This window comes from Nocardia sp. NPDC058705 (assembly GCF_042749305.1).
GTDB lineage: Bacteria > Actinomycetota > Actinomycetes > Mycobacteriales > Mycobacteriaceae > Nocardia.
Genome location: NZ_JBHYRN010000009.1, coordinates 55,874 through 111,651 on the forward strand (window position 1 = coordinate 55,874; position 55,778 = coordinate 111,651).

A 55,778-nucleotide genomic window follows, 5' to 3' on the forward strand; every position below is an offset into this window, starting at 1 on the left:
TTGCCTGCGGAAGCTGCTGATCCGCATTCCTTTCCGGCGCAATGATTCCCATCGCATGAGCGGTGTAGTGCCGCCACATCTGACCGAGCAACGCGAATCCCGATCTACCATCAGCGATTCCGTGATGCACGGCCAACACGATCTGCTGACGCGACCCCGCCCGCAGCAGATACCCGCGAAACAACCCTTCGCCCCAGTCCTGCGGCTCATTGACCAACGCGAGATACGCGGCTTCCCCACCTTCGACGATGTCGAGCCGAGGCCGGAATTCGTCATCACAGACGAAGTACCCCACCCCGCCCTCGGTCACCACTCGACTGCGCAGCAGTGGATGCGCGGCCGCGAGCTCACCGAGCACCCGCCGCAGCACCACCGAGTCGACGGTGCCGTGCACGGTGGTGCCGAGAAACAGCGGGATCCCGGCCGTCGGCACACTGCCGACGCTCGTACCGGTGCCGAAGAAGCTGGATTCGAACGGGGAGATACGTCGCCGAGAAGTCATACTCGAAAACATACATCCGTTTCAAACACTTGTCACTGACGTTTGTTTGAAACCGATGTCACAAACACCCGTACACCCCACTTGCTATCGTGCCGAGGTGGGAACCCGCGAAGACCTCCTCGACGCCGCCAAACAGTGCCTGGCCACCCGCGGCTACGCCCGCACCACCGTCCGCGACATAGTCGCCGCCTCCGGCACCAACCTCGCCGCCATCAACTACCACTTCGGCACCCGCGACAAGCTCCTGCAACAGGCAATGCTCGAATCCAGCGCGGAAGCGGTAACTCAAATCCTCGAAGCCCTCCCCGCTCCCGACCCCTCAGACCCCACCGCCCGCCTGGAAGCCTTCTGGCAAAGCCTGATCACCTCGTTCACCGAAAACCCACCCCTCTGGCACGCCAACGCCGAATCCCTCAACCAGGCCCTACACTCCCCCGAACTCCGCACCGAACTCGCCGCCGCCCAATCCCGAGCCCGCCACGCCCTCACCGAAGCCTTCGGCAACGGCAACCCCACCGTCGGAGCCCTCCTCCAAACAATGATCAGCGGCCTACTCCTCCAATGGCTCATAGACCCCGAATCCGCCCCCACCCCAACCGAACTCACCGCAGGCGCGCGTGCTCTCCTCCCCCGCTGAGCAGCGCCCGCCATCAGCCGAGATGGCGACGAACCTCAGCAGCGAAGCCCGGCAGACCGGAGCGGTCGAGCACATCGAGCAGGCCCTGAAGGTGTTTCGGTGGACGTTTGTGCTCAGCAACCTGTCTGTCGAGCAACCGGATAACAACGCCAGGCGCCAAATCCAGAACATCCAGCAGGAACGCATCCGGATGTAGCAACTCCGGGAAACCCTCGCCGATCGGTCTGACTTCGAAATCCTTGAGATTGAACGTCAACAGCACGTCCGCATTTCCTTGCAGGGCGGCCGCGAGGACATGCCGGTCCTTGGGATGGTTCTCCATGCGGTCGACCAGCGGCTGATACCCATCAACCATCGAGTCGGGAAAGAAACCCGTCAGTGTGCTGATCAGCCGATCAACCTTCGTCGCGGTCGGCGCGTCGCCCTTCTGCCTGTCGCAGAGATTCCGGCGGAGTTCGGCGAGGATGTCCGCCGACCACAATGGCTGAATCAGATCCGCTTCCGCGAGCCGGAGCATCGTGTCGCGCAGGTGAGCCGGATACAGGACGCAGGTATCGAGGAAGACCCGTTGCATCAGTCGTGTCGCTTCAGCGGCTCCGCGGGGGTGTCGTCGTAGAGATCTAGATCTTCCGAGATTCGCGTCAGTTCGGACAGGCCCGCCGCACGCTCGGCTCGCCGGAGCTCGCGAAAGGCAAGTACATCCGCGAGACGAACGCGGCGATGCCGACCTGGTCGAGTGAACGGAATGCTGCCCGCATCCAGCAACTTGACGAAGGTAGGCCTGCTCATGCCCAGCAATTCCGCGGCTTCCTGAGTTGTCAGCGTGGTGTGCAGCGGCGCGACTGTTACCGCCTTCCCCTCGGACAGAGCGATCGCGACCAGGCGAAGCCCCTCGAAAACCTCAGCGGGCAGCGCCACCACTTCCCCCGCCGCGGAACGCAGGATCGTCGCTTCATCGACACCGACTGTCGCGTCCAAGAACCTCCGGACCTCGACAAGCTGATCCAGATGCTCCGGCAAGAGTGTGCGTTCGTTCAACGTCGCGGTCATCGCGCCTCCTAGGGACCGCCACCATTATGGCACTTTTTCGAATAATTCGAAACGAGTCGTACGTGACCCGTTGGCGATCTCAGAAAACAGGTTGCGGCACCAGCATCACAATCCATCCATCAGGATCAGGAAAAGCCACGCCCCCGGTAGCAGCCCAGTAAGGGTTCTCCGCCTCCACCGGCTCAGCCCCGAACACTCCGAGCCGCCGCACCACATCCGCCATCGCCGCCTCCCCCGCGAAGTAGAGCACCAGCAGATTCTCCGCACTCGGCGCCGCCCCCGGACTGCCGTCGACATGGCTGGTGAATTCCAGGTGATAGTCGGCGCCGGGCAGGCCCACCATCACCCCGTCGTACCCGGCATGGTTCTCGAATCGGGCCAGCTCGCGCAGCCCGAGCCCGTCGACGTAGAACCGCACGACCTCGTCGAGTTGATCGGTGGGTCGCGCGATCCGCACCTGCGCGACAGGTAGAGAATCCGGCCAGGTCATGAAATCAGGCTATTCGCGTTCGCGCGTTAGGGCACGGCCCCTACCGAACGACGAAGGGGCGCACCGGAAATCGGTGCGCCCCTGAGGTTCGTTCGGTTACTCGGCTGTAGCGGAAGCTTCCAGCGCGGCCAACGCCCGGCGTCGAACCCGCCGAGCCGCGGCGACCATGTTCCGCAGCGAAGGCTCCAACTGCCAGTAGTGGCGGGTCTTGAGGCCACCGTCGGGGTTGGCCCACAACCGTTGCGGCGTAACAGCATTCGCCGCTTGGGTGAGCAGTTCGTCGAACTCGTCGATGTCGGGGATGCGGGCCGAGCGGCTTTCGTAGACGCCGGGGCCGACGCCGTGGGTGAGGCCGTGGCCGGAGGAGAGGTCCTCGGTGAGGGCTTCGATGACCCATTCGATCGAGCGGGTGGCCACGATCGCGGTGACGTCGGCGTCGAGTTGATCGATCGCGTCGACCACCTCGGTGCGGCCGGAATAGCCGATGTGCGTGTGGATCTGGGTGTCGGGGCGCACGCCGGAGGTGGCGAGTTTGAAGGCGCCGACGGCCCAGCGCAGGTACTCCTCGCGGCCGTGGGGGCGGGCGGGGAGCAGTTCGCGGATGGCGGGTTCGTCGACCTGGATGATCGCGATGCCTGCCTTTTCGAGGTCCACCACTTCGTCCCGAATGGCAAGTGCCACTTGGTCGGCCGTTTCGTAAAGCGGCTGGTCCTGGCGGACGAACGAGCGCGCCAGCATGGTGACCGGTCCGGTGACCATGCCCTTCACCGGCTTGTCGGTGAGCGACTGCGCGTAGGCGGTCCACTCCACCGACATCGGCGCGGGCCGGGCGACGTCGCCGTAGACGATCGGCGGTCGCACACAACGGGATCCGTACACCTGCACCCAGCCGAAGCGGGTCGTGGCGAAGCCGTCGAGCTGTTCGGCGAAGAACTGGATCATGTCGTTGCGCTCGTGCTCACCGTGCACGAACACGTCGAGGCCGATGTCTTCCTGCAGCCGGATCGTGGCTTCGATCTCGGCTTCGACCAGCTTGCGGTAGTCGTCGTCGGACAGGCGGCCCGAACCGACCTCGTACCTGGCCTGGCGCAGCTTGGCGCTCTGCGGGAACGACCCGAGCGTGGTGGCGGGCACCAGCGGCAGGTTCAACCGTTCCTGCTGCGCGGCGGCGCGCACGTCGTAGGGCGCGCGTTCGCGCATCTCGGGCGTCACCGCGTACACCCGCTGGCGCACCGCGTGCTTCTGCTTGAAGTGCACCTCGGTCGGGCGCTTGCGCCAGTTCTCCGACGGCCCCTCGGTGAGCGCCTTGGCGAGCGAAACAACCTCGCCCACCTTCTGTTTCGCGAAGGCGAGCCGGTCGGCGACATTGCCTTCGATGTCGTACTCGGAGAGCACGTCGTAGGGCACGTGCAGCAGCGTGGTGCCGGTCGACACCACCAGGTCCGGGCACACCTCGGCGATCGAGTTCAGGTAGTTCAGCGTGACGAAACGGTCTGCGCGCCACACGTTCTGACCGCTGATGACACCGGCGTAGATCCGCTTGCGCTTGATCCCCGGGATCGCCGCCAGCTCCTCCGGCTGCATCCGGTACGAGGCCAGGTCGAGGCCGATCGCCTCGACATTGCTCGCGGCCAGAATCCGCAGGGCCTCACCGAAGTCGCCGTACTGCCCGGTGACCAGGATGCGCGGGCGCAGCGGCGCCTTCGACAGCTGGGTGTAGGCCTTCTCGAACGCGGCCAGCTCGGCGGGCGTGCGCTCGCCGGTGAAGCAGGGTTCGTCGAGCTGCACACAGGTCGACCCGCGCTTGGCGAGGATCGAGAACAGTTCCTCGTAGAACGGCAGCAGCTGGTCGAGCAGGCTCAACGTGTCGAACTCGGCCTCGCCCGGCACGTGCCCGGCCTTCGACAGCAGCAGCAGCGACACCGGCCCGAGCACCACCGGGCGCAGTTCGATCCCGCGCTGCGCGGCCCGATCCCACTCGTCGAGCAGGGCTTCGGGGTGCAGCGAGAACGTGGTGTCGGCGTCGAGTTCTGGCTGGCGGTAGTGGTAGTTGGTGCCGAAGAAACGCACCAGCTCGAGCGGCGGGGTGTCCGGGTTGCCGCGCGCCATCAAGAAGTAGAAATCCAGGGGGTCGAGCCCGTCCTGGAACTGCTTGAATCGCGACGGCACCGCACCGAACAGCAGCGCGTTGTCGAGGATGTGATCGTAGAAGGAGAAGGTGTTGCCCGGCACCTGCGAGAGTCCGGTGGCGGCCAGCTCGTTGAACTGACGCTCCTGGATATCGCGACCTACCTGCAGCAGTTCCTCGCGTTCCATCGATCCGCGCCAGTACGACTCGAGCGCACGCTTGAGCTCTCGGTGCGGACCGATCCTCGGGTATCCGAGAACGCTCGACCCGAATCCATCGGTGACGTTGACCATGACCGCCGATACTCCCTTTCGATCCCACGCTGCGCTCGACATAACACCGGGTGCGCAGTGCGCGTCCGGCTACAGCAGCTTAGGCCGCAACCCCGGCCCTTCGCCGTTCCCCCTGCAAACACCCAGTAAAAGGCCGAAGGCCACCGGCATCGCGTCGCAGCTGATGTCGGTGGCCTCCGGTGAGCAAACCCTTATTTGCCGTACTGGTAGAAACCGGCTCCGGTCTTCTTGCCGAGCAGCCCGGCTTCGACCATGCGCATCAGCAGCGGCGGAGCGGAGTACAGCGGCTCCTTGAACTCGGAGTACATCGAGTCCGCGATCGACTTCACCGTGTCGAGGCCGACGAGGTCGGTCAGCGCCAGCGGGCCCATCGGGTGCGCACAGCCGAGCACCATCGCCTTGTCGACATCGTCCTTGGTGGCGAAGCCCGACTCGACCATGCGAATGGCCGAGAGCAGGTACGGCACCAGCAGCGCGTTGACGACGAAACCGGAACGGTCCGCCGAGCGCACGATCTGCTTGCCCAGGATCTCGGCGGCGAACTGCTCGGCCCGCTTGGCGACCGGCTCGCTCGTCTTCAAGGTGGTGACCAGCTCGACCAGCGGCAGCACCGGCACCGGGTTGAAGAAGTGCAGACCGACCACGCGCTCGGGGTTGGCGGTGGCGACGGCGATCTTCATGATCGGGATCGAGGAGGTGTTGGAGGCGAGCACGGCGTTGGGGTCGGTGACGACCTTGTCCAGCTCGGCGAAGATGGCCGTCTTGACCTCTTCGTTCTCGACAACGGCCTCGACCACCAGCTGACGGTCGGCGAAGTCGCTGAGATCGGAGGTGAAGCGCAGCCGCCATGCGGCCTGCTCCCGCTCGCGCTCGGTGATCTTGCCACTGCTCACGCCACGATCCAGCGAACGCAGGATGCGTGCGCGACCCGCAGCGGCGAGTTCACGGGTGGTCTCGTAGACGAGGACGTCGACGTGCGCGCGTGCGCACACTTCCGCGATACCCGCGCCCATTTGTCCGGCGCCGATGATGCCAACGCGCTGAATCTTCTCGCTGCTCACGTTCCGCTCCTGTACTTTTGGCGGCTGGCGCCGGGTTTGCGACCCACAATATAGGGATGCCCTCCCCTGTCGGGGCTGATCGACAGGGGAGGGCGTACACCCCTACTACTGCAGAGGAATTGTGTTGCTAGTCAAAGCAACACGGGCGGATCAGTGGAACTGACCCTCTTCGGTGGAGCCCTTCAGGGCGGCGGTCGACGTGTTGGGGTCGACGGTGGTGGCGATGGTGTCGAAGTAGCCGGCACCGACCTCACGCTGGTGCTTGATGGCGGTGAAGCCACGCTCGGCAGCAGCCTTGAACTCGCGCTCCTGCAGGTCGACGAACGCGGTCATGCCCTCGCGAGCGTAGCCGTGCGCCAGGTCGAACATGCCGTAGTTGAGCGAGTGGAAGCCCGCCAGGGTGATGAACTGGAACTTGAAGCCCATCGCGCCGAGCTCACGCTGGAACTTCGCGATGGTCGCGTCGTCCAGGTGCTGCTTCCAGTTGAAGGAAGGCGAGCAGTTGTAGGCCAGCAGCTGGTCCGGGAACTCGCTGCGAACCGACTCGGCGAACTTGCGGGCGACCTCGAGATCCGGGATACCGGTCTCCATCCAGATGAGGTCGGCGAAGGGGGCGTAGGCCTTGGCACGCGCGATGCAGGGCTCGATGCCGTTCTTCACACCGAAGAAGCCCTCGGCGGTGCGGGTGCCGTCCAGGAACTCACGGTCGCGCTCGTCCACATCGGAGGTGATGAGGGTGGCGGCCTCGGCGTCGGTGCGGGCGATGATCACCGAAGGCACGTCGGCGACGTCGGCGGCCAGACGCGCGGAGGTCAGGGTGCGGATGTGCTGCTGGGTGGGGATCAGCACCTTGCCACCGAGGTGGCCGCACTTCTTCTCCGAAGCCAGCTGGTCTTCCCAGTGCACGCCGGCGGCGCCGGCCACGATCATGGCCTTCTGCAGCTCGTAGGCGTTCAGGGCGCCACCGAAGCCGGCCTCGGCGTCGGCCACGATCGGGGCGAGCCAGTTCTTGACGGACTCGTCGCCTTCGACCTTGGAGATCTCGTCGGCGCGCGACAGGGCGTTGTTGATACGACGCACGACGGCGGGAACCGAGTTCGCCGGGTACAGCGACTGGTCCGGGTAGGTGTGGCCGGACAGGTTGGCGTCACCGGCGACCTGCCAACCGGACAGGTAGATGGCCTTCAGGCCGGCGCGAACCTGCTGCACGGCCTGGTTGCCGGTGAGGGCGCCCAGCGAGTTGATGTAGTCCTCGTTGTTCACGAGGTCCCACAGGATCTCCGAACCGCGACGGGCGAGGGTGTGCTCCTCGACGACGTTGCCCTGCAGCTTGGAAACCTGCTCGGCGGAGTAGGTGCGGGTCAGGCCCTTCCAACGCGGGTTGGTGTCCCAATCCTGCTGGATTTCCGCTGCGGTCTTCGGGGTGCCGGGGAGAGACATCTCTTGACTCCACTTCCTCGTGTGGTCGGTGCGCCACGCAGTCGGCGTGCGAATCAACCGGCGGCTGAACGCTTTCGGTTGCACATCTCGTACTGCTGGCGCAATTTGCAGGCTTGCTAGGACTTACTAGGGCCCAAGGGGTGTACTTCCAAACAATGGCACACCCAGAAATGGCCGTCTACCTGTTGGTTGTGTGAATCTCAGCTAGTTTTGCCGACGCGTTTGCTAACTTTGCGAAATTAGCGGGCTGATTGCAAGCGTTCGGTCTACCGAGGGGTAGTGCTGACCAGGAGTTTTAGCATAACGCTCGTACTGTTAGCGATCATCGGCCGGGCCGGCTCCGACACTCCCGAGCCTTCCAGTGTGTGAGTCGTTTCACACACCACGCCGGACACGAATGATGTGCGTGTCGTCACTCGATTCGGTCACGGGCCACGTCGCCCCCCAGAAGTGGGTGCACCGCAGGGCGTGCGAGACACTCGTCCACCGAGACGACAGGATGCCGCGCGCCACCGTCGCGTCCTGGACGGTCGTCCGCGAAGACGAAAGAGTGGGTCCATGAGGATTTCGAGGATCGCAGCGGCAGCGCTGACCATGACGGCGGCAGCCATGAGCCTGGTGCCCGCGGCGAGCGCGCAACCGGCCGAAGCGGCGGGCACCGCCATCGGCGTCGAGTCACTGTCCACCACCGCGACCCCGCCCGGTTCGGCCCGCGCCGAGCGCCTGCTCTACCGATCGACCACCGCGAACGACCAGCCGACCACCACCAGCGCCGCCGTCTACTTCCCCGCCGGCGAGGCGCCAGAAGGCGGCTGGCCGGTGATCGCGTGGGCGCACGGCACCGTCGGCCTCGGTGACGACTGCGCCTACAGCGTGGCCGGACCCGCCGCCGTCGACCGCGACTGGGCCTACCTCGGCGCCTGGCTGAACCAGGGCTACGCGATCGTCGCCGCCGACTACGCGGGCCTCGGCGGACCCGGCGAACACCCGTACCTCAACGGCATCGCCGAAGCGCACAACGTGGTCGACGCCGTGAAAGCCGCGACCGCGCGGTACTCGTCGCTGTCGAACAAGTGGGCCGTGGTCGGCCAGTCCCAGGGTGCGGGCGCCGCGGTGTTCACCGCCCGCTACGCCACCGAATTCGGCGGCCCCGCCCTGGATTACCGCGGCGGAGTCGGCACCGGCGTCCCCGCCTACATCGAAGACGTCATCAGCTTGCTCGGCCCCGGCATGCCCCCCGTTCACGTGAGCTCCCACCTCACCGCCTACGTCCTCTACATCCTCAGCGGCCTGCGCACCACCTACCCAGACCTGAACATCGACGCCATGCTCACCGACACCGGCCGCACCTGGCTGGCCCGCGCCCAAACCGCCTGCATCGGCCCCCTCGGCGACGAACTGGCCGCCGCGAAACCCCCGATCGGCAGTCTGTTCGCCCGCCCCCTGTCCTCGATCCCCAACGCGCACGCCCTCCTCACGACCTACATGGGCCTGCCCGAATCCGGCTACGACCGCCCCCTCTTCCTGGCCCAGGGTCTGAAGGACACCGACGTGGTAACCCCCGAAACCCTGCGCTACGCCGCCGTCCTCGAGGCCAACCGCGAGCCCGTCACCTTCCGCACCTACCCCACCGACCACGACGGCACCGTCAACGCATCCTTGGTCGACTCGACCCCCTTCGTCCGGGGACTGTTCGCCGAATAGGAGCCGCGGCCCGTTCCCGGCGTAATCACGCACAACGCAACCGTTCAGTCAGAAAATTGATTCTCGAGCGCCGTTCTGCGTGATTACGCCGGACTGACCGCGGTTCACCGACCGCGGCAAACAGACTGGGCAACAGCGGCATTCGAGTACGTACAGTCGCTGACGTGAGAATTATTCGATCCGCCGCCGTGGCCGCCTTCGCCCTCCTACTCGCCCCCGCCTTCGCGCACGCCGACCCGCCGCCGATCTTCACCCAGGAAGAGCAGTGCGAAACCACGCGCGCCCTGGTCGACAACGTCCGCGCGAGCAAGCCCGACGCCACCCCGGAGGAAATCGCCGACGCCTTCGTCAACTACATGGACTCCATGGGTGCCTACAACCGCGTCCCCCAGGCCAAGGAATCCGACCGCCAGGTAACCCTCACCAACATCGAACGCTGCGGCCTGGCTTAGACATCTACGACCTACACGGGGCTGCTGGATAACCGACAGCGAGTGACCGATGTCGGTAGACGGGCGCCCCCTTGCACCCGCGATCCCAACTCGAGTGCCATTACACCCTTGGCGCACCGAATGCTGGGTCGACTACACCGACACCAGCCGGACGCGGTCGCCGCAGAGTTTCGTCATGTCGTCTATGTCGGAGGTCAGCATGACCACCGGGCGATGCTGCTCCAACGCAGCGCCCGCGACCACGGCATCGATGCCGTACTTGTGGCCGTGCAGGCCGACGTCGATCAGGTTCTTGGACGCTTTGCGCGCATCCTGCTCACCGACCGGAAGCGCGCGCAGCCCGGACAGCACCCAGTTCAAGCGGGAATTGTTCGTTCGGGCATGGACGGCCTCGATGATGGTGAGCACACTGATGACCACCTCCATGCCCCGCGTTCGGGCTTCAGCGACCAGCGCGACGACCCGCTCCTCGTCCGCGAGTAACCCGGCGAGCCCTTCGCTGTCGAGGACGAGGGTCCCCGCATGACTCAGCCCGCGGCGGGCCATGTGCCCTCCTCGGCGAACACGTCGTCGAAAACCTGCCGGGCATCCAGCCGGGCCTGCTCGGAGATCGGACCGTTGCGGCTCTCATAGTCGGTCAGGTATTCGTCGAGGATCAGGCCACGCAACTCCCTTTCCACCGCCGAGGCGATGAACCCGGAGAACTCCCGATTGCCCACCCGCGCCCGAATGGCCTCCGTGGTCCCGGCAGGCAACGACAGGCTCACCCGCGTAGCCGGGCCTTCCCCGATTCGGTGTGTCGGTTCAGTCATGAACACAAGTTTGTCAAACAAGTAGGAAAACCGCCAGGCACCACACTACTCACACTGACGTTCGCTGGTAATGGGCGGAATTCTGTGGGCTCAGTCCAGCGCCCGCATCCCCGCCGGATGAACTTTGCGCCAGTGTTCGGCAATGTCGATGCGGCGGGTTATCCACACCTTGTCGTGGGATTGGACGTGGTCGAGGAATCGTTCGAGGGCGGCCACGCGGGCCGGGCGGCCCGCGATGCGGCAGTGCAGGCCTACCGACAGCATTTTCGGGGCGCCTTCGGAGCCTTCTCGGTAAAGGACGTCGAAAGCGTCGCGCAGGTGGGCGTAGAACTCGTCGCCGTTGGCGAAACCCGCCGGGGAGGCGAAGCGCATGTCGTTGGTGTCGAGGGTGTACGGGACGACGAGGTGGTTGTGGCCTTGCACCTCGGTCCAGTAGGGGAGGTCGTCGGCGTAGGAGTCGGAGTCGTAGACGAAACCACCGTGTTCTACGACCAATTCGCGAGTTCGCGGAGAATCGCGGCCGGTGTACCAGCCGAGCGGCGCGGCACCGGTCAGATCCGTGAGGATGCGCACTGCCTCGGCCATGTCGGTGCGTTCGACGTCCTCATCGACCAGCTGGTAAGACTTCCACCGCAGACCATGGCTGGCGATCTCGTACCCGAGCTCCGAAAAAGCCGCTACCGCTTCAGGATTGCGCTGCATGGCCCGAGCCACCGCGAAAACGGTGAGCGGCAGACCACGTCGTTCGAACGCGCGCAGTACCCGCCACAGCCCGGCACGGGAACCGTATTCGTAGAGCGATTCCATGCTCATGTGCCGGTTCGGGAAGGGGTCGGCGGGAGTCATCTCGGACAGGAACGTTTCCGAATGCGCCGACCCGTCGAGGACGTTGTTCTCCCCGCCCTCTTCGTAATTCAGCACGAACTGCACGGCGATCCGTGCACCGTCGGGCCATTGCGGATCGGGTGGGGTCGGGCCGTAGCCGATGAAATCGCGTGCCCCGGTCATGCGCTCAACTCGCCGTAGAGGCGCAGCCGGGCGAGCCCACCGTCGGGATAGATGTCGAGGCGTACTTCCTCCACCGAGGCCGCCGCGGGGGTCAGTGCGAAGCGGTGGCGGGTGTCGGGGAGCAGGTCGGTACGCGGCATCAACTCGACTTCTGTTCCGTCACTGGTGAATCCGGTCAGCGAGGCCGAACCGGGGCTGTTGCCGAGGAAGCAGGAGGTGTCGATCTCGGCGAGGCGGATCGCACCGGGGCCTGCCAATTTGATTCGGACCCAGTCGTTTCCGTCGTCGCGGCGGCGCGCGGTCTCCCAGCCGTCGCCCATTTCCCTGGCCAGGCCGGGGTAGAGCAGCTGGTTCGGCGAGCTGTAGAAGCGGTTGGAGCAGTCGAGCACGATGGCGCCGTTTTCCAGTGCGGCCAGGTCGAGCGGGCCGAGGCCGAGCAGCGCGGGGTCGGGGCGGCCTTCACCGTGCACGCGCAGGCGGGCGACACCGCCGTCGGGGTGCATGGTGAGTTTCACATGGGTCCAGCGGTTTTCGTCGTCGACCTCGAAAGGATTGCGGCAGTCACCGCCCACCTTCACCCGGTCGAGCAGGGTCACCCAGTCCGTGCGGGCGGCGATCTCCTCGGCGGGCGGATAGCCCTCGATCGCGAGCGCCGACAGCGACACCTCGGGCGGGTAGTTGCCCTTGAACCAGGCGGTGTCCACCACGACGCCACGGATCACGCCGGGTACACCGAGCCGGACGATCGCCGAATCGTCACCGGGCTTGCCGCGATGCCTGCGGGTCTCCCAGCCGTCGTAGACCTGACCCTTATGACCGAAGGTCGACGGCTGGTACTGCGACGGACCCGGGTTGACCAGGTTCTCCTTCTCCGCGAAGAACTCGTCGTCGGCCCAGATCACCGACCCGCCGAGCGATCGGACCGCCAGATCGGGGAGCGACGTGAAGTCGTCGCCGCCGAGATACCTGCTCACCATGTCTCCTCTGCCTCGGGTGCCGCGAAACCATCCGCCACGCACGCCGTTGTGTACTGCCTTCGTGTAGTGCCGGTTCGGCTCAGTGATGCGCTGTCACGCTTCAACATCGTCGCCACCACGCCACCTCGCCCGCGCGACCTCGCTCGCACGCCCAGCGGTGCGCTCCACTGCGCAATGCGGGTCTGATGAACATCCCGTTCTCCCGCACCGCCGACGGGTTCGAGTCCCTGGTGCCTCGCATCACGAGTCCTGCGGTGGAGGTTGTCGGGCCACCAGCGCCGTCAGGGTGCGCACCGTGAGTTCCGGTGCACGCGTGGCGAGTTCGTCCGCGTCGACCGCACCGCAGCGCAGTCCGCGCAGCACGGTGGTGGCAAGAGCTTCGGCCGTGGCGGGCTCGTCGACCACCCCGCCGGAACGGCGATCGAGGTAGGCCTGCAGGCGCGGGACCGCGACGTCGGTAGCGGTGCGGAAGAAGTCGTAGGTGGCCAGCCAGCGGGTGATCAGGTGGCCTGGGTGCATGTCCCAGCCCTGGTAGTAGCCACGGCGCAGGGCCCGCTCGACGAGGCGGTAGTGGTTGGCGAACGCGCCTTCGGGGTCGGTGTCGGGCGTGATCTGGGTCGAGCCGTCACAGATCCAGACACCGGTCTGCGCGGCCGCGACCTGCATGACGGCCTTGGCGTGGTCGGCGGCCGGATGGTCGAGCGTTTGGTCGGTGGCGGCGATACCGCAGGCGGCGGTGTAGTCGTAGGTGCCGAAATGCAGTGCGCTGCAGCGCCCCTCGGACAGGTGGATCATCTTGGCGATCGGCGCCGTGCCGTCGGCGGCAATGATCGCCTGCGGGCTCTCGATCTGCAGTTCGAAACGCAGCGAACGGTCGGGTAGTCCGTGGCCACGTTCGAGCCCTGTGCACAGGTCGACGATCGCCGAGACCTGTTCCGCAGCACGAATCTTCGGCACCGTGAACACGAATCCGGGCAGCAGGCCGCCCGCTCCGTCGAGGACGAGTTCGAGGGTCCGCAACGCGCGCCGGCGTTCGTTCGCCGCCAGACCTTTCGTGCGAACACCGAACGACGCAGGCGCTCCGTCTTTTTCGGACCAGCTGGCCAACGCCTCACCTGCCGACTTCGCCGCCGCGTCCTCTTCCTCGTCGGTACGGAACCCGTAACCGTCTTCGAAATCGATGCGCATGTCCTGCGCAGGCTGCTCAGTGAGGCGGCGCCGGACAGCGGGCAGCGAACCGGTGGTGTCGAGGCCGACGAGGAAGTCGGCGTGGCGATGCAGCAGGTCGATGGCGGTCGCACCCCATTCGGCGGGGGTGTCGGCGGTGGCGCGGTCGGCCGGCACGTAGGCGGTGTGCACGGGCTGGATGCGGTCACCCGCCCCCGGGTAGCGCACGCGCAGTTCGGCGTCAACGGAGTCGAGAACGGAGTCGATTCGGGCCCGAATGTGCTCGGGGATACGGGTATTCACCCGGCGGTTCCTTCCTGGATGGTCCGCCACACCCGGTCGGCGGTCATCGGTAGTCGGTACGGGCGGGCGCCGACGGCGTCGCGGATGGCGTTCGCCAGGGCCGGGGCCACCGGGTTGTAGGGGGACTCACTCATCGATTTGGCACCGAGCGGGCCCAGTTCATCACTGGTTTCGGCGAAATAGACCTCGGTGCGCGGCAGGTCGGCGAACTGCGGAATGTGATAGTGGCGCAGCGTTCTGGTGGTCACCACACCGTTCGCCGATCGCATGTCCTCGTACAGCGCGGTGCCGAGCGCCTGCGCGACCCCGCCCTCCACCTGCCCGCGCAGCTGGACGGGGTTGAGCACCGTGCCCGCGTCGGCGACCTGGATCGACTGCAGGATCCGCACCGCACCGGTCGACGGCTGGACCGCCACCCGGAACGCATGGACATTGAAACTGACCGAGCGCGGGGTGCCCGCGTGCGTCCCGTGGGCGATGAGTTCGCCGTCGGCCAACAGCCGCGCCGCGGTGATCAGCTCGGCCCCGCAGCGCACCCCGCCCATTTCGAGCACACAGTCGCGTTCGGGGTGGCCGCTCACCTTCGCCGCCCTGGCCAACAGCATCGCGTGCAGTTCGAGCGCTGCCGCGTAGGAGGCCTTGCCCGCGACCATGGTACCGGTGGAGCCGAACGCGCCGGTGTCGTGGCCGACGACGTCGGTGTCGGACTGGCGGATAACGATCCGTTCGGCGGCGGTAGCCAGTGCCGTCGCCGCGAGTTGGGCGTGGACCGTGGTGGTGCCGTTACCGAATTCGGCTGTGCCTACGCCTATTTCGTAGCGGCCGTCGGGAAGAAGACTGGCCGTGGCGTCGGCGTGGTGTCCGCGCGGGGGCACGGTCGCGATCATCGCCACGGCCATCCCCTCGCCTACCTGCCATTCCTGGCCGGGTGCGGCGACGCCGTTTCCGCGACGGAGCGCCTGCTGGGCGGTGTCGAGACACTGGTCGAGGCCGTAGCTGCCGAAAGTCAGGTCGGACTCGTCGATTTCGGCGCCGGTGAACTGGTCGCCCGGGATCACCACATTGCGTCGGCGGAATTCGAAGGGATCGATGCCGAGTTCGCGGGCCAGTTCGTCGATCGCCGATTCGACGCCGAAGATCACCTGGCCGAGGCCGTAGCCACGGAACGCGCCGGAGGGAATGTTGTTGGTGTACACCGCCTGTGCGTCGACCCGCTTGTTCGGGCAGCGGTAGACGGCCACCGATTCGCCGACGGAATGGAACATCACGCCGGCGCTGTGGTTGCCGTAGGCGCCCGCGTCGGCGAGGACGTCCACCGAGAGGGCGGTCAGGATCCCGGCCGCATCGGCGGCGGCGGTGACCGCGACGCGCATCGGGTGACGGCAAGTGGCCGAGGTGAATTCGTCGGTGCGGGTGAACTCGTATTGCACAGGATGGCCGGTGCGCAGTACGGCCAGCGCGATCAGATCCTCGGCCAGCATCTCCTGCTTCGCCCCGAATCCGCCGCCGACGCGAGTCGCGAACACCCGCACACGATCTCGATCCAGGCCGAAGACGTGGCAGAGTTCGTCGCGCACCAGGAACGGCACCTGCGTACTCGATCGGACGACGAGCCTGCCCGCGTCATCGAGCCAGCCGATCCCGCCGTGCGTCTCGAGGTGTACATGCTGCACGCGCGGTGAATTCCACACGCCACTCACAACTTTCGCGGCCTGCTCGACACCGGCATCGAAATCGCCGACACCACCGTGGATCTCGGCGATCAGATTGCGTTCCGCATCGGCGATCCGCGACGACTCCGGCTTATCGGCATGCAGCTTCGGCGCCTCGTCGGCCAATGCGTCCTCGGGTTCGAAAACCGCAGGTAGCAGCTCATATTCCACCTGAAGCTCCCGCACGCCGGCCCGAGCGGCATCGAGGGTCTCGCCCACGACGGCTGCCACCCGCTGCCCCACGAAGCGGACCGTGCGATCGAGTACGAACGTGTCGTCCGGGTCGTCCTCGCGCAGTTCGTGCCGAGCCGTGGAGAACGCTGTCCGCGGTCCATCCACATGCGTCAACACCGCGCGCACACCCGGCACAGCCTGCGCCGCAGTCACATCGATGGACACGATCCGCGCATGCGCGTGCGGACTGGCCAGCACGGCCACCTGCCACGGCGCCACCGGCGGCATCTGCTCCCCCGCCCCCGCCACCACATCCATCGTGAACGCTTCCCCACCCCGCACAATCCGCGCCCCCGCGGGCGCCCGCACCCCATCGCCGATCTGCCCGGCCCGATACTTCCGCCGCATCACCCCACCGACCCGCGCCTCCACCCCCAGCACAGCGGACGCCGAGACCTCCGGCCCCTCCTCCGCCGACACCGTGGTGACCTCGCCGGCCAACCGGCCTGGATGCCCGTGTGTCACATAGGACTCGACAGCGGGCCCCGCCGCACTGACCGACTCGTCCGAGCGCGCCACCCCATCGCCTCCCGGCCGCGCATGTCCACCAGCAGAACGATCATCGCTACGCACCGCACCGCCTGGCGACCCCTCGCGCGACTTCGCGCCCGCCTGCTTCGCGACTTCATCGGCAGTGCTCGGCGAATCCGACGAACTGTCGTCCCCAGCGGTCGGCGCGCCGAGGCCCGATGACTCCGCCGCGAAGCGCGTCGACGCCGCGGCTGCCTCGGTAGTTGTGCACAGCGATGCACAAGGTGCTGCCAAGGCGTCGGCGATGGCGCGATAACCCGTGCAGCGGCACAGGTTCCCCTTCATCAGCTCGGCCCGTTCCGCGTCGGTGACAGCGTGCGCAGGCAAGTTGTCCACAGCCGTGTCGGGGCGGGCGGCTGCCAGACCCGAGGCCGTCACCACCATCCCGGCGGTGCAGAAGCCGCATTGGAACCCCGCGTTGTCGACGAAGCTGCGCTGCACCGGGCTCGGGCTGTCGGCATCGCTCAAGCCCGCGGCCGTCGTGACCGCGCGGTCTGCGGCGCGGTGCGCCGGGATCAGGCAGGAGTGGACGGGTTCGCCGTCGAGCAGCACCGAGCAGGCACCGCAATCACCGGAGTCGCAGCCCTTCTTGACCGCCAGCTCACCGTTTTCGCGCAGCAGTGTGCGCAGGCACTGGCCGGGGCGTGGGGTCAGTTCGACTGCACGGCCGTCGATTTCGAGTCTCATAGACCGCCTCCACATCCCTGCGCGGCGAAGCGGCCACCGGTGCTCACGACGCCTCCCCGAGTTCGGCGGCCACCTCGGCAGCCAGCAGCCCGGTCACGTGCTCGCGCCAGTCGGGCGCTCCGTGTGGGTCGTCGAACCACACGTCCGCGTCGAGGTCAGCCAGCGCGGCGGCTAGATCCGATTGCGTAGGGACGGAGTCGAAGTCGAGCACGATCGGACGAACCGTCGCCGCGGTGATGGTGATCGCGCAGCGGTCGTCGCCATCGCGCCTGCCCATCACCACCGACCCGGAACGACCGAGCGGAGCCAAGGCGATCTTGCGAAAGCTGGTGCGCGCCAACAGGCTCGACGTGGGCACCAGGAACGAGCGCACAACAGCACCGGAGGCCAGGATATTCTCGCCCGGCCCGGTGACGAAGTCTCGCAGGGGGATTCGCCGCTCGCCCCCACCACGCGGCCAGATCACCACCGTGGCATCCAAGGCCACCAACGCACCGAGCACCGCACCGGCGGGCAGTGACAGACACACATTTCCGCCGACCGTCGCGGTGCGCCAGATCTTGTGTGATGCCAGCAGGGCCCGGCACGCCTGGGCGAACAGCGCCGAGCCGGGCCACTCCGGCCGCAGTGTCGGTGTGCCGAGTTCACAGCCGGGACGGGCCCCGGCGAACTCTGCCAGCGTGCAGCTCGCGGCGATCTCCAGGCCCTCGGCGGAGGCCATCAACGGCGCCCAGCCGAGGGTGGTGATGTCGACGAGCCGATCGAGATGATCGTGCGGTTCGGAGTACAGGAAGGTGCCGCCTGCCAGCACCGCGCTCCCCGCCCCGAGCTGCGCCAGATCGGCGCGTTCGCGGGCGAGAACTACCTCGGAAACAGTGTCCAGATCCACGTTCACCTCGCTTACCTCACCGGCCACAGTAGGGGCGGTGAGTTGCCACGATGTTGCGCGAAACCCGCGCCGGATTGCGCCGCGGTTAACCCGGTGTACGCCATCCAGTGTGCGCCGATTCCGCCAAACCTGCAGTTCAGCACGCCGATGAGCGGCCGAATCCCGGTCCACTCCGCATGGCGAGATCATCCACCGGCCAGCAGTGCGGCCTGCGCCTGGGCCACGTCAGCACCCACCGACGCCTCGTCCACCGTCAGCACCACATCGTCGCGAACAACCTCACGCCCGTTCACCAGCAGCGCCGCCAGCGGCGGCGTCGAGCCGAGGATCAACGCGACAACCGGATCCTCGATGCCCGCGTGAGCAGGCGTATCGAGCCGCCACAAAGCCAGATCCGCCAGCTTGCCGGGCTCGATCGACCCGATCTCGTCGGCCCGCCCGAGCACCCGCGCCCCACCCATGGTCGCCAACTCCAGCGCCGCACGCACCGTCATCGCACGAGGCCCGCCGACCGCCCGCGCGTACAGCAGCGCATTGCGCGGTTCCTCGATCATCGAACTCGACTCGTTACTGGCCGCACCGTCGACCCCGAGCCCCACCGGGACACCCGCGGCCACCAGGTCGGCGGTGCGTGCGATTCCCGCGCCCAATCGACCGTTGGACGTCGGGCAGTGCGCGATCCCGGTCCCGGTTCGAGCCATCGCGGCGATCGCCGGATCGTCGAGGTGCACCGCGTGGGCGTACCAGACGTCGTCGCCGAGCCAGCCCAGCTGTTCCATGTACTCAGCGGGCGTGCAGCCGAATTTGTCCCGGCAGAATTCCTCCTCGTCGAGGGTTTCGGCGAGGTGGGTGTGCAGCCGGACCCCGGCCGAACGAGCCAGCGCCGCGGACTCGCGCATCAGGTCGGCGGTGACCGAGAAGGGCGAGCACGGGGCGAGCGCGATCCGCACCATCGCGTCGAAGGACGGGTCGTGCCAGTCCTCGATGGCCGCGGCACTCGCGGCGAGAATGTCGTCGATCGACTCGACCACCGAATCCGGCGGCAACCCGCCTTCGCTCTGGCCGAGATCCATCGACCCGCGCGCCGGATGGAACCGCAACCCCACCTCGGCCGCCGCCCCGATCTCGGCGGCAAGCAGGTCGCCCCCACCGCGCGGGAACACGTAGTGGTGATCCGACGACGTGGTGCACCCACTGCGTGCCAGCGAAACCAGCGCACCGGTCGCGGCCGTGCGCACCGACTTCTCGTCGATCCGCGCCCACACCGGATACAGCGTGGTCAACCATTCGAACAACGTGTTGTCAGCGGCGATCCCCCGGGTGATCCACTGGTACAGGTGGTGATGGGTATTGACCAGACCGGGTGTCAGCACACAACCCCGCCCGTCGATCCGCGCCACCCCGGGCCCGACCTCCGGCGGCTCACCCGCACCGACGGCCTCGATCCTGTTGCCACGCACCGTGACCCAACCATCGCGATATTCGGTGCCCGCCGCGTCGACGGTCACCACCGCGCATCCGTAGATCAGCAGGTCGGTCATGGCTGCCACGCGATGCCTGCGTCGGGAGCGTCCGCGCGGGCCAGGGTGGCGTGGATCGAGCCGTACGGACGATCCGCCGCCAAGAACACCTCACCTTTGCTCTCGATCTCGAACTGCGCCAGGTCGTAGTCGAAGTGGTGCTTGTTCGGCGCCGACAACCGGATCTCGGCGAGCATCGGAAACCGTTCCAGCACAGCAGTTCCCATCGCGTACAACGTCTGCTGCAGCGCCTTCGAATACGTGGTCGCGAACAGCTCGAGCAGCGTGGCGCGAATCCCGGCGTACAGCTCGTCCCAGTCGAATCCGGCGGTCTCGGCGAATCGCCACTGCACCACCAGCGAGCTGGCCAGCACCCGATCGTGGGTCGGCGCGAGGGTGGTGAACTCGTCGGTGAGGAAGTCGGCGAACTCCGAGCCGGTCGACTTGAGCAGCACCAGGTCCTTGATCCCGCCGATCACCCACCCCTGCTGCTGCGCGCCCTTGCCCGCCACGGTCACCGCGGCCGTGCGCACCTCTGGCCCCTGCCGCACCCAGGTGTGATCGTGTTCGGCGCCGTCGATCGCCACCCGCTGCCAGCCATAGGAATCCACGTCGATCCGCGCGCTCGACACCGGCTCGACCGTGTCGACGAAATGCTTCGCCAGCGCGATCGCGTACTCCTCGATGGTGTCGAGGCCGGGCTTCTTCGCGTAGACGAAGGCCATGTGCTTCTGGGTGTCGGTCGGCAGGACGTGACGCTGGTCACCATCGGTGTATGCCGCCTCGAAATCGCCACGCAGGGTGGTGGAGACGTTCACGTCGCGAATCTCGTGGCGTGCGTTCTCCTTGTAGAAACGCACAACCCGGTTCTCGGCCTTGCCATATCGGTTGTCGGTCAACACGATCGGACCACTCAGTGACATCTCAGCTCCCTCGGTAGGTGGAAAAGGCGAACGGCGACAGCAGCAGCGGCACATGCAGATGCGGCTGCTCACCCACCGTGAAGGTGACGCGGACTTCGGGATAGAAGGTCTCGGTGCCCTGTGCGGCGAAGTAGCTGCCGGTATCGAAGAACAGGTGGTAGTCACCCGGATTCAGCCCTGCCGCAAGCTCTTTCACCCGGCCGTCGGCATCGGTGAGCGCCTCGGTGAGCCGCAACTCGTCGCGCACCAACCACACGGCGACCCCCGCGGCGGGCACCCCGCGCACGGCATCGAGGACGTGCGTACTCAAGCTCGTCATGAGGCCACCAGCCCCGCCAGGCGCAGCCGGTTGATCTTCGCCAATTCTGTTCGCATGACCTGCCTTTCAGTAGACGGATCGTTGTCCAACCGCGCCCGCAGGATCGCGAGCAGTTCCTCACCGCTGCGGCCCGCCGCGCAGACCAGGTAGATATGACCGAACTTCGCCTCGTAGGCGCGGTTGCCCTCGGTCAGCGCCGAGCGCACGTCATCGGCCACCCCGGCCTGCTCACGCGCCGAGGCGGCCGAGGTCGGACGGTCGCCGATGCGCGGGTGCCCGGCCAGCGCCTCGTCGATTTCGGCGTCGTCGAGCGCGGCCGATGTCGCATCGGCCGCCGCCAGGAGCGATTGCGTGGTGGCGTACGGGCGCGCGGCCACGATTGCCCTGCCCCAGCGTGGCGCGGAGCAACAGGCAAGCAATGCTTCTTCGGCGATCGTCGCAGGTAGTTCGTTGAAATCCGCGAGACTCAGCCCTTCGCTCGTCATCGATCCAGCATCGCGCGATCCCCGGCCTGTCGCCACCGCTGTGCAATCCATCACGTCGGCGTGTCGTCGTCGCTGCGCTCCCCTGTCGTAATCGACCGGCAACATTGCGTCATTACCTTCGCTCACATGCCCCCACTCGCCCCTCCCGTGCACTCGAAGTGCACGGGCATCGTCCTCGCGGCGGGCGCGGGCACGCGATACGGCAAACCCAAGGCACTCGCCGAAAACGGCGCCTGGTTGCGCTCGGCGATCACCGCCCTGCGCGACGGCGGCTGCGACCCGGTGATCGTCATGCTCGGCGCCACCGGACCGGATCCGAGCACCCTCGAACTGCCCGACGACACCGACTGGCGGTGGGTCGCCGACTGGGCGACCGGACTCGCCGCGACGATGCGCGCGGGCCTGCGCGCCGCCGCCGAATCAGGCGCCCGCTACGTGGCCTTTTTCCCCGTCGACACCCCCGATGTCGGGGGCGATGTGGTCGCCAGGGTGCTCGCCGCGGCGCGTTCGAGCCAGAGCGGACTTGCCCGCGCTGTGTTCTACAACACACCTGGACACCCCGTTGTGATCGAGAACAAGCACTGGGAAGCCATTTCCGATGTTGCCGCAGGTGATTCCGGGGCCGGTTCCTATTTGGGTGGTCGACAGGATATGGTGTGCGTCACGTGCGACGACTTGGCGACAGGGACCGATCGCGATTTCCCGGGAGTCGGCGCACGGTGATCGGAGATTTGAGATATGCGCGATATCGTCGATGACCTTCTGCGAGTGTGGCATTCGGGCCGTACGGGCGGCCTCGCCACCGTGGTCCGTACCATCGGCACCAATTCCCTGCCGATCGGCTCCTCGATGCTCGTCACCCCCAACGGTGGCGTCTTCGGATCCATCGCCTCCGGTCGCCTGGAAGAGACCGTGTACGAGGCGGCACTGGAAGCGGGGCGCACCGGCGTCCGGCAACTGCGTCGCTACAGCATGCTCACCGGAATGGAATCGAGCGCCGACGACGGCACGCTCGTCGATATTTTCGTAGAGCCGTTCTCCTGCCGCGATTTTCCCGAATTCCCCACCATCGCCGCGGATATTCAGGCCCATCGCCGGGTCACCGTGTTCACCGTGGTGTGGAATCAGGATCCCGATGTGATCGGCCAGCATCTGGTCACCGATCGCAAGCACGCGACCGAACTCGTCGCGCTGCCCGAGTCGGATCTGTTCGTCGCCTCGTACTGCCCGCCGCCACGCCTGATCATCTTCGGCGCCAACGCCTACGCGGCCACCCTCGTGGCGCAGGCGCGGATGATCGGCTACCGGGTCAGCATCTGCGACTCGCGCCCCGAGTTCGCCGACCCGGCCTCGTTCCCCGGCGCCGAAGTGGTCGTGGACTGGCCGCACCGCTACCTCAATACCCTCGCCGCCGCGGGCGAGATCGACTCCGAGACCGCGATCGTCGTGCTGGCCAACGAGCCGCGCTTCGAGATCCCGCTGCTCACCGTCGCCTTACGACTACCCGAGCTGGGCTACCTCGCCGCCCTCGGCACCCCCGCCGACCAGGCCCGCCGCCTCGACGACCTGCGCGCGGGCGGTTTCGACGAGCCGACCCTGGCCCGGGTACACGTGCCCGCCGGACTGGAATCGGGCCCGCGCACCCCCGCCGAGACCGCCGTCTTCATCACCGCCGACTTCCTCGCCTCCCGCGCGGGATTGCGCCTGGCCGCCCAGCGCGACTACGGCTCCCACGCATCAGTCGGTATGGCGATATAGGGCCTTCGGCCTGGCCACCTTTGATCCGCGCTACCTCGGTTCAAGGTGGCCACCAACCTCCCAGGCCTACTTCAGACCCGGGTTCTCGGCGTAGATCTCACGAATGATCGACATGTCGAACAGCTGGTCGGCCTTGATGTCGATCTTGGCGGTGCGCAGGGCCGCGATGTTCTGTTCGATCAGCGCATCCGACATCGTCAGCAGCCCATCGGTCTTGGTCGAGGCCGAAACGACCAGGTCGTTCTGCGCGGTGGCCTCCTTGGTCTGCTCGGCCAGGTCGAGTTTCAGGTCCTTGCCGTAGACCTCGACGGCGAGGCGCGCGGACTCGGCCGGACTGGCGACGGCGTCCTTCCAGCCCTTGATCTCGGCGATCAGGAAGGCCTTGAGCTTGTCGCGCTCATTGTCGATCGTGTTCTGACTGACGGTCAGCGTTTCAGCGACCAGGGGTAGTCCGTAGTCAGCGAACAGGAAGTGGTCGTTGGCGAAGCCCTTGGCGGCCAGGGTGATCGGCTCATTGGTCACGTAGCTCACCCAGCCGTCGACCTCACCGTTGGCCAGCGGGGTCGGATCGAACTGCGCGGGCACCACCGTCACCTCGCCGGGGCTGATGCCGTTGGCGGCCAGCAGCGCGCTGAAGATGAGCTGGTTGGTGTCCTGCACGCCGATCTTGCGGCCCTTCATATCCGCGGGCGATTTGATCGGCTTGCCCGCCGAACTCACGATCGCGAACGGATTCTTCTGGAAGGTCGCGCCGACGATCTTGGCGGGTAGTCCCTCGAGCACGGCGGGCGCGGTCGTCTGCGGCGCGGAAAGGCCGAGCCAGATCTTGCCGGTATCGAGGCCTGCTTCCACCGAAGTCGATGCCGCGCCACCCGCGACGAGATCTACCCCACCGAATCCCGCATCCTTGAAATAGCCTTTCGAATCGGCGAAATACTCACCCGCGAATTCGATGTTCTTGATCCAGGACAACTGGACAGCGACCTTGCCGTATTTCGAACCGTCGTCGGTCGAGCCGTTCGAGGAAGTGGCCGAACTACCGCCGCAGGCGGCGAGCAGACCGGCACCACCGAGCGCGGCGCCGGTCAGTGCGGAAAAGCGGAGAAAGGAACGACGGTCGATACTGTTCATACGCAGAATGTAGATTCGCCGCGTTTCGTTCTGTTTGCCTACAGGTTCCGCGACTATTTTCCCGCGCTCGAACCGAAACGCGCGAGCACGAGGTTTTCGATTACGCCGACAATCGCGTACAGCAGCACCGACACCAGTGTGACCACCACGATGGAAGCCCACAGCCGGTTGTACTGGAACATCGGGATGGCGCGCACCAGGCTGGCGCCCAATCCTGTTCCGCTGCCGAGCCATTCACCGAGCAGTGCGCCGATCAACGCGCCGGGCACCGAGACCCTGGCCGCGGCGAACACCGACGGCAGGGCGGCCGGCACCGCGACCATCCGCAGCCGCGTCCAGCGCGAGCCGCCGTAGGCCGTCACCAATTCCATTGCCTGCCTTGGCGCTTCACGCAGGCCGGTCATGATCATCACCAGGGCGGGGAAGAACACGACGATCGCCGTCAGCACCGTCACCCCTGCCGTGCCACGGCCGAAGATCAGCACGATGATCGGGCACAGCGCCACCAGCGGCACCGAACGCAACAGCATCGCGACCGGCATGAACGTCTGCTGCACAGCCGAATACAGCACGAACAGCGCGGCCACACCGAGCGCGCCGAACATCCCGACGAGGAAGCCGGATGCCGCGTCGCCGAGAGTGATCGCGAGGTCGTCGAAGATCGCCTGTCGCGCGGTCGGCGCGCCCGCCGAGGTCACCAGGTAGGCCCAGACATCCGACGGCGTCTTGCCCACCCGGGGCCCGATCTGCGGGAACAGGCGAAGAAACAGCGTCCAGATGACGAGTAGCAGGATCAACGAGGTTGCCAGCGGCAGCAGGAAGCGACCGATCCGGCGCAGAACGGTGATTGTCATCGCGCTGTCTCCTCGGCCGTCCACGGCGTGATCAGTCGGGCCGCCCCGGCCACCAGCAGGTAGCCGAGCCCGGCCAGCGCGGCGGCGGCGATCGCCATGCCCCACGTGCGCGGCACGTTGTAGGCGGTCTGCGCGGCCGTCAGAGCGACCCCGATCCCACTGTCGACGCCGCCGAGATACTCACCGATGATCGCGCCGAGCACGGCCGACGGTGCGGCAATCTTCAAGGCGGCGAACGTATTCGGCAGTGCGGCAATGGCTTGGACCCGGTAGAGCTGCTGCCAGCGCCCACCGCCGTAGGCGCGCACCAGATCCAGGCTGGCCGGGTCGGCCGAGCGCAATCCGCTCACCGCGCCGACCATGGTGGTGAAGAAGCAGTACATCGCGGCGAGGAACACCGTGGGGGTGCGCCCGCCGAACACCACCAGGATGATCGGGCCGAGCGCCACCAGCGGCGTGCAGTAGCTCAGGATGGCCAACTGGGTGGCGAGTGGTTCGATCCGCGGCACCACCATGATCAGCGCCGCGATCCCGATGGCCAGCACGTTTCCCCACAGGAAACCCTGCAGCGCCCCGAGCGCGGTGACCTGGAAGTTCGGCCCGTAGAGACCCCAGCCGTCCGACCACATGGTGGACAGTACGAGCCACGGACTGGGAATCGTCCCACCCGCGGTGCCTGCGGCGGCCAACGCCCACCACAGCGCGATCAGCCCGACAACCCCGAGCGCACCGGCGATCCGGCTCATCCCGAGCCAGGGCGGAATCCGCTGGGCGACAGCAATACTCATGCCACTCCACCCCGCCCGAACAACAGCTCGGACAGATAGTCGCAGAGCTTGTGGAATTCGGGCGTGCGCATCATCTCGGGCGTGCGCGGTCGCGGCAGATCGATCTCGACCACTTCCAGCACCCGCCCCGGTCGCGGACTCATCACCGCCACCACATCCGACAGGAACACCGCCTCGCCGATCCCGTGGGTGACCATCAGCGTGGTCGCGGGTTTCTCGGTCCAGATCCGTAGCAGTTCCAGGTTCAGTCGCTGCCTGGTCATGTCGTCGAGCGCGCCGAACGGTTCGTCGAGCAACAGCACCGACGGTTGCACGACGAGTGCGCGCGCGATCGAAACCCGTTGGCGCATACCGCCGGACAACTGCGCGGGCTTGGCCTTCTCGAACCCTTCCAGACCGACCAGCGCGATCAGTTCGGCGATCCGGTCCGGTTCGGCGGGCAGCCCGGCCACCTGCAACGGCAGCCGGATATTCGACTCCACGCTGCGCCACGGCAACAGCGCCGAATCCTGGAACGCGATGCCGAGCTGATGGCCACCGCGCAGTTGTTCCGGGGACAGGCCGTTGATCCGCGCGGTCCCCGCGCTCGGTTCGTCGAGACCGGCCAGAATCCGCAGCACCGTCGATTTGCCACAACCCGACGGTCCGAGCAAGGACAGAAACGCTCCGTGCGAAGTCCGCAAATCGACCGAATCCAGCGCGTTGACGGTGGTGCGGCCTGCCTTGAAGGTCTTGCTCAACCCACTGATCTCGATCCCGGTGGTCGCGCTACCGGGGATTTCCTTACCCATGCTCGTCACCATAAGAGCGGCCGGTTGCGGCGGCGTTTCCGAATCCGAGCCCAGATTGCGCCCCCGTTAAGCGTGCTCGGACTCAGACATCTGTGCACCGGTAACGATTCGGTCATGTGAGTGGACATAGAGAGTCGGAGGATCTCCAGCCCAGAACGCCTCGAGCACATATGCTTTCGGCGATCAGGGGAAGCATTGCCCGACAGGGCACGAGGACTGGAACAAACTGTTCGATGAAGCTCTCTGCACTACGCACTATGGGCGCCCTGCGCACCACCGCCGTGGCTCTGACCGCGGCATTGACGGTAGCCGTTGTGGCCGGTGGGGCCGCGACCGCCGCACCAGACAAGGCCTCGGGCGTGTCGTCGATCGTCAAAGACGGACGCACCTGGCACCTGCAGGTGTACTCGGCCGCGATGAAGCGCGACATTCCCATCGACGTGCAGCGACCCGCCGAAGAGTCGAAGTCCGCCCCGACCTTCTACATGCTGAACGGTCTCGACGGCGGTGCGGGCACCGCCACCTGGACCGCGAAGACCCAGGCGCTGGAATTCCTCACCGACAAGCACGTCAACGTGATCCAGGTGCTCGACGGCCGTGGCAGCTACTTCACCGACTGGAAGCAGGAAGACCCCAATCTGGGTCTGAACAAGTGGCGGACCTTCCTGACCGAAGAGCTCCCGCCGCTGCTGGAAGCCACCCTCGCCTCGAACGGCCTCAACGCGCTCGCCGGACTGTCCACCTCCGGCACCTCGGTGCTGCAACTGGCCGAGGCCAAGCCGGGCCTGTTCAAGTCCGTCGCCGCCTACAGCGGTTGCGCGCAGATCGCCGACCCGATGGGCAGGCAGGCCGTCAAGTTCGCCGTGGAGCCGTGGGCCGGTGGCAACACCCTGAACATGTACGGCCCCGAGGACGATCCGGCCTGGGTCGAGAACGACCCGGTGATCCACGCCGAGAAGCTGCGCGGCACCCACCTCTACGTCTCCAGTGGTAGCGGCATGCCGACCAACGCCGACATCGCCTACTACCTCAAGCCGGAGGCCGGCGTTTTCGGCGCGGTGGAACTCGGTCTCGGTATCGGCATCGAAGCGGCGACCAACGCGTGCAGCCAGAACCTGAAGGCCAAGCTGGACTCGCTGAACATCCCGGCGACCTTCCAGTTCACCCCGATGGGTACCCACTACTGGCCCTACTGGGAGCAGGCGCTCCTCGATTCCTGGCCGGTGCTCGCCAAGGGACTTGGTATCTGATGAAGCTCTCCGCACTCCGTACCGTGACCGCACTTCGCACCGCCGCCGTGGCGCTGACCGCGGCATTGTCGGTGACCGTTGTCGCCGGCGCCGCCACCGCTGAACCCGACAAGCCGTCGGCGGTGTCGTCCATCCAGAAGGACGGACGCACCTGGCACCTGAAGGTGTATTCGGCGGCGATGAAGCGCGACATCACGGTCGATGTGCAGCGACCGGCCGACGAGTCGACGCCTGCTTCCAACTTCTACATGTTCAGCGGCCTCGACGGCGGCTTCGGCTCGGCGAGCTGGCAGGCGCAGACCAAGGCGCTCGACTTCCTCGCGGACAAGCACGTCAATGTCGTGCTGCCGATCGGTGGCCGTGGCAGCTACTACACCGACTGGAAGCAGGAAGACCCCAAGCTGGGTCTGAACAAGTGGAAGACCTTCTTCACCGAAGAACTGCCCCCGCTGCTCGACGAGGCCCTCAACTCGACGGGTCTCAACGCGCTGGCCGGACTGTCGACCTCCGGCACCTCGGTGCTGCAACTGGCCGAGGCCAAGCCGGGCCTGTTCAAGTCCGTCGCCGCCTACAGCGGTTGCGCGCAGATCGCCGACCCGATGGGCAAGCAGGCCGTCAAGTTCGCCGTGGAGACCTGGGCCGGCGGCAAAACCGTCAACATGTACGGCCCGGACAACGATCCGGCCTGGGTCGAGAACGACCCGGTGATCCACGCCGAGAAGCTGCGCGGCACCCACCTCTACATCTCGAGTGGTAGCGGCATGCCGACCAACGCCGACATCGCCTACTACCTCCAGAAGGGCCTGACCGGCGTTGGCAACCTCGGTCTCGGCGTCGGCATCGAAATGGCGACCACCGCCTGCAGCCAGAACCTGAAGGCCAAGCTGGACTCGCTGAACATCCCGGCGACCTACCAGTTCACCCCCATGGGCACGCACTACTGGCCCTACTGGGAGCAGGCCCTGCACGATTCGTGGCCGCTGCTCGCAATGGGCATGGGTATCTGAATTTCCCACTGAAACGGGAGGCATCCGAACTGGATGCCTCCCGTTTTTGTCTCGCAATTCAAATTCGCGGTCGAAATAATCGCGGACGTTTCCCACCTGCCATTGATCGTGCGCGAAATCACGGTGGTCACAGCCGGTCGGACTCCGTCGCGGCGAAGGGCCTAGAGTGTCGGCAGGATCTGTCAGCCCGACTCAGGGAAGTATTGCGATGACGTGCCCGACAAGGCACGTGGACTGGACCGACTGTTCGATGAAGCTCTCTGCACTACGTACCGTGGCCGCGCTACGCACCACTGCCGTGGCACTGACCGCCGCATTGACGGTGGCCGTTGTCGCCGGTGGCGCCGCATCCGCCGAACCCGAGAAGCCCTCGGCCGTGTCGTCGATCGTCAAGGACGGACGCACCTGGCACGTGAAGGTGTACTCGGCCGCGATGAAGAAGGACATCACGATCGACGTGCAGCGTCCCGTCGACGAGTCGAAGTCCGCCCCGAACTTCTACCTGCTCAACGGCCTCGACGGCGGCCACGGCTCCGCCAGCTGGACCGCGCAGACTCAGGCGCTGAGCTTCCTGGCCGACAAGCAGGTCAACGTGATCCAGCCGATCGGCGGGCGCGGCAGCTACTACACCGACTGGAAGCAGGAAGACCCCAAGCTGGGTCTGAACAAGTGGAAGACCTTCTTCACCGAAGAGCTCCCGCCGCTGCTCGACAGCGCGCTGAACTCGACCGGCCTGAACTCCCTGGCCGGCCTGTCCACCTCCGGCACCTCGGTGCTGCAGCTGGCCGAGGCCAAGCCCGGTCTGTTCAAGTCCGTCGCCGCCTACAGCGGTTGCGCGCAGATCTCCGATCCGCTGGGTAAGCAGGCTGTGAAGTTCTCGACCGAGACCTGGGCAGGCGGCAAGACCGTCAACATGTACGGCCCCGACAACGACCCCGCGTGGGTCGAGAACGACCCGGTCGTCAACGCCGAGAAGCTGCGCGGCACCAACCTCTACATCTCCAGCGGTAGCGGCATGCCGACCAACGCGGACGTGGAGTACTACCTCAAAGACGGCCCGATGGGCGTGATCAACCTCGGTCTCGGCGTCGGCATCGAAGCGGCGACCAACGCCTGCAGCCAGAACCTGAAGGCGAAACTGGACTCGCTGAACATCCCGGCGACCTACCAGTTCACCCCCATGGGCACGCACTACTGGCCCTACTGGGAGCAGGCGCTGCACGATTCGTGGCCGCTGCTCGCACAGGGCATGGACATCTGATTTCCCACTGAAAACGGGAGGCATCCGAAATCGGGTGCCTCCCGTTTTTTCGTCGAGGACAGCTATGTAGTGGGCGCGACCGCGGTGCGCACCGTTAGCCCGGAGCGGATGAAGTACGCGTACCTCCGCCTTCGCTCCGGCCGTGCGCAGTCTTAGGACCGCTGGCGCGACTGTACCCAATGGGCGATCTCGTCGCAGATCTCGTCGACCGAGATCGCGTCACCGGGAACGGTGGCGTGCACCATCTCCTGGGCGAGCGAATTCACCGCGCCGATCACCGCGAGGCCGAACAGGTGCAGGCTGCGCGATTCCGCTTCGCCGCGTTCGGCGGCCCGTTGGGCTTCCCGGGTGAGCAGGGCGGAAATGGATCGCCGCTGCGCGCGCCGCCACTCCTCCACCACCGGACTCACCCCCACGATCTCGACATAGAAAACCCGCGCAGCCCGGCGATCGCGACACGTCACCGCGAGAAACGCACGGAAACTTTCCACCACGCGTACCACCAGCGGCTGTTCACTGGTGCGTTCCAAGGCGTCGTCGAGGCGGTGCAGTGCGGCCGCGTTCAATCGATCGACGAGTGCGATCAGTAATGCCTCACGGCTACCGATGTCTTCGTAGAAACTGCGCGTCGACACATTCGCGGTCGAACACAGTCGCTCGATCGAGGTCGCCGAATATCCCTGGGTACCGAATAGTTCCAGTGCCGCGTCGGTCAACCTGTTGCGGCGCAGCGCGACTCGCTGCTGGCGCGACAATCCACCGTAACTACGACCACTATCGGTTACATCCGCACGCCGAACCACGGATGCATGCTAGCGCGCGATCGCACCGCAGCCGGGCGATTCGCCATTGTCGCGCACAATTGCACCGGCACTGCGTAATTCGCGTGCGATCAATTCTGTTCGGTATCGGGTTCGCTGTCGTCGAGCGGTTCGGCCAGCGGCCAACCACCGGCCGCCAGATGCGAAGCCACTCGCGAAACGTCGTCGGGCGCGGGCTGCTGCTTCGCGAAATCTGCGATGGCAGCGGCGATATCGGCTTCACTGATCGATTCGCCCTTGCGGCTGGCTTCCACCAGTCGCTCCCCGATCACGACCACTTCGTAATCGGTGAGGTGGCGGTGCAGCACCGCGAACAACGCGACGTAGTCGGACTGCGGAATGCCCTGCGGATATCCCGCGCGCAACCAGCCGAGCACCCGCGAGAGCAGATTGCCGCGTACCGACGGGCTCGCGGGGGTGGGGTTCGGATCGGTCATGGCGTCGTCCTCACTCATGATTGGCCGAACAGGTGAATGCCGAACTGGTGGGCGATGAATGCCTTGGCGGTGAACAGGATTCCGGTGATCACCACGACCACGATGAGCGTCAGGCAGATCAGCGCACCGGCGAGCGCGGGATAGTTGCGGTGGACGCGGCCGTCGGCGTCGACGGTCTCGGCATTGGCCCACCACCGCACGGCGAAGGCGAAAACCGCGGGCACGCCCGCGCCGAAAACCAGTGCGGCGAGCACCACTTCCCACAGTGAACTCAGATTGGTGATCACGGTGTGCACTTTCGCTCCCCTCTACCCGGCGTGGTTCTGGTCGATCGGCGACTGTGCCGAGTCGGGCTGACCGTCGGGCCATTCGTTCACATTGTGGGTGCCGACCGGGTCCCGGCGCGAGCGCAGGTAGATCCCGAGCGCACCGGCGATCAGGATGCCGAACACCACGAGCACACCGGGAAGCCCGCCGATGAATTCCGCGATCACCAAGCAGATCGCGCCGACGATGCCCGCCATCGGCAGGGTCAGCAGCCAGGCCACGGCCATCCGGCCCATCACCCGCCAGCGCACCTCCGCGCCCTTGCCGATGCCGGTGCCGAGGATCGCGCCGGTCGCGGTCTGGGTGGTCGACAGCGGCAGCCCGAAGTGCGCCGAGGTGAGAATGATCGCCGCCGAGGTCGATTCGGCGGCAAGGCCCTGCGGCGACTCGATCTCGACCAGACCCTTGCCGAGGGTTCGGATGATCCGCCAGCCGCCGAGATAGGTGCCGAGGGCGATCGCGACCGCACACGACGCCATCACCCACAGCGGCATGTGGTCGTCTTTGCCCAGCGAACCGTAGGCGACCAGCGCGAGGAAGATGACGCCCATCGTCTTCTGCGCGTCGTTGGTGCCGTGCGCCAGCGAGACCAGCGAGGCCGAGCCGATCTGGCCCCAGCGGAAACCCTCGTCGGTCTTGGCTTGGTCGACGCCGTGGGTGATCCGGTAGACCAGGAACGTGGCGAGGGCCGCCACCGCGGCCGCGATCACCGGCGCGAGGAACGCGGGCAGCACGATCTTGATCAGCACGCCTTCCGAGCCCGAGGCCCAGATCACGCCGTTCCAGCCGAGTGCGGCGATCGTCGAGCCGATCAGCCCGCCGAACAGTGCGTGCGAGGAACTCGACGGCAGGCCGAGCAACCAGGTGAACAGGTTCCACAGGATGCCGCCGACCAGACCGGCGAAGACGATGACAAGCAGGTCCTGTCCGCTCACGTCGTTCAACTGCACGATGCCCTTGGCCACCGTCGCCGCCACCGACACCGACAGAAACGCGCCGATCAGATTCAGCACGCCCGAGAGGGCCACCGCAGTCTTCGGCTTCAACGCGCCGGTGGCGATCGAGGTCGCCATCGCATTGGCCGTGTCGTGGAAGCCGTTGGTGAAGTCGAAGACGAGAGCTGTGACGATGACGATCAACAGGACCATTAGTTCGGCGCTCACCCGAACAGTGTGTCGTATGCCGGGGCCGGATTGCCGAACTGTTGCGGGTAAGTCGCGTTCGGCCCGAGCCGACCTCAGCCGAGGGCGCGCACCGTGTCGATCGTGTCGGCCTGCGCGGGTTCCTTGTCCGGCCGATATCGGACAACTCGGGCGAAGCGCAGTGCCACCCCGCCCGGATATCGGGTGCTGGTCTGGACACCGTCGAGCGCGATCTCGACGACGAGTTCCGGCCGCAGATACACGGTCTGGGCGTCGCGGTGGGTTTCGTGGCGCGGGAATTGTTCGGTCTGCCAGCGGAGCAGTTCGTCGGTGAGGCCCTTGAACGTCTTGCCGACCATCACCGGCTCGCCGGTCTCCGGGTCGAGCGCGGCCAGATGCAGATTGGACAGGAACCCGGTGCGACGGCCGTAACCCCATTCGGCGCCGATCACCAGCAGGTCGAGAGTGTGCGCGGGCTTGATCTTCTGCCAGGCCTTGCCGCGTCGGCCCGCGGCGTAGGGGGCGTCGAGCGCCTTGACCATCACGCCCTCGTTGCCGACCGCGAGCGCGTCGTCGTAGCAGTCGGCGGCGGCTTCGGGAGTGGGCGCGATGAGCGCGGGGATGCTGTGCTCGCCTGCGACCTGTTCCAGCGCCCTGCGGCGGACACGCAGAGGTTCGTCGATGAGGTCGGTGCCGTCCAGGTGCAGGCAGTCGAAGAAGTAGGGGTGCAGTTGGCGTGGGTCGCCGATGGTGGCGAATCTGCTCATCGTTTCCTGGAACGGGCGTGGGCGGCCCGCGTCGGTGAGGGCGAGGGTTTCGCCGTCGAGGACAACGGTGGTGCAGTCGAGAGCTTTGACGAGGTCGACGAGTTCGGGAACGCCCGCGGTGATGTCGCGCAGAGTTCTGGTGAAGACCCAGACCCGGTCGCCGTCGCGGTGTACCTGGATGCGGGCGCCGTCGAGTTTGTGTTCGACGCTGATGTCGGCGCCCAGTTCGGCCAGTGCCTCGTCGAGCGAGCCGCCGGGTGAGGCGAGCATGGGCGCTACCGGACGGCCGACTTCGAGGCGGAAGGCCGACAGTGCAGCTTCGCCCCCGGCGAGTGCGGCGATCGCGGTGACGGGGAGTTGACCCGAGAGCATGTGGGCTCGGCGCACCACGTCGACGGGGATGCCGGTGGACTGGGCGAGGGCCTCGACGACGATCGCGGTGAGCGCGCCCTGGCGGAGTTCGCCGGTGAGCAGTCGGATCAGGAAGGACTGCTCGTCTGCGGTCGCGGCGGTGAACAGCTCGGTCAGCAGTTCGCGGCGGCGGGTGGTGGATCCCTTGCCGGTCAAGCCGGTGAACTGCGAGAAGATGTCGTCGACGGCGGCGACGGTGAGGGTCGCGTCGCTGCTCGGTGGCGTGTCGAGTCCCGTCACCGTGCGCCAACCGGCCCCGATCCGGCCCTGCACCAGCTCGCCGGACAACCACGCCACCACCGTCCCGATTTCTGACGGTCCGGCGGCACCGAAAAGCTCGGCCAGCGCGGCGATTTTCGCCTTGCGCGACCGGGTCGCTCGCACAGCCTCCGAGGCCGTGACGACATCGCTGAACAGCACTCCACGACAGTATCGCGGGGGTGTGACACAGAGCTCGAAGCCGTTGTTAACAATCCCTTGGCAAGCATGCGAAAACGCCCCTAAACTGGACATATGGCCAAAACCTATGTCGGTGCGCGGCTGCGCCAGCTGCGTACCGAGCGTGGGCTGAGCCAGGTCGCACTCGCGCAGAAACTCGAGATCTCGGCCAGCTATCTGAACCAGATCGAACACGATGTGCGGCCACTCACCGTGCCGGTGCTCACCCGCATCAACGAGGTCTTCGGCGTCGACCCCACCTTCTTCTCCGCCCAGGACGACACCCGGCTCATCGCGGAACTGTCCGAAGTGGTGATGGACGCCGAGCTCGGCATCGAGGCCGACACCCAGCAGATCGCCGACATGGTCTCGGCGCACCCGTCGATGGCGCGCGCGCTGGTGGCCATGCACAACCGCTACCGCAACACCAGCGCCCAGCTCGCCGCCGCGACCGAGGACCGGTTCGCCGACGGTTCCGGCAGTGCCGCGATCAGCAAGCCGCACGAGGAAGTGCGCGACTACTTCTATCAGCGCCAGAACTACATTCACGAATTGGACACCGCCGCAGAGGATCTCACCGCGCGCATCCGTTTCCACGGCGGTGAGGTGAGCACCGAGATCGTGCGCCTGCTGCGCGCGCACGGAGTGCGGATCAGCGAGCGCATCGACCTCGGCGAGGGCGTGCTGCACCATTTCGACCCCGAGACCAAGCAGCTCGAGATCTCCCCGCACCTGTCCGGCGGCCAGCGCACCTTCAAACTCGCCGCCGAACTCGCCTATCTCGAGTGTGGCGCGCTGCTCGAAAAGCTGGTCGACGAAGGCAATTTCGCCTCCGACGCCTCGCGCAAACTCGCGATGCTCGGCCTTGCCAACTATTTCGCGGCCGCGATGGTGTTGCCCTACACGCACTTTCACGAAGTAGCCGAGAATTTCCGCTACGACATCGAACGCCTGTCGGCCTTCTTCTCGCAGAGTTTCGAAACCATCTGCCACCGCCTGTCCACCCTGCAGCGCCCCACCCTGCGCGGTGTCCCCTTCTCCTTCGTCCGCGTCGACCGCGCGGGCAATATGTCGAAACGCCAGTCCGCCACCGGTTTCCACTTCTCCGCCAGCGGCGGCACCTGCCCCCTGTGGAACGTCTACGAAACCTTCGCCTATCCCGGCAAGATCATGACCCAGATCGCCCAGATGCCCGACGGCCGCAAATACCTCTGGGTAGCCCGCACCGTCGAACGCCGCGCCACCCGCTACGGCCAACCCGGCAAAACCTTCGCCATCGGCCTCGGCTGCGAACTCCGCCACGCGGGCCGCGTCGTCTACGCCGACGGCATCGACCTCGGCGAAGCCACCGCCACCCCCATCGGCGCGGGCTGCCGAGTCTGCGTCCGCTCCAACTGCCCCCAACGCGCCTTCCCGCCCCTGGGCAAAGCCCTCGACATCAGCGAACACCGCAGCTCGGTCTCGCCGTACTTGATCAAGTAGCACCGGGCGTTCAGACCGCGGTTTGAACAATTCACACGGATGAAACAGACGAAACGGGCATGTGATCGGGCGACATTCCGGTGCAACAAGTTCCATCTACTGTCTCGAATCACGAATACAGCCGCTGTATACAACTCGGTGTACGCCCAGGCAGCGGTGTGTTCGTTGTGGCGCGTGTGGCGCCGCCGTTACACCTGATGAGGAGAACGCCCCATGTCTGAATCCCGTTTGGTCAAGGCACTTGTCGTGCCTGCCGCGGTGGCCGTCGCCGGCCTGTTGCTCACCGGCTGTGGTGCGCGCGACGACGCGTCGACCGGCTCGACCGCCGCCTCGTGCGTGGACACCAGCAAGGACACGATCAAGGTGGGCTCGCTGCACTCGCTATCGGGCACCATGGCCATTTCCGAAGTGACGGTGGCCAATTCGACCAAGCTGGCGATCGATCAGATCAACGCGGCGGGCGGGGTCAACGGCAAGAAGATCGAGATCGTCCTCGAAGACGGCGCCTCGGACCCGAAGACCTTCGCCGAGAAGGCGGAGAAGCTGATCAGCTCCGACTGTGTCGCAGCGGTTTTCGGTGGTTGGACCTCGTCGAGCCGTAAGGCGATGAAGCCCAAGTTCGAGAGCCTGAACTCGCTGCTCTACTACCCCGTGCAGTACGAGGGCCTGGAAGATTCCAAGAACATCTTCTACACCGGCGCCACCACCAACCAGCAGATCATCCCCGCGCTGGATTACCTGAAGCAGAAGGGCATCAAGTCCCTCTACCTGGTGGGTTCGGACTACGTCTTCCCGCAGACTGCCAATCGCGAGATCAAGGCTTACGCCGCGGCCAACGGCATCGAGATCAAGGGCGAGGATTACACCCCCCTCGGCTCCACCGATTTCTCCACAATCATCAACAAGGTGCGTGCCCAGAAAGCGGGCGCGGTGTTCAACACCCTCAACGGTGACTCCAACGTCGCCTTCTTCCGCGAGTACACCAACGCGGGCCTGAAAGCCGCTGAGATGCCGGTGGTTTCGGTGTCGATCGCCGAGGAGGAGGTCGCCGGTATCGGCGCGCAGAACATCGCGGGTCAGCTGACCGCCTGGAACTACTACCAGACCGTCGACTCCCCGGCGAACAAGAAGTTCGTCGCCGACTACAAGGCCGCCTTCGGCGCCGACAAGCCCACCTCGGACCCGATGGAAGCCGCCTACGCCTCGGTGTACCTGTGGAAGAACACCGTCGAGAAGGCGAAGTCGTTCGCCGTGGCCGACATTCAGGCCGCCGCCGACGGCGTGAGCTTCGACGCCCCCGAGGGCACCGTCACCATCGACGGCTCCAACCACCACATCACCAAGACCGCCCGCATCGGCGAGATCCGTCCCGACGGCCTGATCTACACCGTCTGGGATTCCGGCAAGGCCATCACCCCGGACCCGTACCTGAAGTCCTACGAGTGGGCCAAGGGCCTCAAGTAAGTCGCCCAACAGGTGTGGGACGCGCACCGAGCGCGTCCCACACCGCCCCATTTCCAAGGAGTCCACTGCAATGGACGTGCTGATCAGTCAGCTCTTCACCGGGCTGAGTCTGGGATCCATTCTTCTGCTCGCCGCGCTCGGCCTGTCTTTGACCTTCGGTCAGATGGGCGTGATCAATATGGCGCACGGCGAATTCATCATGGCCGGTTGCTACACCACCTACGTTGTGCAGCAAGTCTTCTCGTCGGCCGGAGTTTCACTGGTCGTGTCCCTGCTGATGGGTTTTCTCATCGGTGGCCTGCTCGGCGCCGTCCTGGAAATGGGGCTCATCCGCTACATGTACGACCGCCCGCTCGACACGTTGCTGGTCACCTTCGGTGTCGGTCTCGTGCTGCAGCAGGCCGCGCGTGACATCTTCGGCGCACCCGCCAAGAACGTGCTGGTACCCGAATGGCTCAGTGGCGGAATCACTATCGCGGGCGCGGTCGTACCGAAGACCCGCATCTTCATCCTGGTGCTGGCGATCGTCGCGGTGACCACCCTGGCCGCCGTGCTCAAGACCACCCCGATGGGCCGCCGCATTCGTGCCGTCGTTCAGAACCGTGGGCTGGCCGAAACCAGCGGCATTTCAAGCCGTTTCACTGATATCAGCACGTTTTTCATCGGTTCCGGACTGGCCGGTGTCGCCGGTGTGGCACTCACCCTGATCGGGTCGACCAGCCCCACCATCGGACAGAGCTATCTGATCGACGCGTTCCTGGTGGTCGTGATCGGTGGCCTCGGTCAGATCAAGGGCACGGTGATCGCGGCGTTCGCGCTCGGCCTGCTCAATTCGTTCATCGAATACTCCACCACCGCGTCCATCGCGAAGGTGATCGTGTTCGTGCTGATCGTCATCTTCCTGCAGGTCCGCCCGCAGGGCCTGTTCACCGTGCGGACGAGGAGCCTGGCATGACCGCACTCACCGAACGTCTGCGCGAATATCCGCGCCTCACACCACTACTCGGCTTCGGCGTTGCCGCGCTTCTGCTGTTCGCCGTCGCCCCAGCGGTTTTGAGCGATTTCCGCCTGAACCTGCTCGCCAAGTTCCTCTGCTTCGCCATTGTGGCCGCCGGCATCGGGTTGGCGTGGGGCCGTGGCGGAATGCTCACCCTGGGCCAGGGCGTGTTCTTCGGCATCGGCGCCTACATCATGGCCATGCACATGCAGCTCGCCGACGCCGCACGCATGGGCAACGAAGTCCCGGAGTTCATGGAGATCTCCGGGATCAGCGAACTGCCGGGCTTCTGGCAGCCGTTCAGCTCCGCGCCGGTCACGCTGCTTGCCATCCTGGTACTGCCTGCGCTGGTCGCCGCCGTGCTCGGTTACGGCGTGTTCAAACGCCGGGTCCGCGGTGCCTACTTCGCCATCCTGAGTCAGGCCCTCGCGGCGGCGCTCGCGATCCTGATCACCGGTCAGCAGGCCATCGGCGGCTTCACCGGCCTGTCGGACTTCCGGGCCTTCTTCGGGTTCAAGCTGTCCGACCCGGCCAACCGGCAGATGCTGTTCTTCATCGCGGCAGGCACCCTGCTCGTGGTGGTCGCGCTGATCCGTCAACTCAATCGCAGCAGGTACGGCGAACTGCTCGTCGCGGTGCGCGACGCGGAGGAGCGCGTGCGCTTCCTCGGCTACGACCCGGCCAACATCAAGATCGTCGCGTATGTGGTGGCGGCGTTCCTGGCCGGTATCGCGGGTGCGCTGTTCACCCCGATCGTCGGCATCATCTCGCCCGCCGATATCGGTGTCATCCCGTCGATCGCCTTCCTCATCGGTGTCGCCATCGGCGGCCGCACCACGCTGCTCGGCCCGATTCTCGGCGCGATCGGTGTCGCCTGGGCGCAGACCTCGCTGTCGGAGTCGTTCCCGTCGGGCTGGACCTACATGCAGGGCATCTTGTTCATCGTGGTCGTCGGGTTCATTCCCGCCGGTCTGGCCGGGCTGTGGCCGATGTTCAAGGGCTGGCTCGACAGCCGCAAGAAGCAGCCGCCCGCTCCGGAGGAACCCGCCGCCGACGTCACCCTGGAGAAGGTGGAAGCGCGATGACACACGAACCCAAAGCCGGCGGCAACGCGGGTATGGACAGCGACTACCTCGAAATCCGTGGTCTCTCGGTCAGTTTCGACGGCTTCAAGGCCGTCACCGACGTGGACCTCACCGTGCTGCAGGGTGACCTACGGTTCCTGATCGGCCCGAACGGCGCGGGCAAGACCACGCTGATCGACGCCATCACCGGCCTGGTCCCGGCCACCGGTTCGGCGCAGAAGCAGGGTGTGGAGCTGCTCGGCAAGAAGGTGCATCAGATCGCGCGCCTCGGTGTCGGACGCACCTTCCAGACGGCCAGTGTGTTCGAACAGCTCACCGTGCTGCAGAACCTGGATATCGCTGCGGGAGCAGGCCGTTCGGCGCTGTCGCTACTGCGTATGCGCAAATCTGTGCTGCCGAGTATCGAAGAAGCCTTGGAGACAACGGGTCTCACCGCGCTGCGCGACAAGCCCGCCGGTGTACTCGCGCACGGACAGAAGCAGTGGCTCGAGATCGGCATGCTGCTGGTACAGAACGCCTCGGTGCTGCTGCTCGACGAACCCGTCGCGGGCATGAGCGCCGAGGAACGCGAGGAGACCGGAAACCTGTTGCGCCGCATCGGTGGTGACCGTGTGGTGATCGTCGTCGAGCACGACATGGACTTCATGCGTTCCTTCGCCACCTCGGTCACCGTGCTCGCGGGCGGCAAGGTGCTCAGCGAGGGCAGCGTCGAACAGGTGCAGGCCGATCCGAAGGTGCAGGAGGTCTATCTCGGCACCGCGAATCTGGCTGCGACAGACAAGGAATCGGCCGATGCTTGAGCTACACGACATCCATTCGGGATACGGCCGCACCGAGGTGATCCACGGGATCAGCCTCACCGTGCCCGACGACAGCGTAGTCGCCATCATGGGCCACAACGGCGCGGGCAAGACCACCCTGCTGCGCACCGCCGTGGGCCTGCTGCCCACCAAGTCGGGCTCCATCACCTTCGACGGCGAGAAGATCACCAAACTCTCACCCTCGCAACGGGTCAAGCGCGGCATCGGCTACGTGCCGCAGGGCCAGCAGAGCTTCGGCCAGCTCACCACCGCCGAGAACCTGCAGGTGGTCGCGGACGGGCGCAAACGCGGCAAGGCGCTGATCGACGAATCCCTCGACCTGTTCCCCGCACTGAAGGATCTGCTCACGCGCAAGGCTGGTCTGCTCTCGGGCGGGCAACGTCAGCAGCTCGCCATCGCGCGGGCACTGATCACCGAGCCCAAACTGCTCATCCTCGACGAACCCACCGAAGGCATCCAGCCGTCGGTGGTCGCCGAAATCGAGCGCACCATCATCGAATTGACCCAGCGCGGCGGTTTGAGCGTGCTGCTGGTGGAGCAGCACATCGGCTTCGCGCTGCAGGCCGCGCAGCAGTACTACGTGGTGCATTCGGGACATCTCGGCTCGACCGGGGCAGGCGGGGCAGGTGCTGAATCCGCGGTCCGCGCGGCGATGGCGATCTGATCGCAGCCGAACAGTTGGCGGACACGGGGGCGGGGTCGGGCACCGGCGCGCCGAAGCGCGTGCCGCTCGCCGTGCGCGTCTATGACGAGCTCCGGCGCGACCTCGCCACCGGGGAACTCGCGCCGACCGAGCGGTTGCGTGCCGAACGGCTGGCCAGGCGCTACGGCGTCTCGCGTACTCCGGTGCGCGAGGCGCTGGCTCGCCTGCAGGCCGACGGTCTCGTGCAGCGCCATCCCGACGGGCTCTACCTCTACCGCCCCCGCCTGAACGAACTCGATGAGCTCTACGAACTACGAATTGTGCTGGAATCGAGGGGTTTCCAGCGCATCGCGGGCGATCGCACGGTGCGGGTACCCGTGCCGAGCACGCACGACCTGCCGACCGTGCGCGCCCAGCTGGCCCGCTGGCTGGACTTCCGCGACACCCCGCCCGAACCCGGACCCGACCTGGTCGCCGCCGACGAGCAGTTCCACACCGAATTGCTGAGGGCAGCAGGCAATTCCGCGCTCGCCGAGGCGCTGTCGGCGGTCTACCTGCGGGTCCGCCCGGTCCGCACCATGGACGTGCCGACCGCCGACCGGGTGGCGGCGATGACGGCCGATCACATCACCATCGCCGAACAGGTACTGGCAGGCGAGGACGAACAGGCCCTGCGCACCCTCACCGACCACATCGAAACCTCTCGCGCCCATGTGCGCGTGCGCGCTGAGCAAGCGATCGCTTTCACCAAACTCGGCCACGCCGTGCGGGATTGAACCCCGACCCCAGTAGCGATCCCACACCGCTGCCCGCAGTTCGGCGGGCAGCGCCGGTCGCGGCCGCGTGGCGCAAGTGCGGTGCGCGTTTGGCAGTCGGCGCCGCGCCAGGTTGATCAGCAGTCCCGCTGGAACGGCCAGCACTCGGTTTTGCGTGGAGTCGCCGAGGAGGGCGCGCGGGTGGTCGTGGTCTGCGAGGTGTCCGACATCGGTCGTGGGTTCGGCGAATCCTGAATCAACGCCACCCCGACCACCACGAAGACGACCAGGATCCCGAGCAGCGCGGCCGCGAACAGCGCCATGCCGACCAGCTTGCCCCGGCGGCCGGGATCAGGGGGCGGAGCGGGCTCGCTGAACGCGCGCACCTGCGGCGCCACCGGCTTCGGCGCGGGCCTACTGCCCTCGAAACCGTCCTCGGCCAGCTCGGCCCGCGTAGGCACCTCGGCCACATCGAGCGTCGCGCAGGTATTGAGCACCCGATCGATCGTCCACTCGCGCGGCCCCGCCGAAAACCCTTCCAGATAGACCCGAAGCTCGTGCGCGTCAACGGTATTCGCGACCAGCACATCCAGACCGGGCCGCAGCGTGGTGCGTGCGGGCCGCACGACCACGCCCCGATACGGCACCAGCACCACCGCACCGGACACATGCCTGCTGTCCTGCAGCGCCTGCTCCAGCGCGACCCGCACCGCGTGTACCCCGTGCTCGACCCGGTCGGTGAGCCCGTTGGCGGGTTCAGCGTCTAAATCCAGCGGACTGTCGCTGATCTGCCACGAGCCCTCGGCGGTCGTGGTGAGCAGCCCGCTCTGCCGCCGCCGGAAGCCCTTCACCTCGAGCACCGTGATCCCGCGCGGGGTCACGATCACCGCGCCGAGCCGCCGGTCACCCACCCGGCAATCGACCAGCGCGAGCCCCGTACTCGGATAGGCGCGCAGGCACTCGACGAGCTCGCGCTCGGCGCCGGTGAGCTCGGCACCCGGTCTGATCTTCACCAGCATGTGCGATGTTCCCCTACCAGGCTTGCGACTTCACACCGCCGCTGCGCGCTGCGGTACCCACCGATCATGACGCGCAACCGTTCCGAAAACCACTGGAAACCAAAGAAAATCGGTACGAATACAGGAGTGGGCCCCGGCGGCGAAACCGGCGAGTACGCTCCGATCCTGGCCGAGGATGTTCGAGAAGACAGGTGGACCAGAGATGGAATCAGCGCCCCTACCACGCGTTTCGCCGGGCCGGTTCGGTGAACTCGGGCCGATCAACTGGGTTGTCTGGCAAGTACTTTCCCGCGCGTCGGGCACCGATGACGCGCACCTGTTCAGCACCCTCGGCCGCACCGGCGGCCTGTTTCGCGGTTGGCTGCATTTCTCCGGCAAGCTCATGCCGGGCGGCAGATTGCCGCGCGCCGAGGCCGAATTGGTCATCCTGCGCGTCGCACAGCTGCGCGAGTGCGACTACGAGGCCGACCATCATCGTCGGCTGGGGCGCAAGGCGGGGCTGTCCGCGGTCGAGATCGAGCGGGTTGCCGCAGGTCCGGAGGCCGACGGCTGGACACCTCGGCAGCGGGCGCTGCTGACCGTGGTCGACCAGCTGGTGACCGGCCGGGATGTGGACGACGCGGCGTGGGCCGGGCTGGCCGAGCATTTCGACGAGCGGATGCTGATCGAGATCGTGCTGCTGATCAACCAGTACGAGGGGCTGGCCTCGACCATCACGACCCTGCGGATCGCGCGGGACGCCTTCAAGTGACATAGGTCATATGGCGAGCGGGCGTAGGACCTCCCACAGTAATGGCGTACAACGTACGGAATACATTGCCCCGAGGAGAACTCATGCAGATCACCGCTTCCGCCGTCTCGCTCAACGTCGCCGACCCGCAGACCTCGGCGCGATTCCTGATCGACCACCTCGGGTTCACCGAGAAGATGGCCGCCGACGGCTTCGTCGCGCTGTCGCGGGCCGATGCGGGCATGGACGTCATCTACCTGCGCACCGGTCTGGGCTCGTTCAAGCCCGCCCGCATCGCGGGGAGCGCGGGCGAGGGGCTGCTCATCGTGTTCGTCGTCGACGACATCGACCGCGAATACGATCGCCTGCGGGCCGAGGGTGTCCCGATCGAGACGCCCATCGAAACCGAGGAGTGGGGCGAGCGCTACTTCCAGATGACCGACCCGAACGGGGTCGTCATCCAGCTCGTCCAATGGGTGTGATCAGCGGCGCGCGACCCGCAACGCGGCCACGATCATCGGAATCTGCAACGGCAACCGGGCCAGCACCCCGGCCTTGAAAGCCTTGGGCGCCTTCGGATTACCGACCACGTCGACGGTCATCTGGATATTGGCCGGGAACACTCCGATGAACAGCGCCGTGGCCAGCCACCCACCGAGCTTGCGCGTGCGCGGCACGGCCAGCGCGGTGGCGACGCCGAGCTCGGCAACCCCGGACACGTAGGTGTAGGTCCGCGGGTTGCCGGGCAGCTGCGGCGGCACGATCTTGTCGAACGGCTTCGGCGCTACGAAGTGCAGGGTGCCCATCAAAAACAGCAACCCACTCAGGTAGGAGTGCGCAGGTCGACGGGGGATTAGATCAGCCACGTTGCCGATACTAGCGGGCAGCTCCGATCAGGAGATTCCCGCGAAGACCGCCGACGCCGCGACCGCCGGGCGGCCCAGGAGCTTGGTCAGGTCGCCGGTGTTCACCTCGAGAAAGCCCTCGCCGATGCGGGCGTCGGCGTCGGACAGGGCGGCGGCGACCTGGTCGTCGAGGCCCGCCGCGCGCAGGGCGGCCGCGTAGTCGTCCTGAGCCAGGTTTTCGTAGCGGACGTTCTCGCCGACCGCCGCGGCGAGATCTTCGCCGGTCAGCGCCTCGTCGCCACCCAGTTCGTAGATGCGACCCTCGTGCCCCGCGGTGGTCAACACACGCGCGGCCGCCTCGGCGTAGTCGGCGCGAGCAGCACCGGAGACGCGACCGGCACCCATCGCGCCGTGCAGCACGCCGGTCTGCGCCGCGTGGGCGACGGCACCGCCGTAGTTCTCCCAGTACCAGCTGTTGCGCAGCAGGACCGTCGGCACCGAGGCAGTCGCCAGCGCCTCTTCGGTACCGCGGTGTTCGGCGGCCAGCACCATCGGATTGCTGTCGGCTCGCGGGATGCTGGTGTAGGCAAGCAGTTCGACACCGGCTCGCTCGGCGGCGCGAATGACGTTGGTGTGCTGGGCAATTCGTCGACCGAATTCATTGCCCGAGATCAGCAGCACGCGATCCACACCGACCAGCGCGGCATCAAGGGCCGCCGGATCGTCGTAGGACGCCTGCCGTACGTCGGCGCCGCGCGCGGCCAGATCGGCCACCTTCTGGGGATCGCGCACGATCGCGACCGGCCGCTCCCCCGCGTCGAGTAGCGCCTCCACGACCAACCGGCCGAGCTTTCCGCCTGCTGCTGTCACTGCCACGGTCATTGCTACCTCCGAATTATCATGCACTAACTATTAGTAAGCACTATGCCTTCGGTGGGCACTTGCGTCAAGTGGGTACGATGGATCCATGCCGGAGACGCCCGACCACGACCCCACGCTGGAAGCCGACGTCTTCGCGCGCAATTGCGGTTCCCGCCCGGTCCTGCAGAACATCGCGGGCCGGTGGGGCGTGCTGGCCCTGGTCGCCCTACGCGACGGTCCCGTTCGCTTCAGCGCCCTGCGCCGCCGGGTAGACGGCGTGAGCGAGCGCATGCTCTCGCAAACCCTGCAGGCCCTCGAACGCGACGGCATGGTCCATCGCGAGGTCCTGGAAGCGATTCCGCCCCGCGTCGAATACACCCTCACTTCGCTGGGTGCGGAGGTCGCCGATCATCTGCGGTCGCTGATCGTCGTCCTGGAATCGAATATGGACACCGTGCGCGCGGCCCAGGACAGCTACCACCGGGCAGGCGGCGTCGACGAGGACTAGCTCAGCGCGAGAAGCTCTGAGACAGTGACGAATCGGTAGCCCTGTGCGCGCAGTCCGTCGACGATCTCGGGCACCGCGGCAGCGGACTCACCGCCGTGCATGACATGCAGCAGGATGATCGAGCCCGGCCCGGTCTGGGCGAGGGCGTCACGAACGATGGCCTCGCGGGACGCGCCGCCCGCGGAATCGGGCTCTACATCCCAGGTCACCGTGGTGCGATCGTGCTCGGCCAGGTAGTGCGGCAGCGACCACAGCTTCTTGCCGTAGGGCGGACGGAAGGTGATGGGCCCCTGGAACCCCGCCCGCCGGATCTCGGCGTCGGTGCGCTCGATCTCCTCGCGCACGGTGTCGCCGGAGATCAGCACCATGCGGCGGTGCGTGTAGGAGTGGTTGCCGAGCTCGTGGCCCGCGGCGACGATCGCCGCACCGTATTCGGGATGGGCAGCCAGGTTGTCGCCGATCAGGTAGAAGGTCGCGGGAACCTGTGCCGCTTCCAGCATCCGCAACACTTCCGGCGTCCGCGCGGTCGGGCCGTCATCGAAGGTCAACGCGACGACCTTCTCGTCGGTCTCGACCCGGTCGACCAGCCGCCCCTGCAGCTGGTAGGTCCGCGAATTCATCAACACATAGAGCCCGGCGACCACCGCCAGAACCACAACGATGCCGACAATCGCACCCACCAACCACCTACGCATGAGCAGACGGTAACTCACCGGGGCGACTCGACCCGGTGAGTTGTCGGCGTACTTAGACGATCACCTGCGTGATATCGCCCGGGTTCAGGTAGTCGAAGAAACGGTGGGCGCCGTCTTCGGTCATCCGCACACAGCCGTGCGATTTCGAATCGACCGGTCCCACGTGAAAGGCCATGTCGCCGTTGAAGAAGGTGGCCCAGCGCATCGGCGCATTGTGCATGGTGCTCCAGTGGAATTCCCGCTTGAAGGAAATCCGGGTCACCGCGGGCGGGGTTTCGTAGCCTGCCATGCCGTGCGAGATCGGCGTGGGTCCGAAGATCACCCGGCCGTTGTCGACCAGCCACGCCTCGTTCGTCGACAGCCGCATGCACGCCCTTGCTTCGACAACCGGGCACGGCGAGGCGGTGGGAACGATGGCGGGAATACCGGGAACATCCGGCCCACCGGGGAAAAGAGGTTCAGCCACGGCTGGTGTCACCGTGCCGAGTCCGGCTACAGCGACCGCGAAAACCGCCGCGATTCGTGCTGTCCAACCGACAATGCTCATTCGATTCGTACCCTCTCAACCGTGCCCGCCACCTCGGCGAGACCCGGGTGAGGGGACCATCTCATGGAACACAAACATGTCGAACACGAGCGTGGAACAGATACCTGGAGGTGATGTCGATCATCGGGTACGGAACGGAATTCACCAAATCAACGCCCGGAAAAATACCGAATAGAAACCAAAAGGCCGGGCACGCATCCGCGTACCCGGCCTTTTCGGCTGATATCAGAAGTTGATCATGTGGCCGGCGAGGCCGTGGATCGCTTCCTGCACCGCTTCGCTCAGCGTCGGGTGCGTGTGCACATTGCGGGCCATCTCGTTGACCGTGAGGTCCCACTTCTGGGCCAGGGTGAGCTCGGGCAACAGCTCGGACACGTCCGGGCCGATCAGGTGGCCGCCGATGAGTTCGCCGTGCGTGCCGTCGGCGATCAGCTTCACGAAGCCGGTCGGGTCGCCGAGACCGTGCGCCTTGCCGTTGGCCTGGAACGGGAAGGTCGCGACCTTCACGTCGTAGCCCTCGTCGCGGGCCTGCTCCTCGGTGAGGCCGAAGCTGGCGACCTGCGGCTGGCAGAAGGTGGCGCGCGGCATCATCCGGTAGTCACCGAGGGTCATGGTCTCGGCGCCGCCGATGGTCTCGGCCGCGACCACACCCTGGGCTTCGGCCACGTGGGCGAGCTGCAGCTTGGCGGTGACGTCACCGATCGCGTAGATGTGCGGCACATTGGTGCGCATGTAATCGTCGATCTCGATGGCGCCACGGTTGGTGAGCTCGACGCCGGTGGTCTCGAGGCCGTAGCCCTCCACGCGCGGTGCGAAGCCGACGGCTTGGAGCACCTTGTCCACGGTGACGGTCTCGATCGCGCCGGACTTGTTGTCCTTGATCTGCACGGTGACCTTGGAACCGTCGTCGTCGATCGACTGCACGGCCGCACCGGTGGTGATGGTGATGCCGAGCTTCTTGTACTGCTTGGTGATCTCTTTGGAGACGTCGGCGTCCTCGTTGGGCAGCGCGCGATCGAGGTATTCCACGATCCGCACGTCGACGCCGTAGTTCTTGAGGACGTAGGCGAACTCCATGCCGATGGCGCCCGCGCCGACGATCAGGATCGAGCCGGGCAGGTCACGGGTGAGGATCTGCTCCTCGTAGGTGACCACGTTCTCCGACAGCGAGGTGCCGGGCAGCAGGCGGGTGGTGGTGCCGGTGGCGATGATGACGTTGTCGAACGTGATCGTCTCGACGCCGCCCTTGGTGAGGTCGACATCGATCGAGTTCGGGCCGGTGAAGGTACCGAGACCGTCGAACTCGTCGATCTTGTTCTTCTTCATCAGGAAGTGCACGCCCTTGACGCGCCCGTCGGCCACCTTGCGGCTGCGGTCGAAGGCGGCGCCGAAGTCGAAGCTGACCTCACCGGAGATGCCGAAGGTCTTGGCTTCTTTATTGAAAATATGGGCCAGCTCGGCGTTGCGCAGCAGTGCCTTGGACGGGATGCAGCCCACGTTCAGGCACACGCCACCCCAGTATTTCTGCTCGACAATCGCTGTTCGCAGGCCGAGTTGAGCGGCACGGATCGCGGCGACATATCCGCCGGGACCAGCGCCGAGAACGACGACATCGTAGTGGGAAGTCACGTCACCGAGCCTAACTCTGTTTCGAGGAGTTCACCCACCCGTCCCCCACATAGGTGAGATGTGCGCGCGGCCGCGACGGTCACCGCCGACGCGGCGCGGCGAGGTCTGTCGCGCCGAGCACCTTGCGCAGGGTGGCGGCAAGCGCTGCGAGCTCGGCCGGGTCCGCGTTGGCGCCGAGGCGGCGTTCGATGCCGTCGAGGTAGTGCGGGGCGGCTTCGCGGAACCGCTGCCTGCCGAGGTCGGTGATGGCGACGAGCGCGGATCTGCCGTCGTCGGGGTTGTGCTCGCGGCGCAGCAGACCGTTCGTCTCCAGTTCCGCGACAAGGCGACTCACCCTGGTGCGACTCAGGACGACCTTCTCACCGAGGTCGCTCATCCGCATCGGCCCGGCGCCGTCCAGCTCGAGCAGGACGTCGTACCAGGTCAGCGGGAGCCCGGTGGCTTTGCGCAATTCGGCGTCGAGCTCGGGGACCAGCGCGGCGTGCACCTGCAGCAGCGCGGCCCACGCGGCAACCGCGGGACGACGGGACGACGGTTCGTTCGGCACCACCCCAGCTTAACCACTTGCGTGCGTGCGCACACAACTAGTAGCGTGTGCACGCACATAAATTTCATTCGACGACATGAGGTGAACCCCATGACCGCACTCATCACCCGCGACGAACTGGCCACGGAAATCGCGACAGGCACCGTGATCGTGCTCGACGCTCTCGGCCCCGAGTACTACGCGAAGGCACACCTGCCGGGCGCCCTGAACCTGACCGGCGACGAGGTCGCCGACCGCGCTCCTCAGCTCCTCCCCGACCGCGACGCGGCCATCGTGACCTACTGCTCGAACACCGCCTGCGGCAACAGCGAGGCGGTCGCGATGAAGCTGAAAGCGTTGGGCTACACCAACGTTCGCAAGTACCGCGAGGGAATCCAGGACTGGTCCGACGCGGGCCTGACCGTCGAGACCTCGGCCTGATCCCGGTGGCGCTCACCTGATCTCGCGACGAGTGAGCGCCACCGCCACGGCCTGCACCCTCGAACAACACCGCTCGCCCGCCGACAGCGTCGTCGCCGAGTGAGCGCTACCGCTCCGGCCTGCACTGTCGAACAGCAGTGCACCGGCGATGACGTCCTCACTGAGCGAGCGCCACCGCCACGGCCGGCCACCCTCAGCGCGCACCCGTCGACAGCGACGTCGCCGCGTGAGCGCCACCGCTACGGCGACGCCCTTGAACCACAGCGCGTACCCGGCGACGGCGTCGTCCGCCACCGGATCGAGCAGTACTGTCGAGACCGTGAGCGGCGGGGCAGTGAGCGGCCGGACGGCGCAGCAAGTGCTGACCGCCGCCGAGGGCCAGGGGATCGGTAGTCGGCTCGACGGCACAGTGTCGACACACCTGGTGCGGCTGCTGGTCCAGGCCGCGCGGCGGGCGGGGGTCACCGAGGAGCAGTTGGCCCGGGTTCCCGGGACCGACGAGGTGGTGTTGCGCGGTGAGCTGAACCGGATTCCGATGAGTTCGCTGGTGCGGCTGTGGGAATTGATCGCGCATTCGCGTCCGGTGGGTGCGGGGGCCGCGGTGGCCGCCGCCGCACCTGTCGGCACACTCAATACCTGGGATTACCTGGTGACAACCGGTGCAACACTAACCGATTCGCTGCGGGCCGCCCAGCCGTACCACCGACTGGTGACCGCCGCCGCCGAGGGCTTCGACCTCTCCGGCGAGGGCGATCTCACCATCGGCTACCGCACCTCAGCGGGCGATCCGGCGGTGGTGGCCGCGGTCAACGAGTACGTCCTCGCCTACTACCTGCGCCGGGCCCGCGAGGCGACCGGTCGGCAAGTCGTCCCGACCCGGGTGAGCTTCGGTCACGCGGCCCCGGCCGACCACACCGCGCTGATCGCCGTATTCGGCACCGCCGCTGTCGAATTCGATGCCGAAGCAGACTCGATCACCTTCGGTGCCGACGACGCCAACGCCGCACTCCCCCGCTTCGACCCCATGCTCGCCGACCTACTACGCAGCCATGCCGACCTCGTCCTCGCCTCGGCCCGCACCGTCGCCGACCCCCTCGACACCTTTCGCATCGCCCTCGCCGCCGCCCTCGACGCAGGTGACCCAGCACTGGCCCGGGTCGCGAAAAGCCTCGCCATGAGCCAGCGCACACTGCAACGCCACCTCGCCGAACACGGCACCTCATGGCGCGAAGAACTCGACCAGATCCGCTACGAACGCGCGAAAGCCCTTCTCGAACAAGGGCATAACACGTCGACGATCGCGCACCGCCTTGCCTTCACCGACGACCGCGCCCTCCGCAAGGCCTTCCACCGCTGGACCGGCGCTTCACCCACCGCCTAGTCACCGGGCCGCAGCGCTCCCACGATCTCGTCGGCGAGCAGCAGTCCGGCCAGCCCGTGACCGTGTTTCTCCCGGCGCACGAGCGAGATCACGTTGTCGCTGAACGCATCTCGCACCGGCCGGAAGGCCAGGCGGCCGTCGCGCAATTCCTCGGCGATGTCGAATTCGCTGAGGAAGGCGATGGCCTCGCCGGAGGTCGCGAGCCGTTTCATCGTCTCGATCGAGTTGGTGTGGAAGGCGGGCTGGATCTCGAGATCGGCTTTGGCGAAAGCCTCGGCGACGATGCCGTGGATGACCATCGAGCGGTCGGCGAGGATCAGCGGGAACGGCGTGCACTGCGCGAGCGGGACGGTATCCATGGCCGTCAGCGGGTGATGCGGGGAGACGACAACTCCGAGCCGGGTGTTGATCCGCCAGTAGGTCTCGAGCTGCGTCGAGGACGGGATATTGAACCCGAGGCCCAGATCCGCCTCGCTGTTCTCGACCGCAGCCACGATATCGAGGGTCGACATGGTGCGGATCGATATCCTGACCTGCGGATGTCGGGCGCGAAAGGTCGCCGCGGCGGTGGCGACCACACTGCTGGCCAGGCCGGTCATCGTGGCGATCACGACCTCCCCGCTGCCGAGGGCACGCAGGTCACGGATATCGGCCACCGTCTCGCGGTATTGCCGCAGCGTCTGGCGGATGTGGGCGACCAGCGCCTCGCCCGCCGAGGTGAGACGCATGCCGCGTGGCAGGCGTTCGAACAGCGGCTGGTCGAGTTCGGCTTCGAGCAGCAGGATCTGGCGGTTGATCGCCGAGGGCGCGACGTGGAGTCGGGCACCGGCCGCGCGGATGGACCCCAGCCGTGCCACCTCGTCGATGTACTGCAGCAATCGTGAATGGAGCACCACGCACCTCCTTTTAGGACTGTACGAAAATTTAGTACACCTTGTGCGAAAACGAATGCTTGTGGGCAACGGTGCTCGTCACGTCCAATCAATACAGAGGGAATTTTCGACGTGAGGACCGCCATGACCCAGCAGAATTCGACCACCGAAGACGACTACGTGCGGACGATCTTCGCCATCCTGGAAGGCGAGCAGGAAGCCGACCTGCTGCTACGCAATCTGCACATTCTCGATGTGCACAGCGAATCCGTTTACCAAGGCTCGCTGCTGGTCCACGGCGAACGCATCATCGCGTTGAACCCCGACGAATCGATCGTGCGCTACCGCGAATCCTTCGACGGCGCCGGTCTTTACGCGATTCCGGGCCTGATCGATTCGCATCTGCATTTCGAATCCCAGCTCGCGCACCCGGCGGCTTTCGGCGAGGCGATCGTGCCGAGCGGGACCACCACCGTTTTCGGTGAGACGCTCGATTTCGCCAGCGCGGCGGGAGACGAAGCGGTCGACGCCGCTCGGGCGCTGTTCGCCGATCACGAGAAACTCCCGTACCGGCTCTACGCCTTCGCCCCAGGAAAGAAGACCTCACCCGAGGTCACCGAGGCGATGCTGGCAATGGATCCGGTGATCGGCCTCGGCGAACTGGCGCACCTGTCCTACATGACCGGCAATGCCGACGATTTCCGCAAGTCCGCGATGGGTCGTGCCAACGCGGGATTCGTGAACTGCCACTGGGGCGTCACCTCACTGTCGGACATGCTGCTCAATTACATGCCCGCGATCGGCGTCGACAACAACCACGACGTCTGGAACGAAGACGATATCGAGAAGAGCATCCGCTACGGGCTCAACACCCAGATCAAATTCGGTGTCGGCAGTCCCGAAGTGATTCGAACGATGTTGCGCGCCATCGTGAAACGTCGTTGGCCCGCCGAGAATTTCCAGCTGTGTGCTGACAACATCTCGGTAGACCGTGTGCTGAAGCACGGCCATATCGACTGGGTCATCTCGCTGGCCGTCGAGATGGGGATGCCGCCGATCCAGGCGATCAAGATGGGCACGCTGTACGCGGCGCGGTCCTTCCACAAGGACCGTGACCTCGGCTCGCTGAGCCCGGGGCGCTTCGCCGACATCGTGCTCACCGACAGCCTGTCCAAGATCAATCCGCGCTATGTGTTCAAGGGCGGCAAGCTCGTTGCCAAGGACCGCCGCTTGCTCGAGCCGGTCGGCATCGACTACTCGGTGCTGGCCAAGCAGCCCCGGCCCGGCCTCGGTGACCTGCGGGCCGAGCAACTCGAGCTCACCCCGATCGAGATCTCCGAAGACGGCACGCAGGCGAAGGTGCTGCTGTTCGACGTGTACGGGCGCGGGCACCTCAAGTTCGCACAGGAGGTCTGGGTGCCGTTGCGCGACGGCGCTGTGGTCCCCGAGAACGAAGGCGTGCGGCTCAACCGGATCTCGGTCGTGCAGCGCTACGCCGACGGGGAGCGCCACATTGTCAACGCGCTGTTCAAGGGTGTTTCGCTCGACAGTGGCGCCGTCTCGACCTTCTGGCCCGCGCCGTCGGCCTATTTCGTGGTCGTCGGTAGCGACAGCGCCGAGATGCGCGCGAACCTCCAGCACCTGGACGGCCTGGTCGGCGGCTGTGTCGTCACCGATGACGCGGACGTGAAAGCCGTGCTGCCGCTGGATTTCTACGGCGTGATGGCCGATATGGACCTCGCCGAACTCGTCGAAGCGACCCGTTCCATCGACGACGCCCTGGAAAAACTCGGCAACCACAACGAGGGTGAACCGGTCGTCAACAAGCTGCTGACCTTGTTCATTTCGCTCGACCGCTTCGGCTTCATGAAATAGCCTCGGCTACCAGAGCAAGGGATCCACCGCTATGCAACACGATAAAGACGCGGCAGTCATCGACACCGGAAACAAGGTCCGCCGCTGGATCACCTACGTCGCCGGAATCTACATTCTCACCCTCGGCCTCAGCCTGGCCATCAGAGCCGGCATCGGCATCTCCCCGCAGAGCAGCCTCACCCGCACGATGACGCTGGTGTTCACACCGCTGAGTCAGGGCAATTACAACCTGATCCTCGAAGTCATCATGCTGGTGCTGACCTTCTTGGTCCGACCGAAGGCCTTCAAAGCCAATTATCTGCTCTCGATGATTCCGGCGCTGGTCCTGGCACTATTGCTCGACTTCAACCTGTGGCTCACCGAGCCGATTCACCTCGAGCCGTACGCGGCCAATGTGGTGCTGCTGGTCTTCGCCGACGCGATGCTGGCATTGGGCCTGTTCATGATGATCCGCGCGAACCTGATCCTGATGCCGATCGACCTGTTCGTGAACACCATTCAGCAGAAGACCGGCCGGAAATGGGGCAACATCAAGACGGTGTTCGACTGCACCCTGCTGGTGCTGTCGGCGGGTATCGGCCTGATCTTCCTCGGCGCACCGCATTTCATTCGCGAAGGCACGATCATCAACGCGATCCTCGTCGGACAGTACGTGAAGGGGTACTTCTTCCTGTACGAGAAGTTCACGGCCCGAAAGCGCTCCGCCCAACTGGCGCCCGCCGAATAGTACGAACCGCCGCCCGGTCTGTCGTGAACGGACCGGGCGGTGGCGTGCGCGGACCTGGGAAGGCGGATTCGGCCGTCATAACGTGGTCATCACCGGCGAGAAACACCGGCTGACCTCGAAAGAAGGCTCGATCATGTCGAACACGGCCACCCGCGCACTGCCCACCTTCACCCGCGAGATCCACCTCGCCGCTCGTCCGAACGGCGTCCCGGTCGCCAGCGATTTCACCCTGGTGGAGCGGGAACTGCCGGAACTCGCCGACGGCCAGATCCTGGTCCGCAACACCTGGATGTCGGTCGATCCGTACATGCGCGGCCGGATGGACGACAAGGCGTCCTACATTCCGCCGTTCGAACTCGGTGCGGCCCTTGATGGTTCAGCCATCGGCGAGGTGATCGCGTCTCGGTCCGCCGATATCGCGGTCGGTGCGACCGTCTCCCACTTCGCCGGCTGGCGCGAGCACGCTGTCGTCGACGCCGCGACCGCAACCCCGATCGATCCGAAACTCGCTGCACCACAGCACTTTTTGAGCGTCCTCGGGACCACCGGCCTCACCGCCTACGCCGCGCTCACCGACGTCGCCCAGGTGAAACCCGGTGACACCGTGTTCATCTCGGCCGCCGCCGGTGCCGTCGGCAGCGTGGCAGGTCAGATCGCCAAAGCACTCGGCGCGAAGCGGGTCATCGGGTCGGCGGGTGGTCCGGTCAAGACCCGAAAACTGCTCGAAGAGTTCGGGTTCGACGCAGCGATCGACTACCGCGCGGGCGATCTCGGCGGTCAGCTCACCGCAGCCGCACCCGAGGGTGTCGACGTCTACCTCGACAGCGTCGGCGGCGAACACCTGAAGGTCGCCATCGAAGCACTCAACCAGCACGGCCGGATCGCGCTGGTCGGTGCGATCAGCGGCTACAACGGCGCCACCACCGAGCAGACCCCCGACCTCTACCTCGCGGCGACCAAGGAGGCCACCCTGCGCGGCATGCTGGTGACCAGCTACTTCCCGATCTTCGGTGAGTACATCGCTAAGGCCGCGGGCTGGCTCGCCGACGGCACCCTACACACCACCGAAACCATCTACGAAGGCCTCGACCAGGCCCCCGCGGCCTTCCTCGGAGTCCTCACCGGCGCCAACACCGGCAAAATGCTGGTCCGCCTCGCCTGACCACCGGCCCCGCCACACCGATTCCCTCGGCTCGGCGGGGCCGAGCACTACTGGCCAGTCGATCACCAGGCTCTGGTGGATTTTCCTTCTCGGGTGGATTCAGTCGGGCGATGCCGCCAGGAAAGCCTGGTGATCATCCGTCCAGCACGTCAGTCGCGCCAGACCTGGCTCGCGACGCGGGCGAAGTTGCCGCCGAAGACGGCCTC

At 66.2% G+C, this 55,778-nt stretch carries 60 protein-coding genes (2 of these 60 running past the window's edge); 23 read left to right on the forward strand and 37 right to left on the reverse strand.

Annotation, left to right across the window (positions count from 1 at the left end):
• Positions 1-502 carry the 5' portion of a hypothetical protein gene (locus ACFW6D_RS13590; RefSeq protein ID WP_379327924.1) on the reverse strand. 773 nt of this gene lie to the left of the window's left edge, so only the first 502 of its 1,275 coding nucleotides appear in the window; it begins with the start codon at positions 500-502; its stop codon lies beyond the left edge, outside the window.
• 97 nt (positions 503-599) lie between these two features.
• Between ACFW6D_RS13590 and ACFW6D_RS13595 the strand changes: the two genes are divergently transcribed.
• Positions 600-1,139: a TetR/AcrR family transcriptional regulator gene (locus ACFW6D_RS13595; protein ID WP_379327926.1), complete on the forward strand. Its 540-nt coding sequence runs from the start codon at positions 600-602 to the stop codon at positions 1,137-1,139.
• A gap of 13 nt (positions 1,140-1,152) precedes the next feature.
• Here ACFW6D_RS13595 and ACFW6D_RS13600 read toward each other — a convergent pair whose 3' ends face one another.
• The 6 genes from ACFW6D_RS13600 to aceA form a co-directional block, all read right to left on the reverse strand.
• Complete coding sequence (locus ACFW6D_RS13600) at positions 1,153-1,713, reverse strand: PIN domain-containing protein (RefSeq protein ID WP_379327928.1); 561 nt, start codon at positions 1,711-1,713, stop codon at positions 1,153-1,155.
• Positions 1,713-2,189, reverse strand: a complete 477-nt coding sequence (locus ACFW6D_RS13605) for an excisionase family DNA-binding protein (RefSeq protein ID WP_379327930.1) — start codon at positions 2,187-2,189, stop codon at positions 1,713-1,715. The genes ACFW6D_RS13600 and ACFW6D_RS13605 overlap by 1 nt, the downstream gene beginning before the upstream one ends.
• Before the next feature lie 79 nt (positions 2,190-2,268).
• Positions 2,269-2,679: a VOC family protein gene (locus ACFW6D_RS13610; RefSeq protein ID WP_379327932.1), complete on the reverse strand. Its 411-nt coding sequence runs from the start codon at positions 2,677-2,679 to the stop codon at positions 2,269-2,271.
• Between the two features lie 96 nt (positions 2,680-2,775).
• Positions 2,776-5,100: a 5-methyltetrahydropteroyltriglutamate--homocysteine S-methyltransferase gene (gene metE / locus ACFW6D_RS13615; RefSeq protein WP_379327934.1), complete on the reverse strand. Its 2,325-nt coding sequence runs from the start codon at positions 5,098-5,100 to the stop codon at positions 2,776-2,778.
• A gap of 191 nt (positions 5,101-5,291) precedes the next feature.
• Positions 5,292-6,161 (reverse strand): 3-hydroxybutyryl-CoA dehydrogenase, encoded by an 870-nt coding sequence (locus ACFW6D_RS13620; protein ID WP_379238903.1) that lies wholly within the window; start codon positions 6,159-6,161, stop codon positions 5,292-5,294.
• Positions 6,162-6,311: 150 nt separating this feature from the next.
• A complete protein-coding gene (aceA, locus tag ACFW6D_RS13625; protein ID WP_378709799.1) occupies positions 6,312-7,601 on the reverse strand; it encodes an isocitrate lyase in 1,290 nt (429 codons plus the stop codon).
• A 558-nt stretch (positions 7,602-8,159) separates the two neighbouring features.
• Here aceA and ACFW6D_RS13630 point away from each other — a divergent pair.
• Positions 8,160-9,305 carry an alpha/beta hydrolase family protein gene (locus ACFW6D_RS13630; protein WP_379327936.1) on the forward strand — a complete coding sequence of 382 codons (1,146 nt, stop codon included), beginning with the start codon at positions 8,160-8,162 and terminating at the stop codon, positions 9,303-9,305.
• A gap of 164 nt (positions 9,306-9,469) precedes the next feature.
• Positions 9,470-9,757 carry a hypothetical protein gene (locus ACFW6D_RS13635; RefSeq protein WP_379327938.1) on the forward strand — a complete coding sequence of 96 codons (288 nt, stop codon included), beginning with the start codon at positions 9,470-9,472 and terminating at the stop codon, positions 9,755-9,757.
• Positions 9,758-9,889: 132 nt separating this feature from the next.
• Here the strand turns inward: ACFW6D_RS13635 and ACFW6D_RS13640 are convergent, their stop codons facing one another.
• The 11 genes from ACFW6D_RS13640 to uraD form a co-directional block, all read right to left on the reverse strand.
• Positions 9,890-10,303: a DNA-binding protein gene (locus tag ACFW6D_RS13640; protein ID WP_379327940.1), complete on the reverse strand. Its 414-nt coding sequence runs from the start codon at positions 10,301-10,303 to the stop codon at positions 9,890-9,892.
• Positions 10,285-10,569: a hypothetical protein gene (locus ACFW6D_RS13645; protein WP_379327942.1), complete on the reverse strand. Its 285-nt coding sequence runs from the start codon at positions 10,567-10,569 to the stop codon at positions 10,285-10,287. Before ACFW6D_RS13645 ends, ACFW6D_RS13640 begins: the two co-directional genes overlap by 19 nt.
• A 90-nt stretch (positions 10,570-10,659) precedes the next feature.
• A complete protein-coding gene (gene puuE, locus ACFW6D_RS13650) occupies positions 10,660-11,577 on the reverse strand; it encodes an allantoinase PuuE (RefSeq protein WP_379327944.1) in 918 nt (305 codons plus the stop codon).
• On the reverse strand, positions 11,574-12,551 hold the full coding sequence (gene alc, locus ACFW6D_RS13655) for an allantoicase (protein ID WP_379327946.1): 978 nt from the start codon (positions 12,549-12,551) through the stop codon (positions 11,574-11,576). Before alc ends, puuE begins: the two co-directional genes overlap by 4 nt.
• Positions 12,552-12,794: 243 nt before the next feature.
• Positions 12,795-14,024 carry a DUF6986 family protein gene (locus ACFW6D_RS13660; RefSeq protein ID WP_379327948.1) on the reverse strand — a complete coding sequence of 410 codons (1,230 nt, stop codon included), beginning with the start codon at positions 14,022-14,024 and terminating at the stop codon, positions 12,795-12,797.
• A complete protein-coding gene (locus ACFW6D_RS13665; protein ID WP_379327950.1) occupies positions 14,021-17,188 on the reverse strand; it encodes a molybdopterin-dependent oxidoreductase in 3,168 nt (1,055 codons plus the stop codon). The genes ACFW6D_RS13660 and ACFW6D_RS13665 overlap by 4 nt, the downstream gene beginning before the upstream one ends.
• A gap of 43 nt (positions 17,189-17,231) precedes the next feature.
• Positions 17,232-18,077 carry an FAD binding domain-containing protein gene (locus ACFW6D_RS13670; RefSeq protein WP_379328194.1) on the reverse strand — a complete coding sequence of 282 codons (846 nt, stop codon included), beginning with the start codon at positions 18,075-18,077 and terminating at the stop codon, positions 17,232-17,234.
• A gap of 185 nt (positions 18,078-18,262) precedes the next feature.
• Positions 18,263-19,618: an 8-oxoguanine deaminase gene (locus ACFW6D_RS13675; protein WP_379327952.1), complete on the reverse strand. Its 1,356-nt coding sequence runs from the start codon at positions 19,616-19,618 to the stop codon at positions 18,263-18,265.
• Positions 19,615-20,520: a factor-independent urate hydroxylase gene (gene pucL, locus ACFW6D_RS13680; protein ID WP_379327954.1), complete on the reverse strand. Its 906-nt coding sequence runs from the start codon at positions 20,518-20,520 to the stop codon at positions 19,615-19,617. Before pucL ends, ACFW6D_RS13675 begins: the two co-directional genes overlap by 4 nt.
• A 1-nt stretch (position 20,521) precedes the next feature.
• Positions 20,522-20,839: a hydroxyisourate hydrolase gene (uraH, locus tag ACFW6D_RS13685; protein ID WP_379327956.1), complete on the reverse strand. Its 318-nt coding sequence runs from the start codon at positions 20,837-20,839 to the stop codon at positions 20,522-20,524.
• Complete coding sequence (gene uraD, locus ACFW6D_RS13690) at positions 20,836-21,324, reverse strand: 2-oxo-4-hydroxy-4-carboxy-5-ureidoimidazoline decarboxylase (protein WP_379327958.1); 489 nt, start codon at positions 21,322-21,324, stop codon at positions 20,836-20,838. Before uraD ends, uraH begins: the two co-directional genes overlap by 4 nt.
• A 126-nt stretch (positions 21,325-21,450) precedes the next feature.
• Here uraD and ACFW6D_RS13695 point away from each other — a divergent pair, with 126 nt between their 5' ends.
• Both ACFW6D_RS13695 and ACFW6D_RS13700 read left to right on the forward strand, forming a co-directional pair.
• A complete protein-coding gene (locus ACFW6D_RS13695; RefSeq protein ID WP_379327960.1) occupies positions 21,451-22,047 on the forward strand; it encodes an NTP transferase domain-containing protein in 597 nt (198 codons plus the stop codon).
• A 15-nt stretch (positions 22,048-22,062) separates the two neighbouring features.
• Positions 22,063-23,082: an XdhC family protein gene (locus ACFW6D_RS13700; RefSeq protein ID WP_379327962.1), complete on the forward strand. Its 1,020-nt coding sequence runs from the start codon at positions 22,063-22,065 to the stop codon at positions 23,080-23,082.
• Positions 23,083-23,148: 66 nt separating this feature from the next.
• Here the strand turns inward: ACFW6D_RS13700 and ACFW6D_RS13705 are convergent, their stop codons facing one another.
• The 4 genes from ACFW6D_RS13705 to ACFW6D_RS13720 are packed head-to-tail and all read right to left on the reverse strand — an operon-like array spanning position 23,149 to position 26,646.
• On the reverse strand, positions 23,149-24,213 hold the full coding sequence (locus ACFW6D_RS13705) for an ABC transporter substrate-binding protein (protein ID WP_379327964.1): 1,065 nt from the start codon (positions 24,211-24,213) through the stop codon (positions 23,149-23,151).
• A gap of 53 nt (positions 24,214-24,266) precedes the next feature.
• Complete coding sequence (locus ACFW6D_RS13710; RefSeq protein WP_379328196.1) at positions 24,267-25,061, reverse strand: ABC transporter permease; 795 nt, start codon at positions 25,059-25,061, stop codon at positions 24,267-24,269.
• A gap of 2 nt (positions 25,062-25,063) precedes the next feature.
• Positions 25,064-25,855, reverse strand: coding sequence for an ABC transporter permease (locus ACFW6D_RS13715; protein ID WP_379327965.1), 792 nt, complete (start codon positions 25,853-25,855; stop codon positions 25,064-25,066).
• Complete coding sequence (locus ACFW6D_RS13720; RefSeq protein ID WP_379327967.1) at positions 25,852-26,646, reverse strand: ABC transporter ATP-binding protein; 795 nt, start codon at positions 26,644-26,646, stop codon at positions 25,852-25,854. Before ACFW6D_RS13720 ends, ACFW6D_RS13715 begins: the two co-directional genes overlap by 4 nt.
• Positions 26,647-26,879: 233 nt before the next feature.
• On the opposite strand from ACFW6D_RS13720, the gene ACFW6D_RS13725 reads away from it, so the two are divergent.
• From ACFW6D_RS13725 to ACFW6D_RS13735, 3 genes are all read left to right on the forward strand, one after another.
• Positions 26,880-27,896: an alpha/beta hydrolase gene (locus tag ACFW6D_RS13725; protein ID WP_379327969.1), complete on the forward strand. Its 1,017-nt coding sequence runs from the start codon at positions 26,880-26,882 to the stop codon at positions 27,894-27,896.
• Positions 27,896-28,903 (forward strand): alpha/beta hydrolase, encoded by a 1,008-nt coding sequence (locus tag ACFW6D_RS13730; RefSeq protein WP_379327971.1) that lies wholly within the window; start codon positions 27,896-27,898, stop codon positions 28,901-28,903. The genes ACFW6D_RS13725 and ACFW6D_RS13730 overlap by 1 nt, the downstream gene beginning before the upstream one ends.
• A gap of 250 nt (positions 28,904-29,153) precedes the next feature.
• Positions 29,154-30,164, forward strand: a complete 1,011-nt coding sequence (locus ACFW6D_RS13735; protein WP_379327973.1) for an alpha/beta hydrolase — start codon at positions 29,154-29,156, stop codon at positions 30,162-30,164.
• Between the two features lie 152 nt (positions 30,165-30,316).
• Here the strand turns inward: ACFW6D_RS13735 and ACFW6D_RS13740 are convergent, their stop codons facing one another.
• From ACFW6D_RS13740 to ACFW6D_RS13760, 5 genes are all read right to left on the reverse strand, one after another.
• Positions 30,317-30,967, reverse strand: coding sequence for a TetR/AcrR family transcriptional regulator (locus tag ACFW6D_RS13740; RefSeq protein WP_379327974.1), 651 nt, complete (start codon positions 30,965-30,967; stop codon positions 30,317-30,319).
• Between the two features lie 89 nt (positions 30,968-31,056).
• Positions 31,057-31,422, reverse strand: a complete 366-nt coding sequence (locus ACFW6D_RS13745) for a DUF3349 domain-containing protein (RefSeq protein ID WP_379327976.1) — start codon at positions 31,420-31,422, stop codon at positions 31,057-31,059.
• Positions 31,423-31,436: 14 nt separating this feature from the next.
• A complete protein-coding gene (locus ACFW6D_RS13750; protein ID WP_379327978.1) occupies positions 31,437-31,709 on the reverse strand; it encodes a hypothetical protein in 273 nt (90 codons plus the stop codon).
• A gap of 21 nt (positions 31,710-31,730) precedes the next feature.
• Positions 31,731-32,912, reverse strand: coding sequence for an anion permease (locus ACFW6D_RS13755; RefSeq protein ID WP_379327980.1), 1,182 nt, complete (start codon positions 32,910-32,912; stop codon positions 31,731-31,733).
• 74 nt (positions 32,913-32,986) lie between these two features.
• Positions 32,987-34,489, reverse strand: coding sequence for an ATP-dependent DNA ligase (locus ACFW6D_RS13760; protein ID WP_379327982.1), 1,503 nt, complete (start codon positions 34,487-34,489; stop codon positions 32,987-32,989).
• Between the two features lie 93 nt (positions 34,490-34,582).
• Between ACFW6D_RS13760 and ramB the strand changes: the two genes are divergently transcribed.
• From ramB to ACFW6D_RS13795, 7 genes are all read left to right on the forward strand, one after another.
• Positions 34,583-35,989, forward strand: a complete 1,407-nt coding sequence (gene ramB / locus ACFW6D_RS13765; protein ID WP_379327984.1) for an acetate metabolism transcriptional regulator RamB — start codon at positions 34,583-34,585, stop codon at positions 35,987-35,989.
• A 213-nt stretch (positions 35,990-36,202) separates the two neighbouring features.
• Entirely contained in the window at positions 36,203-37,453 is a 1,251-nt protein-coding gene (gene urtA / locus ACFW6D_RS13770; protein ID WP_379327986.1) for an urea ABC transporter substrate-binding protein, read from the forward strand.
• 70 nt (positions 37,454-37,523) lie between these two features.
• Positions 37,524-38,408 (forward strand): urea ABC transporter permease subunit UrtB, encoded by an 885-nt coding sequence (urtB, locus tag ACFW6D_RS13775; protein ID WP_379327988.1) that lies wholly within the window; start codon positions 37,524-37,526, stop codon positions 38,406-38,408.
• Positions 38,405-39,535, forward strand: coding sequence for an urea ABC transporter permease subunit UrtC (urtC, locus tag ACFW6D_RS13780; RefSeq protein WP_379327990.1), 1,131 nt, complete (start codon positions 38,405-38,407; stop codon positions 39,533-39,535). The genes urtB and urtC overlap by 4 nt, the downstream gene beginning before the upstream one ends.
• A complete protein-coding gene (gene urtD / locus ACFW6D_RS13785) occupies positions 39,532-40,335 on the forward strand; it encodes an urea ABC transporter ATP-binding protein UrtD (RefSeq protein ID WP_379327992.1) in 804 nt (267 codons plus the stop codon). Before urtC ends, urtD begins: the two co-directional genes overlap by 4 nt.
• Complete coding sequence (gene urtE, locus ACFW6D_RS13790; RefSeq protein ID WP_379327994.1) at positions 40,328-41,020, forward strand: urea ABC transporter ATP-binding subunit UrtE; 693 nt, start codon at positions 40,328-40,330, stop codon at positions 41,018-41,020. The genes urtD and urtE overlap by 8 nt, the downstream gene beginning before the upstream one ends.
• A 14-nt stretch (positions 41,021-41,034) precedes the next feature.
• Complete coding sequence (locus ACFW6D_RS13795; protein WP_379327996.1) at positions 41,035-41,775, forward strand: GntR family transcriptional regulator; 741 nt, start codon at positions 41,035-41,037, stop codon at positions 41,773-41,775.
• A gap of 116 nt (positions 41,776-41,891) precedes the next feature.
• Here ACFW6D_RS13795 and ACFW6D_RS13800 read toward each other — a convergent pair whose 3' ends face one another.
• Positions 41,892-42,773 (reverse strand): NERD domain-containing protein, encoded by an 882-nt coding sequence (locus ACFW6D_RS13800; protein WP_379327998.1) that lies wholly within the window; start codon positions 42,771-42,773, stop codon positions 41,892-41,894.
• Positions 42,774-42,975: 202 nt separating this feature from the next.
• On the opposite strand from ACFW6D_RS13800, the gene ACFW6D_RS13805 reads away from it, so the two are divergent.
• Together ACFW6D_RS13805 and ACFW6D_RS13810 are read left to right on the forward strand one after the other, a co-directional pair.
• Complete coding sequence (locus ACFW6D_RS13805; protein WP_379328000.1) at positions 42,976-43,524, forward strand: carboxymuconolactone decarboxylase family protein; 549 nt, start codon at positions 42,976-42,978, stop codon at positions 43,522-43,524.
• 83 nt (positions 43,525-43,607) lie between these two features.
• Positions 43,608-43,985: a VOC family protein gene (locus ACFW6D_RS13810; protein WP_379328002.1), complete on the forward strand. Its 378-nt coding sequence runs from the start codon at positions 43,608-43,610 to the stop codon at positions 43,983-43,985.
• Here the strand turns inward: ACFW6D_RS13810 and ACFW6D_RS13815 are convergent, their stop codons facing one another.
• Entirely contained in the window at positions 43,986-44,309 is a 324-nt protein-coding gene (locus ACFW6D_RS13815; protein ID WP_379328198.1) for a hypothetical protein, read from the reverse strand.
• Between the two features lie 87 nt (positions 44,310-44,396).
• Positions 44,397-45,230, reverse strand: a complete 834-nt coding sequence (locus tag ACFW6D_RS13820) for an NAD(P)H-binding protein (RefSeq protein ID WP_379328004.1) — start codon at positions 45,228-45,230, stop codon at positions 44,397-44,399.
• A gap of 85 nt (positions 45,231-45,315) precedes the next feature.
• Between ACFW6D_RS13820 and ACFW6D_RS13825 the strand changes: the two genes are divergently transcribed.
• A complete protein-coding gene (locus tag ACFW6D_RS13825) occupies positions 45,316-45,717 on the forward strand; it encodes a winged helix-turn-helix transcriptional regulator (protein WP_379328005.1) in 402 nt (133 codons plus the stop codon).
• Here ACFW6D_RS13825 and ACFW6D_RS13830 read toward each other — a convergent pair.
• From ACFW6D_RS13830 to ACFW6D_RS13845, 4 genes are all read right to left on the reverse strand, one after another.
• Entirely contained in the window at positions 45,714-46,412 is a 699-nt protein-coding gene (locus tag ACFW6D_RS13830; protein ID WP_379328006.1) for a polysaccharide deacetylase family protein, read from the reverse strand. The genes ACFW6D_RS13825 and ACFW6D_RS13830 overlap by 4 nt on opposite strands.
• Positions 46,413-46,464: 52 nt before the next feature.
• Positions 46,465-46,959 (reverse strand): L,D-transpeptidase, encoded by a 495-nt coding sequence (locus ACFW6D_RS13835; protein ID WP_379328007.1) that lies wholly within the window; start codon positions 46,957-46,959, stop codon positions 46,465-46,467.
• A gap of 225 nt (positions 46,960-47,184) precedes the next feature.
• Positions 47,185-48,588 (reverse strand): dihydrolipoyl dehydrogenase, encoded by a 1,404-nt coding sequence (gene lpdA / locus ACFW6D_RS13840; RefSeq protein ID WP_379328008.1) that lies wholly within the window; start codon positions 48,586-48,588, stop codon positions 47,185-47,187.
• Positions 48,589-48,667: 79 nt separating this feature from the next.
• Positions 48,668-49,135 carry a MarR family winged helix-turn-helix transcriptional regulator gene (locus ACFW6D_RS13845; RefSeq protein WP_379328009.1) on the reverse strand — a complete coding sequence of 156 codons (468 nt, stop codon included), beginning with the start codon at positions 49,133-49,135 and terminating at the stop codon, positions 48,668-48,670.
• Between the two features lie 90 nt (positions 49,136-49,225).
• On the opposite strand from ACFW6D_RS13845, the gene ACFW6D_RS13850 reads away from it, so the two are divergent.
• On the forward strand, positions 49,226-49,555 hold the full coding sequence (locus ACFW6D_RS13850) for a rhodanese-like domain-containing protein (RefSeq protein ID WP_379328011.1): 330 nt from the start codon (positions 49,226-49,228) through the stop codon (positions 49,553-49,555).
• 12 nt (positions 49,556-49,567) lie between these two features.
• Here the strand turns inward: ACFW6D_RS13850 and ACFW6D_RS13855 are convergent, their stop codons facing one another.
• The gene (locus tag ACFW6D_RS13855) at positions 49,568-49,849 is read right to left on the reverse strand and encodes a hypothetical protein (protein ID WP_379328013.1); all 282 of its coding nucleotides are present in this window, start codon (positions 49,847-49,849) and stop codon (positions 49,568-49,570) included.
• A 25-nt stretch (positions 49,850-49,874) separates the two neighbouring features.
• On the opposite strand from ACFW6D_RS13855, the gene ACFW6D_RS13860 reads away from it, so the two are divergent.
• A complete protein-coding gene (locus ACFW6D_RS13860) occupies positions 49,875-50,936 on the forward strand; it encodes an AraC family transcriptional regulator ligand-binding domain-containing protein (RefSeq protein ID WP_379328015.1) in 1,062 nt (353 codons plus the stop codon).
• On the opposite strand, the gene ACFW6D_RS13865 is transcribed toward ACFW6D_RS13860, so the two are convergent.
• Complete coding sequence (locus tag ACFW6D_RS13865) at positions 50,933-51,829, reverse strand: LysR family transcriptional regulator (RefSeq protein ID WP_379328016.1); 897 nt, start codon at positions 51,827-51,829, stop codon at positions 50,933-50,935. The genes ACFW6D_RS13860 and ACFW6D_RS13865 overlap by 4 nt on opposite strands.
• A 123-nt stretch (positions 51,830-51,952) precedes the next feature.
• Between ACFW6D_RS13865 and ACFW6D_RS13870 the strand changes: the two genes are divergently transcribed.
• From ACFW6D_RS13870 to ACFW6D_RS13880, 3 genes are all read left to right on the forward strand, one after another.
• Positions 51,953-53,683 (forward strand): adenine deaminase C-terminal domain-containing protein, encoded by a 1,731-nt coding sequence (locus ACFW6D_RS13870; protein WP_379328018.1) that lies wholly within the window; start codon positions 51,953-51,955, stop codon positions 53,681-53,683.
• 31 nt (positions 53,684-53,714) lie between these two features.
• Positions 53,715-54,410: a YitT family protein gene (locus ACFW6D_RS13875; RefSeq protein WP_379328020.1), complete on the forward strand. Its 696-nt coding sequence runs from the start codon at positions 53,715-53,717 to the stop codon at positions 54,408-54,410.
• Between the two features lie 133 nt (positions 54,411-54,543).
• Positions 54,544-55,572, forward strand: a complete 1,029-nt coding sequence (locus ACFW6D_RS13880) for an NADP-dependent oxidoreductase (protein WP_379328022.1) — start codon at positions 54,544-54,546, stop codon at positions 55,570-55,572.
• Positions 55,573-55,721: 149 nt separating this feature from the next.
• Here the strand turns inward: ACFW6D_RS13880 and ACFW6D_RS13885 are convergent, their stop codons facing one another.
• A protein-coding gene (locus ACFW6D_RS13885; RefSeq protein WP_379328024.1) for a dipeptidase crosses the window boundary here: on the reverse strand, positions 55,722-55,778 show its 3' end. 918 nt of this gene lie beyond the right edge of the window; the window shows 57 of its 975 coding nt (coding positions 919-975); its start codon lies off the right edge, out of view; its stop codon occupies positions 55,722-55,724.

Coding starts and splice junctions, on each gene's coding strand:
- ACFW6D_RS13600 (WP_379327928.1), bottom strand. CDS start 1,713: ATGCAACGGGTCTTCCTCGATACCTGCGTCCTGTATCCGGCTCACCTG.
- ACFW6D_RS13605 (WP_379327930.1), bottom strand. CDS start 2,189: ATGACCGCGACGTTGAACGAACGCACACTCTTGCCGGAGCATCTGGAT.
- ACFW6D_RS13610 (WP_379327932.1), bottom strand. CDS start 2,679: ATGACCTGGCCGGATTCTCTACCTGTCGCGCAGGTGCGGATCGCGCGA.
- metE (WP_379327934.1), bottom strand. CDS start 5,100: ATGGTCAACGTCACCGATGGATTCGGGTCGAGCGTTCTCGGATACCCG.
- aceA (WP_378709799.1), bottom strand. CDS start 7,601: ATGTCTCTCCCCGGCACCCCGAAGACCGCAGCGGAAATCCAGCAGGAT.
- ACFW6D_RS13630 (WP_379327936.1), top strand. CDS start 8,160: ATGAGGATTTCGAGGATCGCAGCGGCAGCGCTGACCATGACGGCGGCA.
- ACFW6D_RS13640 (WP_379327940.1), bottom strand. CDS start 10,303: ATGGCCCGCCGCGGGCTGAGTCATGCGGGGACCCTCGTCCTCGACAGC.
- ACFW6D_RS13645 (WP_379327942.1), bottom strand. CDS start 10,569: ATGACTGAACCGACACACCGAATCGGGGAAGGCCCGGCTACGCGGGTG.
- puuE (WP_379327944.1), bottom strand. CDS start 11,577: ATGACCGGGGCACGCGATTTCATCGGCTACGGCCCGACCCCACCCGAT.
- ACFW6D_RS13665 (WP_379327950.1), bottom strand. CDS start 17,188: ATGAGACTCGAAATCGACGGCCGTGCAGTCGAACTGACCCCACGCCCC.
- ACFW6D_RS13675 (WP_379327952.1), bottom strand. CDS start 19,618: ATGACCGACCTGCTGATCTACGGATGCGCGGTGGTGACCGTCGACGCG.
- pucL (WP_379327954.1), bottom strand. CDS start 20,520: ATGTCACTGAGTGGTCCGATCGTGTTGACCGACAACCGATATGGCAAG.
- uraH (WP_379327956.1), bottom strand. CDS start 20,839: ATGACGAGCTTGAGTACGCACGTCCTCGATGCCGTGCGCGGGGTGCCC.
- uraD (WP_379327958.1), bottom strand. CDS start 21,324: ATGACGAGCGAAGGGCTGAGTCTCGCGGATTTCAACGAACTACCTGCG.
- ACFW6D_RS13695 (WP_379327960.1), top strand. CDS start 21,451: ATGCCCCCACTCGCCCCTCCCGTGCACTCGAAGTGCACGGGCATCGTC.
- ACFW6D_RS13700 (WP_379327962.1), top strand. CDS start 22,063: ATGCGCGATATCGTCGATGACCTTCTGCGAGTGTGGCATTCGGGCCGT.
- ACFW6D_RS13705 (WP_379327964.1), bottom strand. CDS start 24,213: ATGAACAGTATCGACCGTCGTTCCTTTCTCCGCTTTTCCGCACTGACC.
- ACFW6D_RS13715 (WP_379327965.1), bottom strand. CDS start 25,855: ATGAGTATTGCTGTCGCCCAGCGGATTCCGCCCTGGCTCGGGATGAGC.
- ACFW6D_RS13720 (WP_379327967.1), bottom strand. CDS start 26,646: ATGGGTAAGGAAATCCCCGGTAGCGCGACCACCGGGATCGAGATCAGT.
- ACFW6D_RS13725 (WP_379327969.1), top strand. CDS start 26,880: ATGAAGCTCTCTGCACTACGCACTATGGGCGCCCTGCGCACCACCGCC.
- ACFW6D_RS13730 (WP_379327971.1), top strand. CDS start 27,896: ATGAAGCTCTCCGCACTCCGTACCGTGACCGCACTTCGCACCGCCGCC.
- ACFW6D_RS13735 (WP_379327973.1), top strand. CDS start 29,154: ATGAAGCTCTCTGCACTACGTACCGTGGCCGCGCTACGCACCACTGCC.
- ACFW6D_RS13745 (WP_379327976.1), bottom strand. CDS start 31,422: ATGACCGATCCGAACCCCACCCCCGCGAGCCCGTCGGTACGCGGCAAT.
- ramB (WP_379327984.1), top strand. CDS start 34,583: ATGGCCAAAACCTATGTCGGTGCGCGGCTGCGCCAGCTGCGTACCGAG.
- urtA (WP_379327986.1), top strand. CDS start 36,203: ATGTCTGAATCCCGTTTGGTCAAGGCACTTGTCGTGCCTGCCGCGGTG.
- urtB (WP_379327988.1), top strand. CDS start 37,524: ATGGACGTGCTGATCAGTCAGCTCTTCACCGGGCTGAGTCTGGGATCC.
- urtC (WP_379327990.1), top strand. CDS start 38,405: ATGACCGCACTCACCGAACGTCTGCGCGAATATCCGCGCCTCACACCA.
- urtD (WP_379327992.1), top strand. CDS start 39,532: ATGACACACGAACCCAAAGCCGGCGGCAACGCGGGTATGGACAGCGAC.
- urtE (WP_379327994.1), top strand. CDS start 40,328: ATGCTTGAGCTACACGACATCCATTCGGGATACGGCCGCACCGAGGTG.
- ACFW6D_RS13800 (WP_379327998.1), bottom strand. CDS start 42,773: ATGCTGGTGAAGATCAGACCGGGTGCCGAGCTCACCGGCGCCGAGCGC.
- ACFW6D_RS13805 (WP_379328000.1), top strand. CDS start 42,976: ATGGAATCAGCGCCCCTACCACGCGTTTCGCCGGGCCGGTTCGGTGAA.
- ACFW6D_RS13810 (WP_379328002.1), top strand. CDS start 43,608: ATGCAGATCACCGCTTCCGCCGTCTCGCTCAACGTCGCCGACCCGCAG.
- ACFW6D_RS13815 (WP_379328198.1), bottom strand. CDS start 44,309: ATGGGCACCCTGCACTTCGTAGCGCCGAAGCCGTTCGACAAGATCGTG.
- ACFW6D_RS13820 (WP_379328004.1), bottom strand. CDS start 45,230: ATGACCGTGGCAGTGACAGCAGCAGGCGGAAAGCTCGGCCGGTTGGTC.
- ACFW6D_RS13825 (WP_379328005.1), top strand. CDS start 45,316: ATGCCGGAGACGCCCGACCACGACCCCACGCTGGAAGCCGACGTCTTC.
- ACFW6D_RS13830 (WP_379328006.1), bottom strand. CDS start 46,412: ATGCGTAGGTGGTTGGTGGGTGCGATTGTCGGCATCGTTGTGGTTCTG.
- ACFW6D_RS13835 (WP_379328007.1), bottom strand. CDS start 46,959: ATGAGCATTGTCGGTTGGACAGCACGAATCGCGGCGGTTTTCGCGGTC.
- ACFW6D_RS13850 (WP_379328011.1), top strand. CDS start 49,226: ATGACCGCACTCATCACCCGCGACGAACTGGCCACGGAAATCGCGACA.
- ACFW6D_RS13870 (WP_379328018.1), top strand. CDS start 51,953: ATGACCCAGCAGAATTCGACCACCGAAGACGACTACGTGCGGACGATC.
- ACFW6D_RS13875 (WP_379328020.1), top strand. CDS start 53,715: ATGCAACACGATAAAGACGCGGCAGTCATCGACACCGGAAACAAGGTC.
- ACFW6D_RS13880 (WP_379328022.1), top strand. CDS start 54,544: ATGTCGAACACGGCCACCCGCGCACTGCCCACCTTCACCCGCGAGATC.